Genomic DNA, 57,671 nt, shown 5'->3' with positions numbered 1-57,671 from the left:
CAGCAACTGGGGCAGCTCGTCGAGGGAGTAGCGACGCAGGACCCTGCCGACCCGGGTGACGCGCGGGTCGCGCCGCATCTTGAACAGCACGCCGTTGCCCTCGTCCCCGGCTGCGAGGAGTCCCACCAGCGCCGGCGCGTCCTGCACCATGCTGCGGAACTTCAGCATCGTGAACGTCTCGCCCGACCGGCCCACCCGCTCCTGGCGGAACAGCACCGGCCCCCGGCTGTCCACCCGCACCGCCACGGCGATCGCGACCAGGACCGGGAGCAGGACCAGGACTCCCAGGCCCGCTGCCGTCCGGTCCACGGCGTCCTTCGTCCACCTCCGCACGCCGGTGAGCTCCGGGCGCTCCAGGTGCAGCAGCGGGAGTCCGGCGACCGGCCGGATGTGCACCCGGGGCCCCGTCACGTCGGTGATCGACGGCGCCACCAGCAGCTCGGCGTCGGTGTCCTCGAGCTGCCAACCTAGGCGCCGGAGGGCGTCGCCGTGGATCTCCGGCCCGGGGAGCACCGCGACCGTGTCGACCTCGAAGGCGGTCACCACCTCGACGACGTCCGCGAAGCCGCCGAGCACGGGGAGACCGTGGAACGCGTCAGCCGCTCGGGATCGCTCGGTGGCCGGCAGGCAGCACCCGACGACGCGGTAGCCGTGCTCCGGAGACCGCTGCAACTGCTCGTCGAGCGCCGCCACGCTCTCCCGGGACCCCACGAGCAGCACGGTCTGCAGGTGCCTCCCGTGCCGGCGGCTCCGGAGGAGCCGGTGCCGGTGCGCCGCACGCCCGGTCAGTGTCAGCAGGGTGGCCAGCGGCAGGGTCAGGACGACCAGACCGCGGGCCACCTCGAGCCGCAGCCCCCAGGACAACGTCGCGACGACGGCCAGGACGGCCACCGACGCCCCGAGGACCCGGCGGTACTCCTCGACGCCGATCCAGAGGAAGCGCTCCTCGTAGGTGCGGGCGACCAGCATGACCGGCACCCAGCAGACCGGCAGGACCAGGACCGCCCACAGCGACGGGCGCGGACCGTCGGCCGCGAAGACCTCGAACCAGAGGTGGTAGCCGACGATGCCGGCCACCACGGCACAGGCGGCGTCGAGCGCCGCCGCACGCCGCACGTAGCGGTTGCGCCATCCACGCCGGGCAGCGGTGCCCTCACCGCGCAGATCGGAGGCGAACAACTGCCAGCCGCCACCGGGGCGGCTCGTGGACGGCCGACGTCTGGAGCCGGGCGCGCCCATGGCGGACATGCCTCGCCCCCGTTCCCCCGTGGGCGGACGTCAGAGACGACGTCCGCGCGTCCCGGACATTGCGCCACGGAGGCCTGGGACCACGCCACCCGGTGATCGGTGTGATCTGTGCCGGGTGATTGCGCCGAGAGCCTGCACGCTAGGGCGGACCCCGGGACGGGCGTCGGCCGTCGTGCGCCCCCGGTCGTGCACCCGGGGGGCATCCGGGACGGGAGTCCCGGCGTCAGACCACCGTCGTGGAGGAGGTCAACGACACGGGGGAGGCGGCGATCGAGGGCGTCACCGGCGTCCTGGGGTCGTCGGCTGCCGTGCCGGCGTGCTGCAGGAGACGTCCGAGGGGCAGGCCCACGAGGAGCGCCAGGCCGAGCCAGCCTGCGGAGAGGGAGAGAGCGAGGGACACATGTCGTGTTCTAACGATCATGACCCTCGCACTGAGTGGTGACACGCTGACGATCTGCTACTCGTCTGTCCGTCCATCGCTCGTGCACCACATGTCCCAGAGGTCGCGCGCCCACTCGGCTCGCGCCGGAGGGAGGTCACAGTCCCTGGCGCGGTCGGGGGTCAGGACGCCTGCGGCGCGCGCAGCGCCATGTCCGCGTCGCGCAGGACGTCGTCCCGCCGGTCGAGCACGTCGGCGCGCCGGAGGGCCGATCCCAGCACGAGGGCGAGCGGGAGGCTCAGCACGAGCCACGCCATGCACAGCACTGCGACGACCACGGTCACTCCTCGTTGAACGACCCGTCCCCCGGGCCAGGCGGCCCCTTCCCAGGCATAGCCAGCCGTCGAGGGCGTAAACCTGCCGCTCGCCCGAGCGTCACACGGCCGTCCCGGCCGGGACCACCTGGGGTCACGTCCCTGCGTCACGGGTGTCCCCCTGGTCGGCCGCTCCCGGGACGCGTCCGTGTCCCTCGCCCTGTGCGCCGGGACGTGTCGGCAGCGTGAGGACGCCCCGCCGTCCTCCCGCAGGGGGTGGAGCCGCCTTGTCCCGACCGCCTGGTTCGCGCCAGCATCAGCCGCCGTCCCAGACGGACCGTTCCTGCCCAGAGATCTCCCGCCGTCGCGGTGTGCCCGAGGTGACCGATGAACACCAGCCTGGTCCTCGGGCTGCTGTGGTTGGTCGTGGCCTTCCCCCTCGCCATCCTGATCGGTCGCGCGCTCCGGTCCGCCGGCCCCCGAGACGATCGCCGCCCGCACGACTCGTGGGCGGGGCAGAGGCGGAGCCGGCAGTCGGACCGACCGGTGGAGGCGGACGGCGACCTCCCGGTGCACGTGGACCCGGACACGGAGACGTGGTGGTACCGGGTCGGGGACCGCGCCACTGGCCCTGACCGGCAGCGCGACGACGACTGACCTCCGCCACCCGTCGACTCAGCGGCGGACCGTCCGTCCCAGCGCGCGAACCAGGATCCGCAGGTCGAGCAGTGGCGACCAGTCGCGCGCGTAGCGCTCCGCCACCGTGGCCTCGTCCGCCAGCGGGCCGTCCGTCAGGTGACGCAGGTCCACCATCCCGGGCCGGAGCAGCAGCCGGATGTCCGGAGGGCGACGGTCTGCCTCGGCGGGGGTGAGCGCCCGCGGCCCCACCAGGGCCATGTCACCCCGCAGCACGTTCACCAGCTGGAGGAGCTCGTCGAGACAGGTCCGGCGCACGAGGGCGCGCACCGGACTCGAGTGGTGCCCGAGCGGCAGGACCGTACGAAGCCGGAGCAGGTGGAAGCGTCGCCCCCAGAGCCCCACCCGCGCCTCCCGGTCGAGCAACGGGCCGTCGTCGGCGCACCACAGGACCAGGGCGGCGAGAGCCAGCCACGGCGCGGCGCAGACCAACAGCAGCAGCGCGAGGACCCGGTCCAGGACGGACTTGAGGAGCGGGGACGGGCCGGGTGAGTCCAGCGCGGGGGGCCGGCCGCGGGGGTCTAGAGGCACGACGTCCTCCGGCGGTCGCGGAGGCGCAGGAGCAGGCAGGACGGGCGAGCGTCGTCGCCCGGGGCGTTGCGCATGGTGGTCCTCGGGGAGCGCGGCGGACGGCCGCGGGAACGGATCGGGACGGGAGTCGGGTCAGCGCGCGGGGACGTGCGCCGGCCGCGGGCCGTCAGTCCGGTCGCGTCGCCGGGTCGCCCGCCCGGCCGGTGACCACGCAGATCGCACCGACGAGCGCGCGGTGGCAGGAGGTCGGATCGCCGGCGGACCAGCCGTCCGCCGGGGACGAGGACGCCACGTCCCCGGCGCGCGCACGCTCGTCGGATCCCGCGGCCGTGGGGCCGCAGCCGGCCGATCCCAGCTGGGCCGGAGCCGGCGGGGGAGGAGCGGGCTGGGGCACCGGAGCGGGAGGCGCCGTCAGCGGTGCGGGCGCACCGGACGTCGGTGCCACGACGGGAGCCGACGCAGCCGGGGACGGGACCTGGGGCGCATCGGGCGACGCGGCGGGGGTGGCGACGCGCGCCCGGGACCCGCCGGAGCCCGAGGATGCGAGCGACTCGACGGTGTCCGCGTCGGCCGTTGCCGTGGGGACCGTCCCGCAGGTGCCGACGACGTGCCGTCTGTCAGTCGGGCCCGGCTGCTCCGGCAGGGTGGCGTCGGGGAGGGTGCCCTTCGATCCAGTGGTGGCCCCGGTGCCGGTTGCAACGGCCGCGGCGCTCTCGGCGGCGCCGGTCGTCGACGGACTGCTCACCGTCGTAGCGGTGCCGGCGGCGGGTGTCGCCGTGGTGGTGGCGGCCGACGCGGCCACTGGGTCTGGCGCGGGCGGGGCCGTGGTCGTGCCTGCCGACGTGGTGCCGGTGGTGGTCGCCGGTGCCGCCGTGCCGGGCGTCGCGGGGCCGGGCGTGGGGGTGCCGGGCGTGGGGGTGCCGGGCGCGGGCGGGGCCACGGCCGCGCCTGCCGACGTGGTGCCGGTGGTGGTCGCCGGTGCCGCCGTGCCGGGCGTCGACGTGCCGGGCGTCGACGTGCCGGGCGTCGAGGTGCCGGTGGTGGGCTCTGGTGCCGACGTGACAGGCGTCGCGGTGCCGGGTGTGGTGGTACCCGGGGAGGCGGTGCCCAGGGGGGCGGTGTCCAGGGGTGCGGAGTCCGGGGTGGTCGGCTGGGGCGTGGTGGGGGCCGGGTCCGGGGTCGCGTCGGGCGTCGACGTGCCGGGGGGACCGGTGTCCACATCAGGAGCGGTGTCCGGTGCGGCTGCAACGGGGGTGCTGTCCGGCGGCGGTGACGGTTCGTCCGCCTCGGGAGCGACCTGTGGAGCGGAGGGCGCTGGAGTGGGAGCCGGCTCCGACGCGAGGGACCGCGCGGGAGCCGGATCCGCGGACGCCCGGGTGGGCTGCGGGTCGGCCGCGCGCTCCGGTGTGCCGGGGGACCCGTCCGAGCCGACGCCCCGGCCTGGGGCTGCCGGGTCGGCCACGACGCCGTCCGCCGTCGCCGTCGCCTCCTCTGCCCGGGCGCTGGGTGCCAGGGTGCTGACGAGGGCCCATGCCGCTGTAGCGATCGCGGCGACGAGGAGGACGCGGATCGCCCAGGGCAGGCGTCCGTGCCCGGTCGGGAGCCCGCGAGGGGTCCCTCCGGCCGGCTGGGCGCCGACCGGCTCCCCGCTCCTCACCCCGCGCACGCTCGACCCTGCCGAGGTGCCCGTCAACCCCGGCCGGCGCCCCGCAACGCGACGCACCGGTTGCGATGACAGCGAGTGATCACTCGCACGGGGAGGGTCCCGTGCGTGCGGAGTCGTCCACAGATCCCACCTGGTTACGCTCGGCGCCCCGTCCCGGCCGGCTGACCCCGGCCGGCCGCTGGAGAGGAGGCGGGCCGGGACGCCCGGCCCACGCAGCATGCTCGCGTTGCTCGCTGACCACAGGGACCAGGCACGGACCCGGCTGCGGCCGGAGGTCTGGGACTACTACGAGGCCGGCTCCGGTGAGGAGGTCACCCTCGCCGAGGCCGAGGCCAGTTGGCGGGAGTTCCGGCTGCGGCCGCGCGTCCTGCGCGACGTGTCGCGCGTCGACCTCACGACCACACTGCTCGGCGCCGAGCTCGCCTCGCCGTTCGTCGTCGCGCCGATGGCCTTCCACGCCCTCGCCCACGAGGACGCCGAGTGCGCCACCATCCGCGGCACCGGCGACGCGGGCAGCCTCACCGTCATCTCCACCCGGGCGTCCCGGACGATCGAGGAGATCGGCGCCGCCGCCACCGGGCCCTGGTGGTTCCAGGCCTACCTGATGCGCGACCGCGGCCTCACCGAGGCGCTGGTCCAGCGCGCCGCGGCCGCCGGGGCGCGCGCCGTCGTCCTCACCGTCGACACCCCGTACGTGGGGAGGAAGGACAAGGTCAGCGGCACCCGGATCGCCGTCCCCGACGACCAGTACCTGGTCAACCTCGCCCAGCACCTGGTCCCCGGCGCCGTCGGCCGCGAGTCGGCCGAGCAGGACCCCTCGATGACGCCGGACAGCATCGCCCGGCTCGCCGACGTCGGCGGCCTGCCCGTCCTGGTCAAGGGCGTGCTCCGCGGCGACGAGGCGCGCCGCTGCGTCGACGCCGGCGCAGCAGGCGTGATCGTCTCCAACCACGGCGGCCGCCAGCTCGACCGCGCCGTCCCCAGCGCGCACGCCCTGCCCGAGGTGCTCGAGGCCGTCGGCGGGCAGGTGCCGGTCCTGGTCGACGGCGGCATCCGCAGCGGCACCGACGCGCTCGTGGCCCTCGCCGCCGGCGCCGACGCCGTGCTCGTGGGCCGCCCCGTCCTCTGGGCGCTGGCGGCCGGCGGGGCGCCCGCCGTCACCGCGTCGCTGCAGGCGCTGACCGCGCACCTGCAGCACGTGCTGGCCGTGGCCGGCGCCACCTGCCCGGCCGACCTCGACCCGAGCATGGTGATCCGGGCGCGGGCCTAGGCGCTCAACGCAGGCGGTCGCGCACCATGTCGCCCACCAGGTCGCGGACGCCCTCCCAGAAGCCCAGGCCCCAGCCGACCTGCATGGCGACCAGCGCGGCCGGCACGGCGCGGCGGTCGGCGTCGCCAGGCGCGGTGCGCGCGATCGCCACCGACGCCGCGCCGACCGCCAGCGCGTACGGCGCGACGGCGGCCGCGGCCAGGCCCGGACGGCGCACGGCCACCCCGGCGGCCAGCGCCAGCCAGACCACCAGGGCGGGCGGGGCGAGGTGCCGCGGGCTGACGCCCTCAGGGTGCCGCAGCGCGACCGCCGGCTTGCCGCGGCCGTAGCGCCGGTACTGCCGCCACAGGTCGCCGATCGTCTCGCGGACGTTCCAGGCGATCTCCAGCCGCGGGTCGAACAGCAGCTCGCCGTGCGCGCGGGCCCGCTGGTCGAACTCGAAGTCCTCGTTGTTGGCGATCCGCTCGTCCCAGCCCTCGAGCTCGCGCACCAGCGCGAGCGGGTAGGCGCCGAAGGGCACGTGGTCGACCACGGTCTCCTGGGTGCCCCAGTGGTAGACGGAGCCGCCGACGGCGAGCTTGGAGTTGAGCACCGCGGCGATCGCCCGGCCGACGGGGGAGCGGCCGACGGCGGCCTTGCGCCCGCCCACGCCGGCCCAGCCGCCCTCGGAGAGCCGGGCGACGGCGTGCGCCACGTAGCCCTGCGGGATCGTCGAGTGCGCGTCGACGCGCACCATCCACGTGCCGCGGGCCGCGGCGACGGCGACGTTCAGGCTCGCCGGGATCGACGCCACCGGGTTGGACACCACGACGACGCGCGGGTCGGCGGCGGCGCGGGCGTGCAGCAGCTCGGTGGTGCCGTCGGTCGAGCCGTTGTCGACGACGACGACCTCGAGGTCCACACCCTCCTGGGAGAGCACCGAGTCCAGGCAGGCGCCGATCGTGGCGACCTCGTCGCGGGCCGGGACGACGACGGTGACTGCCGGCGAGCCCGCGCGGGCCTCCGGGGCCGCGGTGGCCGTGCCGCTCGACGGGGCACCCTGCCGTTGCGGTCGTGCTCCGGTGCTCATGACGTCCTCTCGCTCGACCGACCCCGATCGGGATCACGGTCCGTGATCGGAGAGGGTAGAGGCCGCTCCCACCCCGGCGGTGTACACGTGCACGGACGCCACCCGAACGATCGGACCGGGACGGCCGGCGAGCCGTCAACGGACCGGACGGCGCTCGGTCTCGGCCACAGATGTCGAGGTCACCACGGTGATCGTGTGGAAGTCGACACGGCGCGTGACGAATCACCGGCCAGGGCTGCCGGCTTACCGCGGTCGGGTGAGAGGCCCATCCCAGTCGACCGCAGTCTCGCTCCGTGATCGCTACCGTCACCCTCCGGTGGCGCGGTCACCACACGTGACGGAGAGGGGTGTCGCAGTCGCGGCACCGGGGGGAGGGTGCGCCGACGTGACGACGTCTCCGCGTGAGCTGGCCACGGGATCGACCGACGTTCCGCGTGGTGCGGAGCAGACCGCCGGCGCCGCCCGACCGGTCGGCACCTCGACCGCCGACGCGCCCGACTCCGGCCCGCTGGGTCACCTCGCCCGGTTCGGTGTCCGGCCGCTGCTCCTCGGCCTCGACCTCGTCGCGGTGCTCGTCGGCCTCGTCGGTACCGAGTGGTTCGGCCGCGAGGTCGGCGACGACTCGCCACTGCGCAAGACGATCGCCTTCGCCGTCTTCTTCCTCCTCGCCCTCGCGCAGGCGGGCCTCTACCGCTCGCGGTTGGCACTCTCGGCGCTCGACGACCTGCCGGTCCTCGCCGGGCGGTGGACCCTCGCCGCCGGCCTGGCCGTGCTGGCGCAGGTCGTGTGGTCCCGGGCCCTGTGGCAGGACTACATCATCAACTGGCGCTTCCTCTGGGGCGCCGTGACGATCGGCGTCCTGGTCATCGTGCTGCGGGCCGTCGGATACGCGCTGGTGCGGCGGCTGCGCTCCCGGCGCCTCGTCGTCCACCGGACGCTCATCGTGGGCGCAGGCCGGGTCGGCCACCAGGTCGCTGACATCCTCCAGCAGCACCCCGAGTACGGGCTGCACCCCGTCGGCTTCCTCGACGCCGACCCGCGGTACCTGGCCGGGGAGGCGGGGTTGCCGGTCCTCGGGACTCCCGCGGACCTGACCGAGGAACTCCGTGACGGTCTGGTGCACAACGTGGTCGTCGCCTTCTCCTCGATGAAGGAGTCGGAGATGGTGCGGCTCATCCGCACGTGCGACCGCTACCGCTGCGAGCTCTTCGTCGTCCCCCGGCTCTTCGAGCTGCACCACGTCGACGACGACATGGACACCGCCTGGGGGCTGCCGCTGGTGCGCCTGCGCCGGTCGACGTACCGCAGCCCCGCCTGGCGCGTGAAGCGGTTGTTCGACCTCGCGGTCGCCGGGGGAGCGGTCACCGTGCTGGCGCCCCTGCTCGCGCTCATCGCGCTGGCCGTCCGACTCGACAGCGGCCCCGGCGTCCTCTTCCGCCAGGAGCGGGTCGGTGTCGACGGCCGCACCTTCCAGGTGCTGAAGTTCCGGTCGATGCGGGCGACCGCCACCGAGTCGGCGACGACCTGGAACATCGCCAAGGACCCCCGGGTCACGCGGGTCGGCCGCTTCCTGCGCAAGACGTCGCTGGACGAGCTGCCGCAGCTGTTCAACATCGTCCGCGGGGACATGAGCATCGTCGGTCCTCGTCCGGAGCGGCCGCACTTCGTCGACGAGTTCCGCAGCGCCTACCCAAGCTACGAGGCGCGGCACCGCGTCCCGTCCGGGCTGACCGGCTGGGCCCAGGTGCACGGCCTGCGCGGGGACACCTCCATCGCCGACCGTGCCCGCTTCGACAACTACTACATCGAGAACTGGTCGCTCTGGCTCGACCTGAAGATCATCCTGCGCACGTTCAGCTCCGTGCTCCGCGGCGCCGGCGGCTGACAGAGGACCCATCCGCACGCCCCACCGCGCCGCCCCCCCCGGGACGGTGCGGCGGACGCGCGGACGTCCCCCATGCGGTGCGCCGGGAGGTCACCCGAGAGGGGCGACGCGGGCGGATCCGGTTCCACCCCCGCTCCGTTCCGCCTAGCCTGCGACGGAGTCCAGCAGCAACGAGGAGTCCTCCGCATGACCGAGAAGGTCGCCGTCCCGACGTCCGAGATCCCCGTCGTCATCCTCTGTGGTGGCATGGGGACCCGCCTCCGCGAGGCGTCCGAGCAGCTGCCGAAGGGGCTGGTCGACATCGGCGGCCGCCCGGTGCTGTGGCACATCATGAAGACCTACAGCGCCCACGGCTACCGTCGGTTCGTCCTCTGCCTCGGCTACAAGGGCGACATGATCAAGCAGTACTTCGTGGACCACCGGGCGCGGATGAACGACTTCACGCTCAAGATGCGCGGTGACCACGACCTCGAGTTCCACACCAACGTGGCCGAGGAGGACTGGGAGATCACCTTCGCGGAGACCGGCCTGACCACAGCGACCGGCGCCCGCATCGCCCGGGTGGCGCAGTACCTCGACGCCCCGCGCTTCGCCCTCACCTACGGCGACGGCGTCGGCGCGGTCGACCTCACCGCCGAGCTCGAGGCCCACATGGCCGGCGACAAGCTGGGCACGCTGGTCGGTGTCCACCCCAGCGGCCGCTACGGCGAGATGGTCATCGACGGCGACGACGTCACGGCCTTCAACGAGAAGCAGCCGCAGACCGGCTACGTCAACGGCGGCTTCTTCCTCTTCGAGCGGCCCTTCGTCGACGAGTACCTCGATGCCGACGCCACCGAGGAGATGCTCGAGCACTCCCCGTTGCAGCGCCTGGCGCGCGACGGCCGTCTGGGCGTCCACCGCCACGAGGGCTTCTGGATGGGCATGGACACCTTCCGCGACTGGAAGGAGCTCAACAGCCTCTGGGACGACGGCAAGGCGGAGTGGAAGGTCTGGCAGGACTGACGTCCGCCTCGGGCCGGCCGGATCAGCATCCGGCCGGCCCCTCGGCCGCGCCCGGTGCAGCGCGCGACCACCCATCGACCGGCCGCCGACGGCGGGCCGGGCCAAGGAACAGCAACAGGAGATCGGGGAACGACGTGCGGGTACTGGTCACCGGGACCGAGGGCTACCTCGGCTGCCTGACCGCGCAGGAGCTCATGCGGGCCGGGCACGACGTCATCGGCGTCGACACCGGCTACTACAAGAACGGCTGGCTCTACCCGGGCCTCGAGCACGTCCCCGAGACGCTGGCGCTCGACATCCGCAAGCTCGGCCCCGAGCACCTCGAGGGCGTCGAGGCGATCGTGCACATGGCCGAGCTGTCCAACGACCCGATCGGCGACCTGATCGGCGACGTCACCTACGACATCAACCACCACGGGTCGGTGCACCTGGCCCAGGTAGCGAAGGCCGCCGGCGTCCCGCGGTTCGTCTACATGAGCTCCTGCAGCGTGTACGGCGTCGCCGAGGGCACCGTCGACGAGAGCAGCCCGGTCTCCCCGCAGACCTCCTACGCCCGCTGCAAGGCGCTGGTGGAGAAGGACGTCTCGGCCCTGGCCACCGACGACTTCTCGCCCACGTTCCTGCGCAACGCCACCGCCTTCGGCGCCAGCCCGCGGATGCGCTTCGACATCGTGCTCAACAACCTGTCGGGCCTGGCCTGGACGACCGGCAAGATCGCCATGACCAGCGACGGCTCGCCGTGGCGGCCGCTGGTGCACGCGCTCGACATCGCCAAGGCCATCCGCATGACGCTGGAGAGCCCCCGCGAGCGGGTGCACGGCGAGATCTTCAACGTGGGCAGCGAGGGCAACAACTACCGCGTCCGCGACATCGCCGAGATCGTCGCCGCGGAGTTCCCCGGCTGCGAGCTGACCTTCGGCGACCCGAGCGCCGACAACCGCAGCTACCGCGTCGCCTTCGACCGGATCCGCCAGGTGCTGCCCGGCTACGACACCGACTGGGACGCCAAGGCCGGCGCCGCCCAGCTGCACACCATCTTCAAGTCGATCGACATGGACGACGCGACCTTCACCGGCCGCGGCCACACCCGGCTCAAGCAGATCGAGTACCTCATGCGGACCGAGCAGGTCGACCCGCAGCTGTTCTGGAAGGCCGCCCTGTGAAGTACACGCCCCTCGGGGTGGACGGCGTCCACCTCGTCGAGATGACGCCGTTCACCGACGAGCGCGGCGCCTTCGCCCGCTCGTTCGACACGGCGGAGTTCGAGGCGCACGGCATGCGCTCCGAGGTCGCCCAGTGCAACGTCTCGTGGAACCACCGCGCGGGCACGCTGCGCGGGATGCACCTGTCGCTGCCCGGCCATCCGGAGTCGAAGTTCATCCGGTGCACCCGCGGCGCCATCGTCGACGTCGCCGTCGACGTGCGGCCGGACTCGCCCACCTACATGCAGCACGTGCAGGTGGAGCTCACCGCCGAGAACCGGCTGGGCCTCTACCTGCCGCCGCACCTCGCGCACGGCTACCAGACGCTGACCGACGACACCGAGGTGCTCTACATGGTCAGCGTCCCGTACGCGCCGGGCGCCGAGGTCGGCTACCGCTACGACGACCCCGCGTTCGGCATCACCTGGCCGCGCGAGGTCGCCGTGGTCAGCGACAAGGACGCCGCCTGGCCGGCCTTCGACGCCGACGCCAACGCCGAGCGCTTCCGCGCCGGGGTGCCCGCGTGAACCCCGTCGTCGGCGGGGCCGTCGACACGCTGCTGCTGCAGCGGCAGGCCGAGGGCCGCCCGGTCCGCATGGGCCTGGTCGGCGCCGGGTTCATGGCCAAGGGCCTGGTCAACCAGGTCCTCAACAGCACCCCGGGCGTGCAGCTGACCGTCGTCTGCAACCGCACGCCGGCCAAGGCGCACGCCATCGTCACCGAGGCCGGCGCCACGCCGGCCGCGGCCGAGTCGGTCGCCGACGTCGCCCGCATCGCCGCCGCCGGCGACGTCGCGGTCACCGACGACATCGCGCTGGTCACCGGCAGCGACGCCGTCGACGTCGTCGTGGACGCCACCGGCGCGGTCGACTTCGGCGCGGAACTGGCGCTGGCCGCCATCGCCGGCGGCAAGCACCTGGTGCTGCTCAACGCCGAGGTCGACGCCACGCTCGGCCCGCTGCTGGTGACGAAGGCCGACGCGGCCGGCGTCGTCTACTCCGGGGCCGACGGCGACCAGCCCGGCGTCCAGGCCAACCTGATCCGGTTCGTCCGGCAGATCGGCCTGCGCCCGCTCGTGGCCGGCAACATCAAGGGCCTGCAGGACCCCTACCGCAACCCCACCACCCAGGAGGGGTTCGCCAAGCGCTGGGGCCAGGACCCGTGGATGGTCACGAGCTTCGCCGACGGCACCAAGGTCAGCGTCGAGCAGGCGCTGGTGGCCAACGCCTTCGGCCTGACCGTGCCCAAGCGGGGCCTCTACGCCATGGACCACACCGGGCACGTCGACGAGCTCGCGCAGCGCTACGACGTCGAGGAGCTGCAGGCCCTCGGCGGCGTCGTCGACTACGTGGTGGGCGCCAAGCCCGGCCCGGGCGTGTACGTCATGGGCACCCACGACGACCCCAAGCAGCGGCACTACCTCGAGCTCTACAAGCTCGGCACCGGGCCGCTGTACAGCTTCTACACGCCCTACCACCTCTGCCACTTCGAGGTGCCGACCACGGTGGCGCGGGTGGCGCTGCTCGGCGACGCGACGATCCGGCCCGCGGGTGCACCGCAGGTCGACGTCGTGACGGTCGCCAAGACCGACCTCGCGGCCGGCACGGTGCTCGACCGGCCGGGCGGCTACCACTACTACGGGGAGGCCGAGCGGGCCGACGTCACGCACGCCGACCGGCTGCTGCCCGTGGGCCTGGCCGAGGGCTGCCGGCTGCTGCGCGACGTCGCCAAGGACGAGGTCATCGGCTACGCCGACGTCGAGCTGCCCCAGGGCCGGCTGGTCGACCGGCTGCGCGCCGAGCAGGACGAGATGTTCTTCGGCAGCGCCGCGGCGTCTTCGGGGGAGCGCGTCGGCGCCCACCGCTGACGTCTCGACTCCTCAGGCCGGCCGGGCCTCGCCCTCGGGGCGGGGCCCGGCCGTCGTCTGTCCTGCGGCGGCGAGCCCGGCGGCCTCCTCCCGGCGCAGGACCCCGATGAACTCGTCCGCGCGGTCGAGGTTGCGCTGCAACCGGTCGCGCCGCTCCGTCGCATCGGCTATGAACCCGCGCAGGCGCTCGACCAGCTGGGCTCGTTCGGCCCCCGTGTGCTCCTCCGGGGTCCGCAACCCCTCGACCGCCACCAAGAGCTGGCGCATCTGCTCGACGGTGAAGCCCAGGGGCTTCATCCGCCGGATCACCATCAGCTTCTCGTAGTCCGCCTCGCTGTACAGGCGGAAGTTGCCGGCCGTCCTCGCCGACGGGCTGAGCAGGCCGGTCTCGTCGTAGTGCCGGATCGTCGGGAGGGACAGACCCGTCCGCTCGGCCAACTCGCCGATCCGCATCAAGCGTTGCGACATCTCTGCTCCTCCCCACCGGACACCGACGGCGGTCGTCCCCGCCTGATCCCGCGGAAGGCTACAGGTCGGTCGGCTCGTCCCCGACGCACTCCGTCCGCGCCCCGTCGCCCATGGGCGATCCCACCTCGCTCGAGACCTCTACTCTCACCGATTGACTCGACTCTCACCTTAGAGGAGGGTTGCGGGACGACCAGGTCCTGACGGATGCGGTCACGACGGGGAGACCGAGTTGGCGGAGGACGAGATGGCGGGACGAGCGACGACCAACCGGGCCAGGCCCGCATGACCGCGACGGTCCGGAGGCAGGGGAGAGGCCTGGCTCCGCGCACCTCCGGGCCGACGCTCGGGACGACCTTCTCCCCGCGGTCCAACGCGCTCGCGCTCATGCGGCTCGTCCTGGCCGGGACGGTCGCCGTCGCGCACGGCCTCGACATCGGCGCCGGCTGGCAGCCGGTCGTGGGGCGCGCCCCGCTGGCCGACCTCGCCGTGGACGGCTTCTTCGTCCTCAGCGGCTTCCTGGTGGTGCGCAGCGCCCTGCGCCTGCCCTCGACCGGGCGCTTCGCCTGGCACCGCTTCCTGCGCCTCATGCCGGGCTTCTGGGCCTGCCTGTTGGTCACCGCGATCATCGTGGCCCCGCTCGCGGCCGTGCTCGCAGGGCGCGACCCCCTGGCGGTCCTCGCCGACGGTGAGTCACCGGCCTGGCGGTACGTGGTGGTGAACGCGGCCCTGCCGATCCTGCAGTTCGACATCGCGGGCATCACCGCACCGACCGGCGAGGACGTCCTCGACGGCTCCCTGTGGACCCTGCAGTACGAAGCCGCCTGCTACGTCCTCGTGGGGGTCCTGGGCGCCGCGGCGGTGCTGCGGCGCCGGCCGGTGTGGGTGCCGGCCGGCTGCGCCGTCGTCTGGGTCGCCCTGCTGGCCGAGCACGCGGGGCTCATCCCGGTCGACGTGCCCGTGCTGGACAACCTGCAGCTGTTCCGCTTCCTGCTGCTCTTCCTGCTCGGAGGGGCGGCGTGGCTGTACGCCGACCGGGTCCCGGTCGGCTGGCCGTGGCTCGTCGGCAGCACGGTGGTGCTGGCCGCCGCCCTCTGGCTCCCCGACCACCGCGTCGTCGGCGCCGTCGCCTTCGCCCACCTGTGCCTCGCGGCGGTGGCGCGGTTCCCGCTGCGATGGGAGCCGCGCTGGGACCTGTCCTACGGCCTGTACCTGTACCACTGGCCGGTGCAGTTCCTCCTGCTGCTCGCCGGTGCGGCCGCACTCGACCCCGCGTCGTTCGTGCTGACGAGCCTCGTGCTGGCGCTCGGGGCGGCCACGGTGTCGTGGCTGCTCGTCGAGCGGCCTGCGCTGCGGCTCAAGGACCTGCCCCGCCCCGCGAGCGACCGCTCACCGGCGTGACCCGAGCCCCCGCGGTCAGCGGGGCCAGCCCTCCCAGGCGCTCCGCACCATCTCCGTCAGGTCGTGGCGGGCCTTCCAGCCCAACTGCTCGCGGATGGCGTCGGCAGCCGCGACCACCCGGGGCGGGTCGCCGGGGCGGCGCGGGAGAACCTCGGGCTCCGTGGGGAGCCCGGTGACCCGGCCGGCGACCTCGAGCACCTCCCGCACGGAGGCTCCCACGCCGCGGCCGACGTTGAGCAGCAGGTCCGCGCCGCCGGCGGCGAGGTGACGCAGAGCCGCCACGTGGGCGTCGGCGAGGTCGTCGACGTGGATGAAGTCACGCACGCACGTGCCGTCCGGCGTCGCGTAGTCGTCGCCGAACAGCCGCGGCGGGAGCCCCTGGGTGATCCGCTCGAAGACCATGGGCACCAGGTTGGTGACGGCGACGTCGGCGAGCTCCGGGGCGGCCGCGCCGGCGACGTTGAAGTACCGCAGCAGCGCGTAGCGCAGGCCGCTCGCCCGTGCGGCGTCGCGGACCAGCCACTCGCCGACGAGCTTGGTCTCGCCGTAGGGCGACATCGGGACGGTGGGCGTCTGCTCGGTGACCAGGTCGACATCGGGGGACCCGTACACGGCCGCGGACGACGAGAAGACGAGGACGCCGGTGTCGTGCCGCTGCATGGCGTCGAGGAGCGTGGTCAGCCCGCCGACGTTCTCGCGGTAGTACAGCGTCGGCCGGGCCACGCTCTCCCCGACCTGCTTCTTGGCGGCCATGTGGACGACCCCGTGCACGTCGTACCGGGTGAAGACCCGGTCGAGGACCTCCGGGTCGCCGACGTCGCCTCGCACGAGTGGCACGTCCAGCAGGTGGGCCCTGCCGGTGCTGAGGTCGTCGAGCACGACGACGTCGTCGCCCGCCTCGCGCAGCGCGCGCACCACGTGCAGTCCGATGTACCCGGCTCCCCCGGTGACCAGCCATGTCACGGCGGCAGACTAGGTGGCCCGGCGCCACGTCCGGGGGATCTGCGTCCCCGGGTGACCCGAGAGTGTGATCCTCCGGAGAGGATGGTCGGGTGATCGAGCGTTACACCCGGGCCGCCACTCGTCGTGCGGCCGACGTCCGGGCCCGCCTGCGCCTGCGGTCCCTCCGACTCCAGGACCACGTCCCCGTGTCCACGCTGGTGGCGGCGGAGTCCGACGTCCGGTCCGCGCGCGTGCCGGCCGTCGACGTCCACAACCACCTGGGGCGTTGGCTCACGGACGGCACGCGGTGGATGGCCCCGGACGTCGGCGAGCTGGTGGCGTGCATGGACGAGCTCGGTGTCGCGACCGTCGTCAACCTCGACGGCCGCTGGGACCGGGAGCTGCAGGACAACCTGGAGCGCTACGACCGGGCCCGTCCCGGCCGGTTCGCCACCTTCTGTCAGCTCGACTGGTCACTGCTGGCCGAGCCGGACGGTCCCTCCCGGCTCAGCGCGCAGCTCCGGCGCTCGGCCGACGCGGGTGCCTGTGGCATCAAGGTGTGGAAGGACCTGGGCATGTCCGTCCGCGACTCCGCGGGGACGCTCGTGCCCGTGGACGACGCCCGGCTCGCCGACGTGTGGGACACGGCCGCCGAGCTCGGACTGCCCGTCCTGGTGCACACCGCCGACCCCGTTGCCTTCTGGCAGCCCGTCGACGGGCGCAACGAGCGCTGGGAGGAGCTGGTCCTGCACCCCGACTGGCACCACGGTTCCCGCCCAGTCCCCGCACACGGGGAGCTCGTGAGCCAGCTCGAGCGTCTGGTGGCCGCCCACCGCGGCACGACGTTCATCGCCGCCCACCTGGCCTCCTGCGCGGAGGACCTGGGACGGGTCGGGCGGATGCTGGACGCCCACCCGAACCTCGTCGTCGACCTGTCCGCCCGCGCCGCCGAGCTCGGGCGACAGCCACGCGCCGCCCGGACCCTCCTGACCCAGTACGCCGACCGTGTCCTGTGGGGCACCGACTCCTTCCCGTTCGACGCGGCTGAGTACCGCATCTGGTTCCGACTGCTCGAGACGGCCGACGAGCACTTTCCCTACTCGACCGCCCCGGTGCCGCCGCAGGGCCGGTGGGCGGTCTCCGGGCTGGACCTCCCGGAGGACGTGCTGGCGCAGGTCTACGCCGGCAATGCCCGGAGGATCATCCCTGCGCTGCGTCGCTGAGGGGCCTACCGGCTCCTGCGAGCCGCGTGAGGACGTCGAGCACCGTGGCGGCTGAGCGGCCCGCGTCGAACTCCAGGGCCCGCTCCGGCCCGCCCTGGGCGCGCCGGAGCAGCGGCTCCGGATCGCGAAGGTGGCGCTCCAGGGCCCCGGCGAGCGCGTCGAGGTCGCCGGGCGGCACCAGGTCGCCGTACCGACCGTCCTCCAGCAGCAGGCCGGGTCCGGCGCCGCACCGGGTGGCGATGATCGGCGCGCCCACCGCCATCGCTTCCAGCACGGTGAGCGGCAGGCCCTCGGTGCGTGACGAGAGGACGAAGAGATCCGCGGCGGCGATCGCCTTGTACGGTTCCCGCTCGAACCCGGGGAGGGACACCGACGCCTCGACGCCGAGCTCCGCCACCACGGACTCGATGTGCTCGCGATCGGGCCCCTCGCCCATGATCACCAGCCGGTGGTCGACGCCCGCACGGAGGACGCGGGCATGGGCCTGCACGAGCAGCGGGAAGTCCTTGGCGGCGGTCAGCCGGCCGTTGGCGACGACGGTCGGTCGGCCATCACCGGGGGAGTGCCCGTCGCCCGTGGGTGACGGCGGGAGACCCGCCCGTGCCCGCACGGCGGCGACGTCGATGCCGTTGACCACGACCGTCGCACGGTCGGCCGGGAGCCCGTTGGCCACCAGGCCCGGGACGATGCTCTCGGCGACGCAGACGGCCGCGTCGACGTGGCGGTGCACGCGGCGGGTGAGGCCGTGGAGCCGCCGGGGGACCCAGTCGTGGATCGCGCTGTCCAGATCGGCCTGGACGAGGACGGCGAACGGGCGGCGGGCCAGTCGGGCGGCCAGCGAGCCGAGCAGCAGGCAGCTGCCGATCTCCGACCCTGCGACCACCACGTCGGCCTCCCGTGCCAGGGCGACGAGACGCCTGAGAGCCGGGCCCAGCGAGGTCCGCAGCCGGCTCCCGCGTGGGGTGAGCATCTCCAGGACCAGAGAGGGGTCCGGCTCTGCCAGAGCGCTGTCGTCGGCGTCCTCGACAGCGACCACGCGGACGCGAGCTCCCGCGTCCTGGTAGCGGCGGGCGTAGTCCAGCGACACACGCAGGCCGCCGTTCTCGCGCAGCGAGTTCTCGACGACCAGCACGGCCGGTAGCCACCCCGTGCGGGTGTTCGACGCCGTCATGAGCGGAGCAGCCTCTCTCCGGGGGCGTCCGCCCCCACCTCCGCGTGTGCTGGTGCGGGTGCCCGCCCACGCGCATGCCGAGCGCCGATCTTCGCCTGTGCGGCTGGAGAGCGGCAAGGCTCCACCGGGTCACCTCCCCCGTGCGGGTCCCACACCCAGCTCGTGCAACAGCGGCCGGACGGCGGCGCGCCACGAGTGGTCGCTCCCGACCGCGGCGGCGCCCGCCCGGCCGAGTTCCGCGCTCCGCTCGGGGTCCGCGAGCAGCCGGACGAGCTCCGCGGCCATCTCCGCCGGCTCGTCGGCGACGACGACGCCCCGGCCGACGAGGTCCTCGAGGCCCTCGACGCCGATCGTCGTCGCGACCACCGGCCGTGCCGCGGCGAGGGACTCGAGGATCTTCAGCCGTGAGCCGCCCCCGGCGCGCAGCGGCGCCAGGGAGACGCGGGTGCGGGCGTACCAGGGCCCGAGGTCGGGGACCGTGCCGGTGACCTCGACCGACGGGCCGGCGAGGGCGCGGACGTCCGCGGTCGGGTTGCGCCCCACGAGCTGCAACCGGGCGTCCGGGAGCCCTTCGAGCACCTGCGGCCAGACCTCGCGGCAGAACCAGGTGGCCGCGTCGACGTTGGGTCCCCAGGACAGCAGGGCGACGAAGCTCGCCACCGGCCCCTCTGCCGGCGGCAGGGGTGCCGGCTCGTCCCAGGCGTTGGGGACGACCACGACGCGCGGGTGGTCGACGATCGTGCGCAGCGTCGAGCGGTCGAGGTCGCTCACCACCGCTACGACGTCGACGGCGGCCGACCCCCGCCGCTCCAGGGCGCGCAGCGCGCGGGCCTCGGCGCGCCAGGCCCAGGCGCGGGGCCCGGTGGTGGACTCCCCGATGCGCCGGGCGAGCGAGGACTCGACGTTGTGCATGTCCAGGACGCGGACACCCGCGCGGATCCCCCGTGCGTACGGCAACAGTTGCACGTGCTCGACCACGAGGACGTCGGCGTCCTCGCCGGCCGCCTCGGCGACCGCATCGGCGAGGCGGGGCTCCCAGAAGCGCGCGGCCGTCAGCGAGCGCCCGCGCACCAGACCTGCGGCGACATCGACCGGACGCCGGCGCAACGGGACGCTGCGCACGTCGATGCCCTCTGCGCGCAGGGGTGCCGCGTCCTCGTCCTCTCCCTCGAGAGCGCACAGCGTGACCGGCCCCTGCTCCTGCAGGGCGCGCACGACACCCAGCGTCCGTCGCTTGTCGCCGCTGTTGGGTGGCCACGGGACGAACTTCGCGACGACGACGCTGCGCACGGGACCTGCCTCCAGACACGATGGGACCCGGGCACGGTAGCGGGCGGTGTGTCGGGACCGTGCCCACGTCGCCCGCGCGGGCGACTGTCTCCCGTGACCAGCGGGGCGGATGTGATCGAAGTCATGTTTGCATCGATCCCACTCTCCGTGATGAGTGAATCACCACTGGTAGCGCGGAAATCACGGTTCGATCACGGCCTCGTGCTGTTGCTCGTGAGGAAACTGTGGCTTCTGACCACGCTCCGTGACTTCCTGGACGCTGTCTGCATGTGCCAGAGTCCAAATGTCGTTGACGTAATTCGTCCGATCACGCCGAGTGTCGGACGCGCGGAGGTTCTCTTCTCGTGCTGTCTTCCCCCACGGGCCAGTCCGCCCACCACCACCGCCGAGCGGGGCGCCCGGCGCGATCGGCGGGTGTCACCGTCCTGCTCGTGCTCGCCACCGTGCTCTGTGTCGTCGCCACGGTCTTCGGTGCCTCGGCCTTCTCCGGCAGTACGGAGGAGGAGCTGAGCGACGTGGCTGCGCAGCGCGGCAGCGCCACCGGCCGTGCGGTCGTCCCGCCGCCGGCTCGGTCGAGCGCGACCGCGGACACCGGCCAGTCGGCTCCCGCCCCCGGCTCGGTGACCGCCGACGTGCCCGAGACCGCGCCCGTGCCCGAGACCGCGCCGGTCGAGGAGGAGGCCAGTCGAGCCGAGCGAGAGGAGGCCTCCGACTCGTCGACCGCGCAGGCAGAGTCGGCTCCGTCGTCCACGGCATCCTCGTCGTCCTCCGCGTCGTCCTCCGCGTCGTCCGCCGCGTCGTCGTCCGCCGCGTCGGGCTCGTCCGGGCCCGTGGCCGCCGCGGCTGGCGGTGCGTCCGCTGCACGGGCCGCGCTGGTCGCCGCCGGCACCTGGCTGTCGGGCGCGTCCGGCACCGGTGTCGCCTCGGGTGAGTTCGCGGCCTGGCGCGGATCGGCGGTGACCGTGGCCGGCACCTGGGCCGACAGCAACGAGGGCCAGGTCGCCCTCTGGCAGCTGCACCCCGGTGGGGAGTTCGGGTCGTGGAACGAGTCGCTGGACATCGCGATCGGGGCGATCGACGAGGGTGAGACCTGGGCCGAGGCGGCCGGGGGTGCCTATGACGGCCGGTGGCGGCAGTCGCTGACCAACCTGCGCCAGTTGTGGGGTGACCGGGACGGGACGCTGTTCATCCGCTTCGCCCACGAACTCAACGGCAACTGGTACCCGTGGTCGGTGAACGCCGACAACCACGGAGACTTCATCGTGGCCTGGCAGCGGTTCAGGGCGCTGCAGCAGGAGATCTTCCCGGAGTCGCAGCTGGTGTTCTGCGTGAACCGGGAGTCGGTGGGCAACGGCATGGACTGGCGCGAGGCCTTCCCGGGTGCCGAGTACGTCGACGTGATCGGCGTCGACTACTACAACGGCTGGCCGTACGTCGACAGCCAGGCCGGCTGGGACGACTCGGTCGACGACGTCGACGGCTACGGCGCCCCCAAGGGCCTGCAGGCGCACCTGGACTTCGCCCGCAGCGTCGGCCTGCCCCTGTCGGTGCCGGAGTGGTCGGGCAAGGCCAGCGGCGGCGACTCGCCGGCCTTCATCGAGGCCATGCACGGCTTCTTCAGTGCCAACGCCGGCGGCGGTGCCGGGCAGCTGCTCTACGAGGTGCAGTTCAACGTCGACATGCACGACAACGACTACCGCCTCTTCGGCGGCACGCGGATGCCGGCCTCGGCGGCTGCCTACCAGGACGTCTTCTAGTCCCCCTCGTCTCGGGCCGGGCACCTCGTGGTGCCCGGCCCGAGACGCATCCGGGTCCGATGTGACCGGATCGGCTGAGGTCTCGGGCCCATGGGGTTCCGCACCTCGGCTGCGGATGACAGCCTGCCCGGGTGCCCTCACCTGCGACCCGGTCCCGGACCCGCCTCGACTCCCTGACCGGCCTCCGGTTCCTGGCCGCCTTCGTCGTCTTCGCCTTCCACTCGCTGCACTACGGCCGCCAGTCGCTCGGGGACGCCCTCTTCCTCGCCGGGACCACCGGCGTCTCCTTCTTCTTCATCGTCAGCGGCGTCGTGATGAGCTGGACGGCGCGACCGGGCGACCGGGCACGCGACTTCTACCAGCGGCGGTTCGCCCGCATCTATCCCGCCTACGCGGTGGCCTGGGCGTCGTCCCTGGTCGTCATGGTCGCCCAGCAGCGCACGCCGGGTCTGGTCGATCTGCTGCCGCTCACACTGACCCAGTCCTGGGTGCCGTCGGACACCGTCTACTGGGCGGCCAACGCCGTCTTCTGGAGCCTGTCCTGCGAGGCCTTCTTCTACCTCGCCTTCCCGGTGTTGCACCGGTGGGCCGTACGGCTCTCGACGGCGGCGGCCGTCTCCTGCCTGCTGGCGGTCGTCGGGCTCGTCGAGCTCCTCGCCGTCGCGACCGCGTCGCGCGCGGGCGATGCGACCGTCTACTGGGCGACCGCGGTCTTCCCGCTCACCCGCCTTGCCGAGTTCGTCGTCGGCATGCTGCTCGGGCTGCTGCTCACGCGTGGGGTCACGCGGACCGTCCCGCTCTGGTCCGCCTCGGGGATCGCCCTGGCAGCATTCCTGGTGGCCAGCCACGTCCCCGACGGTTACCGCGACGTCGCGGTCACCCTGCTGCCCTTCGCGCTGCTCATCTGGGCCGCGGCGCAGGCTGACCTCGCCGGCCGCCGGTCACCGTTCCGCAGCCGGACACTCGTGGTGCTCGGCACCTGGTCCTACGCCTTCTACCTGGTGCACACGCAGGCGATGACCGGGTGGTTCGAGGCTCTCGACCGGCTCGGCGTCGACAAGGACACGATCAGGGGACCGGCCCTCCTGCTGGCCGTCGCCGGCGCATTCTGCTGCGCCCTCGCCGGCGCCTGGGCGCTGCACCGGTTCGTGGAGGTCCCGATGGAGCGGCGGCTGCGGCCGGCGTCCAGTGCCGGGCGGGTGTCCGTCTCGACCGAGGCGCCGGCCGAGCCGACCGCTCAACTGCCGGAGCAGGACGTCAGCGACGCGCCCCGGCCGTCCTGACCGCTACCCGGCGCCGGCCTCGGCGCCCCGCTCGGGTGCCGAGGCGCTGCTGTCCCGCGACCCGAGACCGGTGAGCAGCCAGGCGATGAACGCCGTCTGCGGCTGCAGCAGCGCCCCCGAGAGCAGGAACACCATCACCAGCACGGAGCCGGGAACGACCCGCCACGCCGGCCTGTCGAGCAGGGTGAGCACCAGGAACACGACGAACAGGCCGCCGGCGAGGATGCCGTACTCGAAGGCGAGCTTCGGGATGATCGAGTAGAGGACGTCGTTCCCCAGGCCGTCGCGCGCGGAGGCCAGGAGCCGCTCGACGTTCCCCGGACCCGCGCCGACGAGGTAGCGGACCGGGTCGGCGGCGAGCCCGTCGTAGACCTCGGAGTACGGAGCGACGAAGCGGGCGTAGCCGCTGCTCTGGGGCTGGTTGATCTCGTCCGTGCGGTCCAGCAGCAGGGGACCGGCCGGGCTGAGGAGCGCGAGGACGGCGATGACCGCCACGGCGAGCAGGTGGGCCGGCCGCAGGCGGCGGGGGGCGTGCAGGGCCATCAACACGAGCCCCACCCCGAGCAGGATGATGCCCGTGCCCGAGACCGCGGACGCGAGGCCCGCCACCAGGACCAACAGCTGCCAGGCGCGGACCCCCAGGAGGAGACCGATGAGCGCGGCCAGCGCGCAGAACTGCGAGAAGGCGGAGGGCTCGAGCATGAGGAAGGCGTTCGACTTGAAGACGTCGACGCCGTAGGCCAACGGGATGCTGGTGTTGTAGTCGGCGATGAGGAACTGCGGCGACACCCACTCACCGAGGTAGTCCTCGTAGTCCCAGACGCCCAGGAGCTGGGTCACGAACTGCCCGATGCCCACCGTGGCGAGGACGAGCATCACGCGTACGAACGCACGACCGGCACCCTCGACGACCTCGCGCCCTCGGTCCGTGCGGGCACGCAGCACCCAGGGGAGGTAGATGACGACCAGGAGGAGCAGGGACGTGATCGACAGCGTCCCGCCGGTGTAGGAGACATAGGCCGTCACCGCCAGGACCGACGTCATAGCCACGACCAGCAGCTCGAGGCGTAGCCGGCCCACGGCGAGCGCGCGGCGCAGGCCGAGGACGACGATCACGGCGTAGGACAGCGGCAGCGCGACCGAGATCGACGTGTCCCCGACCGGGACGCCGATCCGCTGGGTCAACACCAACACCGTCACCAGCGTGCCGAGGAGGACCTGGTCGGCCCGGCCCCAGTGCGCCGGCGCCGGCGCGGCGGTGGGAGTCGTCGCGACCGGGGTGGGCGCGGGCTCCGTGTGAGTGGTGTCTGTCACGGACGCCGTCCTCCTGGTCCTGTGGTCGCCGCGGCGCGGCTCGCGGCGGTCGCCGGTCGAGAGTCGGCTCCGGCACCGTTCCGACGCGGGCCGCCCGACCTCGATGTCGGTGGGGCTCAGGCCGGGCGAGCCAGGACGATACCCACGGGACTCGCCGACGGGCGCTCTCCAGGGCGTCCGATCGGGGTAACCGGTCCACCGAAGGGGTCACCGGGACGGTTTCGCGTGTCAGACTCGGGCCCGCCGTCGTCCGATACGTGCCCTGACGGGCACCGCGACGGCCCCCCAACCCGACGATGAGGAGTCAGCGTGCCCCGTCCCACGGCGAGCAGCTCGTCCAGCTCACCGCGTTCTCTGGTGGCCGCGTCCGTCTGGCGTGCCCGGTGGCTGGTCCTGGCCGCCGTCCTGGTGGCCGGCGTGGGCGGGTACTTCCTGAGCTCGCGCCAGGACCCCACCTACTTCGCCCAGAGCCGGATCGTCCTGGCGGCGGCCCAGGCTTTCGACCCCCTCGGGCGCCAGACCTTCGGCGACCCCACCCGCTTCATCGCCGACCAGGCCGCGATCATCGGGACGCAGCCCGTCCTCGAGCGTGCCGCGGCCGAGCTCGACGGGGGTGTCACCGTCGGTGACCTGGCCCGGGGCCTCGACGTGGCGGCGAACGGCGACAACGACGTGATCACCGTGGGCATGTCGGCCCCCACGAGCGAGGACGCGGCCGACCGTGCCAACGCGGTCGTCGAGGCCTACCGCTCCTACGTGGCCGACGCGGTGGCCGCCGAGGCCGCCGCCGCCACCGCGGCGACCGGCGACCCCGCGGTCGTCGACCAGATCGCCACCGAGGCGGCGATCTACTCCGACGGCGTGGCGATCGTGGAACCGGCCTTCCCGCCCGGTGACCCTGCGACGCCGGTGCCTCTCCGGGACGCCGCCCTCCTCGCGGCCATCGCGGCGCTCCTCGCCGTCGGCGTGGCCCTGATCCGGCGTCCCGAGCGCTCGGGTGGCACGGACGACCCGGGTCCGCTGCTCGGTGCCGTCACGGTCGCGCCCGGGCGTGAGGTCGCCGACCTCGCCGGCCACTCGCACGCCCTGGTGGCGCTCGACTACGCCCGTGGGGACGCCGCGGGCCGGCCGGTGCTCATCACCGGGACCTCCGCGAGCGGCCCCGCTCCCGCGGTCGCGCACGGCTTGGCCGCGGCCGCCGCGGCGCAGGGGCAGCGGGTCCTGTTGGTGGACGCGCAGCCCGGTCGCCGCGAGCTGTCCCAGCGACTCGGGGGGATCCGCCCCCACCGGACCCTCGACAGCCTCGGGCAGACCACCGAGTCGGAATCCGACGTCCTCACCGCCCTGCCGGTCGGCGGCGCGCCGTCCGCGTTCGCCGTTCTCGGCCAGCTGGAGGAGGCGCCCGTCCGCGCCGACGCCGTGCGCCTGGCCCTCTCCCGCCTCACGCGGGACTTCGACCTGGTGATCATCCAGACCGGCTCCCTGGCGGACAGCTCGCTCGCCTACGCCCTGGTCCGGGAGTCGGGTCCGGTCGTCGCGGCGGTCGACGCGGACGACGACCCCGGCCGGCTCCAGGTGCTGCGTGCGCAGCTGGCCACGGCCTCCCGCGAGCTGGACGGCGTCGTCCGTGCGCGGGCCGGCCGCACCGCGCGGCGGAGCGGTGGCGAGCAGGCAGGCGTCGACGCGCGGCCCGCGTCCGCGCAGCCGTCCTCGCCCGCGCCGCTGTACACGGGACGCACCGGCTGACCCGACCGGGCCCCCGGCGTCACGACCAGACGGCCCGGTCCCCCAGCGACGCACCCGCGTCCCGGGGAACCGGGCCGTTCGGCGTCCGCTGGCCGCCTGTGGTCCTCGCGTGGGGGCCGGTGAAGGGGCTCGTGCGGTCCGGTGCGGGGCGGGTGCGCTCGGGGCGGCCGCCACGCCGGCCGCCCGGTGGTCGGCGCGGCGGAACGGCGGTCGAGACGGCCGTGCGGTCCCGAGGTGTGGTGCGGCGGGACGGGACGGCCGGGCGAGGACGGCCGTGGCCCGCCGGCGTGGGCGCCCGGAGGGGACGCCGACGCCGACAGGCTCGGGTCAGCCGTCGTTCAGGCTGTCGATGATGTCGCCGATCCCCACGCCGCCGCCGGGAGCGGGGGTGGGCGGCGGGGCGGTCGGCGTCGGCGCGTCGATCCAGGAGGACGTGGTCGCCGCTGCCGAGGTGGGACCGGCCGGCGTGCCACCGGCGGGGGCGGTCGGTGCCGACGACGTCGTCGGGGCCTGGGTGCTCGGTGGCACCGGTGCCGAGGTCGTGGGGACCCCGCCCGTCACCGGGGGCGGGGTGGTCGGTGCCGCCGTCCCCGCGGTCGTCGTCTGCGGCCGCGGGGTCGAGGTGGCGGTACCGGGGGCTGTCGCGGTGCCCGCCGAGGGCTGGGCGGTCGAGCCGGCGACGGGTGCGGACGACGTCGGCCCGCCGGGGGACGGCGCGGTGGCCTCCGGCGCGACCGGGCTGTCCGAGGGGCCGGCCGCGGTGGACGGGAGTGGCCCCTGGTCCGGCGTCGGGGACGTCCCGGACCAGCCGGTGGTCGTGGACGGCGGGTCGGACTGCGGAGACCCGCCGGTCGACGAGGAGCCGCCGGGCGAGGGGATGTCAGACGGGGCCGGGAGGACGGCGGGTCCCCCGCCGCCCTGCTCGACGTCGCCGGTGCCCTGGTCTCCGACCGTCGCCCCGGCGGGAGCCTCCCCCGGGGACGGCGCCGGGGTCGGGGTTGCGCCACCCGTGAACGAGGACGCGCCGGCCGAGGACCGCAGCGCGCTGGGCTCGGTGAGGAGCTCGGACGACGCGCTCGCCCAGGCGAGGCTCGCGAGCGTGGCACTGGCCAGGAGGGCGTGCGCCACACGCAGCGGCGGGCGTGCGACGCCCAGGGACACCCCTCGGGCCACCACGACCACCGCCCAGGCCAACGGCAGCAGACTCAGCGCGAAGAGCGCCGTCGGGACGCCGACGGTGAAGGTCAGGAGCAGACCGATCGCGAGTGCTCCCCCGAGGAGCAGGTCGGGTGACCTCACGTCCCCCCGCCGCTCGCTCGGTGCCCGCCGGACCGTCACGTCGTCTCCTCTCAGCCAAGATCTCGGACGCATTGCACAGGACGCGGAGGTCCCAGGCAATCGGCCGGTGCCCGGCTCGTGAGGTCAGGCTCGGGTCACCACACGGCCGCCCACCGTCGCCGTGCCCGTGAAGGACCCGACGGCGTACGCCCAGTGCTCGCGTGCGCGCTGAACGTCACCGCGTGCTCGGCGCTCCGCGGCCCGCACGACATAGCCCAGGCCGATGAGCGCGGTCATCAGCGCCGCACTGACCGTCGGGTGGTGCCGCCGCAGATAGCGCCGGAGGGACGCGCCGCGCAGCCGCATCATCTCCAGCGACGGCGCGCCGGACCCCCCGCTGGAGCCCGTGATCGTGACATCGGTCCGAAGGTTCTCGTGCAGCCCGGCGGCCCGCGCGGCGCGGCCGAACTCGACGTCCTCGAGGTAGACGTAGTACCCCTCGTCGAAGCACCCCAGCTGCAGGAAGGTCTCCCGCCGCACGGCCATGCAGCCGCCGCTCACCCAGTCGACGTCCGCCGGCGCACCGATGCGGGGACGGGCGAAGATGCCGCTCTCGGGGAAGAGCTTGTGCAGCCCGGCGGCGTGCACCGCAGCGCGGCGCACCGACGGCTCCCAGCCGCCCACGCCGATCTGAGCGCGGCCGTCGGGCTCGACGAGCGTGCCGGCGCTCGCGGCGCAGGTGGGATCGGTCAGCACGTCCTGGACCAGGTCGGTCAGGTCGTCGAGGCGGGGCCGGGTGTCGGGGTTGACGAACAGCAGGACGTCCGCGGTCGAGGAACGTGCGCCCTTGTTCGCGGCTCGCGCGAAGCCCACCCCTCCGCCCTCGAGGTAGCGGCCACCCGGTCGGGCGAGCACGACGTCGCGCAGCCCATCGGTCCCGTCGGAGTTGTCGACCACCACCACGGGGAGGTCGCCGGGCAGTCCGGAGAGCAGACCCTCGATCTGCGGCCTGCTCCGGTAGGCCACGATCACGAGCTCCCAGGACGCAGTGCGTGCCGGGTCAGAGCCGGTCGAGGCGTCAGGCCCCACGGTCGACATGCGGTGGTTCTCCAGTGTCCGGCGCCATGCCCTCTGACGTGGCGGTTCGCGTACTCTCCAGTGAGCGGAGAGTCCTGCTCGCGCAGGGTAGCCGGGGACAGAGGCCCCACGTCCCGACGGTGGCTCCGACGAGTGAGAGCCGTTCGGGTGACCGGACCATCGGAGGTGGGTGCTGCGATGTCAGGGGAGCCACAGGCCACCCTGGACGCCCAGGAGACGGTCGACGAGCGTGGCGCCCACCGGCGCCGCCGGTGGAGCGGCCGTCCTGTCCTCCTGGCCGGCCTCGCCGGTGGCCTGGCCGTCGTGGTCGCCGCCGCGGTGGTGGTCGTGACCGCCGACGACGTCCCGGAGCGGGTGTCGTCACCCAGTCCGGACACCGGCGCGCCGCCCGTCGTCTCGTGGCTGTCGGGGGCGTCCGGCGAAGGGGTGGCCGTCGGCGACTTCGCCACCTGGCGTGGGGATCCCCTGACGATCGCGGGGACCTGGGCCGACAACAACCAGGGGATGGTCGAACTCCCCCAGCTGCAGCCCGGTGGGGAGTTCGGGTCGTGGAACGAGTCGCTGGACATCGCGATCGGGGCGATCGACGAGGGTGAGACCTGGGCCGAGGCGGCCGGGGGTACCTATGACGGCCGGTGGCGGCAGTCGCTGACCAACCTGCGCCAGTTGTGGGGTGACCGGGACGGGACGCTGTTCATCCGCTTCGCCCACGAACTCAACGGCAACTGGTACCCGTGGTCGGTGAACGCCGACAACCACGGAGACTTCATCGTGGCCTGGCAGCGGTTCAGGGCGCTGCAGCAGGAGATCTTCCCGGAGTCGCAGCTGGTGTTCTGCGTGAACCGGGAGTCGGTGGGCAACGGCATGGACTGGCGCGAGGCCTTCCCCGGTGCCGAGTACGTCGACGTGATCGGCGTCGACTACTACAACAACTTCCCGTACGTCGACGACCAGGCCGGCTGGGACCAGACGGCCGACGACGTCGACGGTCACGGGGCGCCGAAGGGCATCGAGGAGCACCTGGAGTTCGCTCGCAGCGCGGGTCTGCCGCTGGCCGTCCCCGAGTGGTCCGGCAACGCCCTGGAGGGGGACTCCCCGGCCTTCATGGAGGCGATGAACGCCTTCCTGCAGGAGAACGCCGGCGACGGGCCGGGGGAGGTCCTCTACGACGTCCTGTTCAACGTCGACGGCTACGACGGCAAGTTCATCCTGTACCCGGAGACGCTGATGCCGGAGTCGGCCGCCGCCTACCAGCGGCTGTGGTGACGGGCGACCGTCCCCACGCCTGACGACGCGGTCAGGCCGCCGGCGACGTCGTCCCGATCAGCCCCCGGTCGGCGGCCCAGGCTCCGGTCTCCTCGTGCACGGCCCGCCAGTCCACGCCGGGCGCCATCAGAGCGTCCTCCATGTGCGAGGCGAGATTGGGGTCGGCGGCGACGAGGATCCGCCTGCGATCGGCGCGGCGGTGAGCCCGGAGGTTCGTGGCGAGCAGGAAGGGGGACAGCCACATCCCCCGGATCCGGTCACGGACGGAGCCGGGCGTCAGGCCGGCCGCCGCACGAGCGAGCTCTCCGTAGGTGTAGGGCTCGAAGCCCTGGTAGACGAGGCAGGTGTCGTGGTCCCGGTACATGTGCCGGTGCGGTGCCATGCAGAGCCGGAAGACGCCGAGGTCGTCGGTGAGGGCGCCGATGCGGGCGCCGAAGGTGCTCGCGGTGCTGCGGATGCGCACCCACGCCTGCCCGTCGACCTCCCAGGGGGCGAGGTCTCGCCACCCCCGGGGGCCGTCGTCGGGGACCTGGCCCTCGGTGGCCGGATGGGCCGGCGTCGACCCGTAGAGAGCGAAGTACTCCGCCTCGGGGACGGCGTCGGCGACCTGTCCGAGCCGGACGAGCGCCTCCGGGCTGTACAGGTAGTCGTCCTCGCTCATCCACGCCACGTCGTCACCCGACCACCGACCGTCGGTCACCAGGCGCAGCCCGGCCAGGTAGGACTGCCGCATCCCCACGCCGGGGAGCTCGACGACCTCGCCGGCGGACTGCATCACCCGTAGGCGGTCCTCCGGGATGGGGCCGTCGTTGAGGAACACGGGCTCGACCCCCGCGGCCTCCGCCGCGCGCAGGAAGGACAGGAGGCACGAGAGCTTGCTGTAGTACTCCGGTCGGTCCTTGAGGTTCTCCCCGCCGTAGGACCGGAACAAGGCCCGCACTGCCATCCGTGGATCCCCTCTCGTCGCGTCTGGGGCCTGGTCCGTCCATGCGCCCGTGCGGCGGAAGCGTACCGACGGAACTCGTCCCGGACCCCGGGTGAGGCGTGGGTCTCCCCTGTTCGGGGGCAGTGACGTCAGCGATCACGCCGATTACCGTGACGGGCGTGTCTCGTCGACCGGCCGATCCGGGCCACGGCCCCGCCGCCCCCGTGAACCGCAGCCGTGCGACGGGATCGGGGTGCCCGGCCGAGTGAGCGGCACGCGTGAGCGCAGGCCCTCCGTCCTCGCGCTGGTCCGCAAGGCGGGCTGGAACGTGGCCGACCAGGGCCTGTCCAGTCTGAGCAACCTCGCCCTGTCCCTCCTCGTGGCGCGCGCGGTGGACGAGGAGAGCTTCGGCGCCTTCACGGTGTCCTTCACCGTCTACTCCGTCGCCGTGCTCGTCTCCCGGTCGCTGGCGAGCCAGCCGATCATGATCCGGTTCGCCGGGGTGTCCGACGCGACCTTCCGCGACGCCGCTGCCCGGTCGACGGGGACCGGTGCGGTGGTCGGTCTCGCCCTCGGTGCGGCCGTCCTGGTCGCGGGCCTGGTGCTCGGCGGCGGCGTCGGGACGGCGCTGATGGCCATGGCGCTGCTCCTCCCGGGGCTCCTCGTCCAGGACGCCTGGCGGATGGCCTTCTTCTCCCAGCGCCGGCCCGAGATGGCCACCCTGATCGATGCCGTGTGGATGGTCCTGCAGATCGTCGGGGTGGCGGTCTTCCTCGCGATCGGGGCGGGATCCGCGGTGCCCTACGTCATCGCCTGGGGGGTGGCCGCGGCGGCCGCGGCCGCCGTCGGGGTACGGCGAGGGCGGGTGGCTCCTCGGCTGTCCGGGGCCTGGGGCTGGCTCAAGGAGCACTGGGACCTCACGCGGTACCTCGTCACGGAGGCGCTCCTGTTGCAGGGCGCCTATCAGGGAGCGCTCCTCCTCGTGGGAGCCCTCGGCACGTTGACCGACATCGGCTCCCTGCGCGGCGCGCAGGTGGTGCTCGGACCGGTGTCCCTGCTGGCGGCCAGCGCGATGGCCTTCGGTGTCCCGGAGATCTCCCGCCGACCGGGGCTGTCCCCCCGTACCCGCGTGCTGGCCGCGACCGCACTCGGTGGCGCGCTGTCCCTGGGGGGGCTGCTCTGGGGTCTGGTCATGCTGCTGCTGCCCGACGCGTGGGGCGTCGAGCTCCTCGGTGACTCGTGGGACGGCGTGCAGACGGTGCTCCTGGCGTCCGTCATCGGCCAGGTGGGCAACCTGATCTCGGTCGGACCGGCCTGCGTGGCGTACGGGATGGGCCGCTCGGACGCGGTCTTCCGCATCCACGCCGCTGTCTCGGTGATGCTCGTGGTCTTCGGCGTCGGCGGACTCCTCGTCGGAGGCGCGGTCGGCGCGGCCTACGGCTTCGCCATCGCCTACTGGGCGGTCGTGCCCTTCTGGTTCCGCACGGTGGCCCGCCTCAGCGCCGAGAGGCCGGTGGACCTCGGGGCGGGCGGCCACGACGACGAGGCAGGGGTCCAGCCGCCCGCCCGGCCGGCCGGCTGATCCCTCCCCGCCTGACTGCTCGGTCGCGGGCCGTCCCCTCAGCCAGCCGCCGTCCACTCCAGCAGCTCGTCGGCGGTCCACGTGTTGACGACCCGGTCGGGGTCGACGCCGGTCTCCACGGCCCGCTCGCAGCCGTTGGACTGCCAGTCGAGCTGGCCGGGGGCGTGGGCGTCGGTGTCGACGGCGAACGAGCAGCCCAGCTCGACGGCGAGCGACAGCAGGCGCAGCGGCGGGTCGAGCCGCTCGGGCCGCGAGTTGATCTCGATGGCGGTGCCGTGCTCGACGCAGGCGGAGAACACCGCCTCGGCGTCGAAGGCGCTCTCGGGGCGCGGGCGCTGGCGCCGGCCCTCCCGCTGCTCGCGCGGGATCAGCAGCCGGCCGGTGCAGTGGCCGAGGACGTCGGTGTGCGGGTTCTCGACGGCGGCGAGCATGCGCTCGGTCATCGCGGCCGACTCGGCCCGCAGGTCGGAGTGCACGCTCGCCACGACGACGTCGAGGCGGCCGAGCAGCTCGTCGGTCTGGTCGAGGCTGCCGTCGGTGTGGATGTCGCACTCGATGCCGGTGAGGAGCCGGAACGGGGCGAGTTCCTCGTTGAGCGCGGCGACGACGTCGAGCTGGCGCTCCAGGCGCTCCGCCGTCAGCCCGTTGGCGACGGTCAGGCGCGGCGAGTGGTCGGTCAGCGCCATGTACTCGTGGCCGAGGGCGATCGCGGCCTCGGCCATCTCGCGGATCGGGCTGCCGCCGTCGGACCAGTCGGAGTGGGTGTGCAGGTCGCCGCGCAGGGCGGCGCGGAACTCCGCGACGTCGTCGGCGAGCGGGACCAGCTCGGCGTACGCGTCCTCGAGGCGGGCCAGGTACTCCGGCACCTCGCCGGCGTGCGCCTGCACGATCGCGGCGCCGGTCTTGGGGCCGATGCCGCGGAGGTCGGTCAGCGTCCGGGTGGCGATCCGCCGCTCGAGCTCGCCCTCGGGCAGCGCGTCGACGACGGCGGCCGCGGTGCGGAACGCCGCCACCCGGTGCGTGGGCTCGCGGGCGCGCTCCAGGAGGAAGGCGATCCTCCGGAGCGCGGCCGCGGGCGTCAGGGGCGTGCTCAGCTGGCCTTCTTCAGCTGCTTCTGGGCCTTCTTCTCCGCCTTGGCGGCGCGCTTCTGGGCCTGCTCGAGGCTCTTCTCGGTGGCGGCACCCGCGCGCTTGGCGGCGCGCTTGGCCCGGTAGCCCACCGACGGGCGGCCCTCGGTGTCGACGGCGGCGATGAGCAGGCCGCCGAGGAGCCCGGCGTTCTTGAGGAAGTTCGACAGCTGGCCGAAGCGCTCCTCCGGGTCCTCGTGCTCCCAGAAGCGGTGCCCCGCGAGGGTCGTGGGGACGATGCTGCCGGCCAGCGCGAGGGCGCTGAGGCGGGGGAGCTTGCCGAGGGCGAACAGCGCGCCCGCGCCCACCTTGATGCCGGCGTCGATCCTCACCCACTGCTCGACGTCGCGCGGGACCTGGACCGGGAGCTGCTCGTCGGCGGTCTTCGTGATCGTGTCGACGACCGGCTGCGCGCCCGGGACGCGCGTCTGCGGGTTCCGGAGGGTGTCGACGCCGCCGTAGACGAACGATGCGGCGAGCAGGGGCCGGGCGATCCGGCGGACCAACATGGGGACCTCTTCCGTCGATGGGCTGACCGTGTGTCCCCTCATGCCCGTGCGGCGCTCCGGGACACCCTGCTCCGGAACCTAGTGACCGGCGTCGCGTCCCGCTCGGTGGTCAGCGCGGGCGGTAGACGACCAGCGGCGGCCGGGCCCGGACGGCGAACGACGTCGCCACCTCCCCGGCGCGGCCGCCGAGGTGCACCGGCCGCGGGCCCGACCACAGGTGCACCCGCACCTCCCGGCCGGCGGGGACCGGCCGGCCGCCGGGTGCGAGGGCCGCGCGGAGGCGGGCGAACGGCACGTCGGCGCGCACGCACCGGACGTCGAGCGGGCCGCCCGACCGCCCGGGGGCGACGGACAGCGCCCACACCTCCGCCGGCCGGCCGTCGACGACCACGCCCACCGGCGTCGCGTCCCGGAGCGCCCGCGCCGCGGCCCGGGGGCCGGGCGGGAGGCGCAGGCCGACGACGGCGGGACCGGTGACGAGCGCGCCGTCCACGTCCGCGACGTCCACCGCCGCCGCGGAGCCCGCCGCGACCGCGGCCGCGGTCTCCTCCGGCGCCCCGCCGAGGGGCCCCGTGCCGCCGAACACGGCCAGCGGCAGCCCGTGCTCCGCGGCGACGGCGGCGGCCACGGCGACGGCGCCCTCGTCGCCGGCCACGCCGAGCGCCCGGGCCCGGCCGCCGCGGGCGGCGTCGCGGAGCGCGTCCGGCCCGCGGTCGAGCACCTCGGCGTCCGGCAGCAGCCGCCGGACGTCCGTGGCGGCGGGACCGGCCGCGACGACCAGCCCGGCCCCGCGGGGCAGCGCGGGTGCCGGCGCCCCGGGGGCCGCCGCGGGCGGCGTCGGCGGCGGGCGGAGCCGCCGCCCGGCCAGCGCCAGACCTGCACCGATCGCCAGGCCGGAGACGACGTCGCCCGGGTAGTGCACGCCCACGTGCACCCGGGAGTAGCCGACGGCGAGGGCCAGCGGGCCGACGGCGGCCCCGGCCAGCGGGCTCTCCAGGACCACCCCGGTGGCGAAGGCGCCGGCGGAGGCGGAGTGGCCGCTCGGGAAGGAGAAGGTGTGCGGCGCCCGCGGCAGCGCGCGGCCGGCCGACAGGTTGGCCATGTCCGGCCGCACCCGGCCGAAGACGCGCTTGAGGACGGCGTTGACGACGGCGCTGGCCACCGTCAGCGAGCCGAGGCCGCGCAGCGCCGCCCGGCGTGAGGGGCCCCGGCGCAGCGCCAGCAGCAGCGCGACGGCGAACCACAGCCGCCCGTGGTCGGCGCTGCGGGTGAGCCGGCGCAGCCACCGGTCGGCGGGGGACTCCGGCAGCGCCCCGACGGCGGCGTGCAGCCGCGCGTCCCAGTAGCGGAGCCGCAGCGGGGTCACGGGCGGGACGTTACGGCCCCGTCCGGATGGGTGCTCAGGCCTTCCGGCGTGCCCGGTAGGCCGCGACGGTGGAGCGGCTGGCGCAGGTGTTGGAGCAGTACCGCCGGCTGGCGTTGCGGGAGGTGTCGACGTAGACGTCGTCGCAGCCCTCGGCCGAGCAGACGCCCAGCCGCTGCCACCCGTGCTGCACGACGACCTGGGACAGGCCCATGGCGACCGTCGTCGTCAGCTGCTCGAGCGCCGGGGCGTCGGGGCGGGCGTAGTGCAGGTGCAGCTCGCCGTCGTGGTCGGTGGCGTAGGGGTGCGGACGGGCGAGGGTGAGCAGCTCGTTGAGCCGCTCGAGGACCTCCGCCTGCGACCCCGCCAGGGCGACCGCGCGGACGAGGTCGGCGGTGGCCGCGGCGCGCCGGGCCTCGGCGGGGGAGAGGTCCAGCGCGGTCTGTGGCGTGAACCACTCGTCGTGGGCGCGCAGGAACGCGGGGGCCCACTCGCCGTCGCGCTCGACGTTGGCCAGGTGGATGGCCAGCTCCACGGCGTTCGACCCGTAGGTGTCGTAGTCCATGTGACTCCCTACCGCCCTGCTACTGTCGTAGGGGGTCAACGTGACTTGACCGCCTACTGTTCCGGTTTCCGCGTGTACTGAAGTGAGCTCTGCCGTGCGTTCGTACCTGTCCGTCTGGCGCCTGCCGTCGGCCCCCGTCCTGCTGCTCGCCGGCTTCGCCGGCCGGTTGCCCTCGGCGATGGTCCCGCTGGCGCTGCTGCTCATGGTGCAGCAGCAGACGGGGTCCTACGCCGTCGCCGGCCTCGCGTCGGCCACCTACGGCCTCGCGATGGCCGCGATGGCGCCCGTCCTCGGCCGGCTGGCCGACCGCCGCACCCCGCGGCCGGTCCTGCTGGCCCAGGCCGCCGCCTACCCGCTGCTGCTGGTCCTGCTCGTCGCCGTCGTCCTGGGCGGCGCACCCACGCCGGCCGTCGTCGCCGCCGCGGCCGCCGCCGGCGCCGCGACGCCGCTGGTGTCGGGCACCGTCCGGGCGCTGTGGTCGCGGGTCGACCCCGCCGTCCGCGGCACCGCCTACGCCCTCGACGCCACCGCCACCGAGCTCGTCTTCGTCGCGGGCCCCACGGTCGTCGCCGCGCTGGCGGTCCTGGCGAGCCCGGCGTGGGCGCTCGCCGTCGCCGGCACCCTCGCCGTCTGCGGCGCCCTCGCCATCGCGACGTCGGGCGCCATGCGCCGCTGGGTGCCCGTGCCGGCCGTCGAGCGCACCAGCCCCTTCGCCACCGTGCTCGCCCCCGGCATGCCGCGGGTGCTCGTCAGCGGCTCGGCGCTGATGCTCGGGTTCGGCGCGCTCGAGGTCGCCATCCCGGCGTTCGCCGACGAGTCCGGTTCCCCGGGCCTGTCCGGCCTGCTGCTGGCGCTGTGGTCGCTCGGCTCGGTGGCCGGCGGGCTGTGGTTCGGCGCCCGCGTGGTCAGCGCCTCGCTGCCGCGCCAGTACCGGTGGCTGCTGCTCGGCGTGACGATCGGCCTGGCGCCGCTCGTCGCGGCGTCGAGCCCCTGGGTGCTGGGCGCCCTGCTGTTCCTCGGCGGCACGGCCATCGCGCCGACGCTGACCGTGCAGAGCTCGCTGGTGGGTTCGCTGGCCCCGGCGCACGCCACCACGGAGGCGTTCACCTGGCTGTCGACCATGGCCACCGGCGCCTCCGCGCTGGGCGCGGCGTTCGGCGGCGCGCTGATCGACTCCTCCGGCGTCACCGGGAGCCTGCTCCTGGCCGTCGCGGGCGCCGCGGCTGCCGTCGTCGTCACGCTGGTGCCCGGCCGGGCCGCGCCGGCCCGGCCGCGGGAGCGGGTGGCCGCCTGACCTGCGCTCCCAGCCCGGGGACCCCCCGGGCTGGGAGTCGCCCCGGAGGCGCTGGTAGTCTCTTCTCTCGGTGGTACCGGGGGAACTCGGACCCCGGGAGGCTTCGCCTAGTCCGGTCTATGGCGCCGCACTGCTAATGCGGTTTGGGTTAATCCCCATCCCGGGTTCAAATCCCGGAGCCTCCGCGCACGACAACTGAACACTCCGCACCCGTAGCTCAACGGATAGAGCATCTGACTACGGATCAGAAGGTTAGGGGTTCGAATCCCTTCGGGTGCACGTCTGGTTGAGACAGCACAGCGGCCCCGCACTCCCCGGAGTGCGGGGCCGCTGTGTGTCCGGGGACACGCACCCGCCACCCAGACGGGTGGCTGAGGACCCCCGGCGCGGGGGGCGCTATACCTGTTGCCCCCTTGTCGCGTAGCGTGCGTCAGCCCCGGGAGGTCGGGGCGTCCGCCCCCGGAGGTGCCCATGGCCGTCCTGCTGCCCTTGAGCGACGACGCCACGGCGACGACGGTCATCGACCGCCTGCTCGCCGTGGCGGCCGCCCAGCCCGACGTCGTCGCGGTGGGGGACCCGGGTCGGGGGCTGACCTACGGCGAGCTGCTCGGGGAGGCGGCCGCCGTGTGCGCGGCCGTCCGGCGGCGCAACCCCGGCGGGGCCCCGGTGGCGGTGTTGCGCGGGCACGGCGTCGACGCGGTCGTCGCCGTCGTCGGCGTCGTCGCGTCGGGCGCACCGGTGGTCGTCCTCGATGCGACGACACCGGCCGCCCGGCTCCGCCACTACGTCGACTCCGCGGGCGCGGTCCTGTGCGTCACCGAGGAGGTGCACCGAGCCACGGCCGAGGCGCTGTGTGCGGACGTCCTGGTCGCGGGCGACCCTGACGAGGTGCGGGATGCAGCGTCGATGCTCGCCGCGACACCGCACGGGCCGGGGACGCCGCTGGCGCTGGTCTTCACCTCGGGCAGCACAGGCCGCCCCAAAGGTGTTGCCTGCGGGCCGGCGTCCTTCCTGCACGACGCGTACACCAACGCGACGGCGACCGGCTGCTACGGCCGCGGTGACACGGTGGTCAACCTCCTGCCGATGGCGTTCAGCGCCGGCATCGGCCTCACCCTGGCCGGGCTGCTCTCGGGAGCGACGCAGCAGATGTTCGACCCGCGGACCACTCCGGTGGGCCGGCTGCCCGCCTGGCTGCGGGAGGTGGGCGCCACGGTGCTGGTGGCCAGTCCGGCCATCCTGCGGGGGATCGTGGCGAGCAGTCCGGCCGGGACCACCCTCGACGGGCTGGCCCGTCTCACCATGGCCGGCGAGACGGTGCACGCCGCCGAGCTGGAGGCCGTCCGGCGGCTGGTGGGCCCTCGATGCGAGATCCGCAACCGCTACGGGTCCACCGAGACCTGGCTCATCTGCGAGAACGTCATGGGGCCCGACGAGCCCCTGCCGGCGGGGCCGACGCCGGTGGGCCGGCCCGTGTCCGGCGTCCGGCTGGTGGTGCGTAACGAGTACGGCAACGACTCCGCGACAGGGACGGGCCGGCTCGTCGTGCGGTCGCGCTGGTTGACCGACGGCTACTGGAACGCGCCGGAGGCCACCGCGGAGGTCTTTGGCGACCTCGACGACGGCGTCCGGGAGTTCGTCACCAGTGACGCCGCCGTGATCGCCGACGACGGGACCGTGCGGCTGCTCGGCCGCACGGACCACAGCGTCAAGATCCGCGGTCACCTCGTCGAGCCGGGCGAGGTGGACGCGGTGCTGTTCGCCCGGCCCGAGATCCGGGAGGCGGTGACCGTGGGCCTGGTGGCTGAGGACACGGGGCGTGCTCGGCTCGTGTCATACGTGGTCCCCGCCGAGGGGCGGCTCGAGGCGTCCTCGGTCCGCCGGGTGGTCCGCGAGGCGCTGCCGTCGTTCATGGTCCCCGAGCAGGTGGTCCTGCTCTCGGCCCTGCCGCGGACGGAGCGGGGGAAGCTCGACCGGTCGGCACTCCCGGCGGTGCCCCCCGTCGACCTCGGGTCCGCCGCCCCGCTCACCGACTGGGAGCGCGTCGTCGCCGGTGTCTTCGCGCGTGTGCTCGGCGTGGACCGGGTGGGCCGCGACGCCGACTTCTTCGCGCTCGGCGGGGACTCGCTCGCGGCGGAGGAGCTCCTCGCCGCGGTCGGGAACGAGCTGGGGGTCGCCGACTCCGTCCTGTCGACCGCCCTGCTGGCGGACGCCTCGACCGTGGAGGCATTCGCGGCCGCGGTGCGGCGGCACCGCACACGGGCGCACCCGACGCTCGTCCGCCTGCGGGGGGTCGGTGGCCGTGCCCCGCTGTTCTGCGTCGCCGGCGCGGGCGGGGTCGCCCTCGGGTTCCGGCCCCTCGCTGCCCGTCTGGCGTCCGATCTGCCGGTCTTCGGCCTCCAGGCGCACGGACTCGAGGGCCGGGGCCTCCCGGACTGGTCGGTCGAGGCGATGGCGGCCCGTCACCTCGCCGTGGTCCGGACCCTCCAGCCCGCGGGCCCGTACCGTCTCGCCGGCCACTCCCTCGGAGGGCTCGTGGCCCTGGAGATGGCGCAACGACTGCGCGCGGAGGGTGAGACGGTCGAGCTGCTCGCGGTGCTCGACAGCTTCCCACCGGATCCGTCCGCGCAGCCGCCGGTCCTCGACGGAGGCCCTCTGACCCGGCTCAAGCAGGTGGGGGCAATCCTGAGTGCCGGCCTGCTGCCCGACGTGCTCGGCAACTACCTCCGCTTCCACCGCCAGGGGATGCTGGTGGCCCGGCGCTACCGCGGCCGGCCCTGGGACGGGCGGACGCTGGTCGTCGTCGCCCGCGACGACGGGGCGGCCCAGGCCCGTGCGGAATGGGGTCCGTGGCTGCGGGGTCCCGTCACCACCGTCCACGTGGCGGGGGACCACGAGAGCGTGCTCCACGAGCCGCACGTCGAGGCCCTCGCCGAGGCTCTGGCCGCCGAACTCGACGCCCTCGACGGCGCAGCAGTCCTGCAGCGGGCCTGACTCCGCCGAGCGCCCGGCGGGCTGCTGCCCTGAGGGAGTGGGGCGGGGGGCCGGTCCTGGCGGTCTGGCCGCGTTGGTCGATCCTCCCAGCAGTGGGAGGCCACTCGATTGCCGGCTCCCCCGCCCGACACCACTGTGAGCGCCGTCACAGCAGGCGTCAACCCCGCCCGGGCGTGTCCTCCGTGCCGCGCGGGACGACCACCACGGGCACCGGCGCGGCCCGCACGATCCGGGTCGCGGTCGACCCGAGGAACACCCTGGCCAGCGGGCCGAGGCGCGACAAGCCGACCACCAGCAGGTCGCCGTCGGACCATCCGGCCGCCGCCACCGCCCCCGGCCAGCCCGAGCCCCGGGCCACCCGCGTGTCCGTCGTCCCCGGCAGGCGCGCGGCGACGGCGTCGAGCTCGGCCTGCGCCTGGCGCGCCCACGCGCTGCTGACCTCCCGCTCGACGTGCAGGCCCGTCTCCGACGGCAGCAGTGGGTCGCGGTCGGGCGCGAAGGTGACCAGCCGCAGCGGCACGCCCCACGCCGCGGCGGTGCGGGTCGCCCAGGCCAGCGCCGCCCGCGAGCGGTCGGTGCCGGCCCACGTACAGGTCACCCGGGTCACCCGCTCGCCCGGCGAGCCGGCGCGCGCGGCCAGCGCGAGCGGCACGGGGGAGGAGCGCAGCAGGTGCTCGGGCACCGCGCCGTCGCGGCCGAGCACGAGCAGCGAGCCGCCCACCTGCGTCACCACGCTGACCAGCCCGGCGGGCACCGACGGCGCCTCGACGGCGACCGTGCGCACCTCGCCGACGCCCGCCGTCCGCAGCGCGTGCGCCGCCCGGCCCTGGCGCGCGCGGGCGACCTCGGCGACCCACGTCCGGTACTCCCGGTCCGCCCGCGGGTCGGGGAACCCGCGGGCGGTGACCGTGGCGACGACGACGTCCTCCCCGGCCGTGCGGGCGAGCACCGCGGCCAGCAGCAGGTGGGCGTCGCCGCGCTCCTCGAGGTCGGCCGGGTGCCCGACGACGAGCGTCACCGCGGGTCCCGCAGCCGCGAGTGGGTGCGCGCGTAGGTCACGTAGACGACCGCGGCGAGCGCCAGCCAGCCGGCGAACAGCAGCCAGGTGATCCCGGGGAGCCCGTAGAGGAGGTAGAGGCAGAACAGCACCGAGAGGGCGGGCACGACGGGGTAGCCGGGCACCCGGAAGCCGCGCGGCAGGTCGGGGCGGGTCGACCGGAGCACCACCACCCCCACCGAGACGACGAGGAAGGCGACGAGCGTGCCCATGCTGGTCAGGTCGATGAGGAAGTCCAGCGGCACGAACCCCGCCAGCACCCCGACGAACAGCGCGACGGCGACCGTGCCGCGGACCGGGGTCAGCGTGCGCGGGTCGACCCGGCTGAACAGCGACGGGACCATGCCGTCGCGGCTCATCGCGAACAGGATCCGGGTCTGGCCGTACATCGTCACCAGCGTCACGGAGAAGATCGAGACCACCGCCCCGGCGGCCAGCACGATCGCCGGCCAGCGCGAGCCGGTGACGTCCTCGAGGATCACCGCCAGCCCCGCCTCCTGCCCCTCGAAGGCGCCCGCCGCCTGGGCGCCCACCGCGGCGACGGCCACCAGCAGGTACACCGTGGTCACCACGAGCAGGGAGCCGAGGATCGCGCGCGGCAGCGTGCGCCGCGGGTCGCGCACCTCCTCGCCGGCGGTCGAGACGGCGTCGAGGCCGATGAAGCTGAAGAAGATCGACGACGCCGCGACGCCGACGCCGGCCGCGCCCAGCGGCGCGAACGGCGTCAGGTTGCCGGCGTCGAAGGCGGTGAGGGCGACCGCGGCGAAGAACAGCAGGACGGCGATCTTGAGGACCACCATCACCGCGTTCGCCCGCGCCGACTCGCTGGCGCCGCGCACCAGCAGCAGCGCGCACAGCGTCACCAGCACGACGGCCGGGAGGTTGACCACCCCGCCGGCGCCGGGCGCGAACGACAGCGCGTCGGGGATGCGCAGGCCGACCGTGTCGTCGAGCAGCTCGTTGAGGTACTCGCTCCAGCCCACCGACACCGCGGCCGAGCTGACCGCGTACTCGAGCACCAGGCACCAGCCGACGACGTAGGCGACGACCTCGCCCAGCGTCGCGTAGGCGTAGGAGTAGGAGGAGCCGGCCACCGGGATGGTGGAGGCCAGCTCGGCGTAGCACAGCGCGGTGAAGCCGGCGGTGACCGCGGCCAGCACGAACGAGACGATCACGGCGGGGCCGGCCTCGGGCACCGCCGTGCTCATCACGAAGAAGATCCCGGTGCCGATGGTGGCGCCGATGCCGAGCCCCATGAGCTGGCCGACGCCCATCCGGCGGGCCAGCGCGCCGCCGTCGGGCTGCTCGGTGCCGGTCTCCTCGACCATCGCCGACACCGGCTTGCGCCGGAACAGCCGGCTGCCGGCGGACGGAGCACTCACGCGGACCTCCTCGGCGACGGCCGGGTCAGGGGATGCGGCGCAGGACCTCGGGGGTCAGCTCGGCCACCGAGGTGTGGCCGGTCAGGCCGAGGGAGAGGTCGAACTCGCCGAGGACGTCGGACACGACCTGGCGCACCCCCTCCTCGCCGGCGAGCCCGAGGCCCCACGCGTAGGGCCGGCCGAGCAGCACGGCCCGGGCGCCGAGCGCCACGGCGACGAGCACGTCGGCGCCGCTGCGGATGCCGCTGTCGAGCAGCACCGGCGCGCGGTCGCCGACGGCGGCCACGACGTCGGGCAGCGCGTCCAGCGCGGAGATCGAGCGGTCGACCTGCCGGCCGCCGTGGGTGCTCACCACCACGCCGTCGACGCCCTCGTCGAGCGCGCGGCGGGCGTCGTCGGGGTGCAGGACGCCCTTGAGCAGGATCGGCAGCCGGGTGCGGGCGCGCAGCCACGCGAGGTCGGCCCAGGTGATCGAGGGCCGCGAGTAGATGGCCTGGAAGGTCTCGACGGCGGCCCGCGGCAGCGGCGAGCGCAGGTTCTCCCGCAGCGGCCCCGGCCACGCGCGGGCCATCCCGACCATCGCCAGCACCGCGGCGAGCGTCGGCCGGGGCTGGCGGTCGCGGCCGGCGGCGTCGGCGGCCTGCACGGGCGCGGCGTCGCCGGCCCCGGCCACCCGCTGCTCGGCCAGCCGCCGGAAGACCGGGTCGGAGGTGTACTGCGCGATGCCCTTGCCGAGCGCGAAGGGCAGGTGGCCGAGGTCGAGGTCGCGCGGGCGCCAGCCGAGCATCGTGGTGTCGAGGGTGACGACCAGCGCCTCGCAGCCGGCCGCCTCGGCGCGCCCGACCAGGCTCTCCACCAGCTCGTCGGAGGTCGACCAGTACAGCTGGAACCAGCGCGGCGCGTCCCCCATCGCCTCCGCGCAGGTCTCCATGGGCACCGACGCCTGGTTGGAGAACACGAACGGCACGCCCAGCGACGCCGCCGCGCGGGCCACCGCCAGGTCGGCCTCCCGGTGCACCAGCTCCAGCGCGCCGACGGGGCCGAGCAGCAGCGGGGCGGGCAGCCGCCGGCCGAACAGCTCGACGGAGGTGTCACGGGCGCTGACGTCGCGCAGCACCCGGGGGACGACGGCCCAGCGGTCGAACGCGGCGCGGTTGGCCCGCTGCGTGTTCTCCTCGCCCGCGCCGCCGGCCACGTAGGCGTACGCGCGGGCGGTCAGCCGGGCCTTGGCCCGGCGCTGCAGCGGCACCGCGGTGGTGGGCACCCGCGGCGTCCGGCCGTACACGCCGGCCCGGTAGACCTCGTTCTGGCGGCGGCGACCGGTCCCGGCTGCTGAGTCCACGCGGCCACCGTAGTGACCCGCCTCACCGGCACCGGCCAGGGTCCGCGACACGCCCGGACCGCGACACGCCGTCAGGAGGGAACGACGCGCCGTCGAACCATCGTCCACATGGGGTCACGGGCCGCAGAATGGTCCCGCGCCGCCGGTGGAACCACCGCGGGTGGTGTGCACGACCGCTCGAGGGGGACACCGTGCCGGTCGGGACCCTGCCCAGGCACAGGCCGCGGCACGCTCCCCGCCCTGTCACCGCGACAGGGCTCGCTCTGCTGTTCTCCGTCGCCGGACTGCTGGCCGGCGGGGTGGTCCTGGCCGCACCGGCCGCCGCCGTCGACGACCCGGCCCGGCCCGACGCGCGCGTGACGCACGGGCCGAGCTGCCGGCCCGGCGGGGTGGTGGTCGAGGTGACCGCGGGCACCGTCGCCTACGCCGTCACGCTGGCCACCACCCGCCGGCCCGCCGGCGAGGACTCCGCGGAGATCGCGGCCGGCGAGACCGTCGTCCTGCGCACCGGCGACGTCGCCTGGGGCGAGGTGGTCGACAGCCGGCTGGAGTACACCGCGCTCGACGACTCCGGCACCGCCTACACCGACGAGCTCGACGGCTTCGTCTTCACCCGGCCCTCCGAGGAGGACTGCGCGGCGATCGCCGCCCCGCCCGGCGCCGGCGACGTCCCGCCCGCGTCCCCCGCGCCCCCCGCGACGGCCGCGCCGTCGTCGCCGGGGGAGCCGATGACGCCCGGGGAGGGACCGGCGGAGGAGCCGGTCACCCCCTCCGCGCCGGCCGGTGCCGCCCCCGACGCGCTGCCGGTCCCCGGCCTGCCGGAGCCGGCCCCGGGTTCCCCGGTCGACGGCGGGGTGTCGCCCGGCGGCGCCGTCGTGGCGTCGTCGGCCCTGGTCGCCGCCGGCGACGCGGTCACCCTCACCGGCGCCGGGTTCACCCCCGGCGAGGTGGTCCGGGTGCGGCTGGCCGACGGCACCGAGCTCACCGCCGTCCCGGCCGGGCCCGACGGCCAGGTGCTGGCCACGGTGCGCATCCCGGGCGGTGCGGCCGCCGGGGCGACGACGCTGGCGCTGGTGGGCGCGGAGTCGGAGACGGTCGCCGAGGTGCAGCTGCGGGTGGCCGCGGCGGCGGCCCCGGTCGACCGCGACCCGGTGCCGGTCCCGCTGGTCGCGGCGGGGCTGGCGCTCGTGGTCACCGCGACCGGCCTCGTGCTCGTCGCCGCGGGACGCCGCGAGCGGACGGTGCCGTCCGGTCCGCCCGGGAGCGCCTGAGGCCGTCATCGGCGACGATGGGGCGATGCGCTCCGAGGACGTGCTCGCCCCCGGGATCCCGGCCGACCCCGCGGCGCTCGCCGGGGCGCAGCCCCGCGCGGCCGAGACGTGGCTGCGCATCGTGCAGGTGCACGACCAGATCACCCACCGGGTCGACTCCGCGCTGCACCGCGAGCACGACCTCTCGCTGACCGGCTTCGAGGCGCTGCGCCGGATCGCCGAGGCGCCGGGGGAGCGGGCCACGATGGGCGAGGTGGCCGAGGCGCTGGGGCTGTCGCGGGCCGGCGTCACCAGCACGGTGGGCCGGCTCGTCGACCAGGGCCTGGTGGTCCGCGAGCGGCGCCCGGGCGACCGCCGGCTGCTGCACGCCCGGCTCACCGAGTCCGGCCGGGAGCGCGTCCGGGCCGCCGCGGTGCTCCACGACGACCTCGTCGCCCGCCTGCTCATCCTCCTGGGTGACGAGGCGCCCGTCGTCACCGACGCCCTGGCCCGGGTCTCCGCGGCCACCCGCATACGCCGCTGACGAAGGACCCCTCCGCCCCCCACCGCTCGCAGGCTCGCGGCGGGCCCCTGCGGAGGGGCCGTTCCAGCACTTCCGGAGGCACTTCAAGCCCGTAGTGTTTGCGGGCCGTCGCGCTCGGGCAGGGCGCGATCATGCCCGTGAGCTGCACCGTCGTCGTGCCGACCATCGGCCGGCCGTCGCTGGGTGTGCTGCTCGACGTGCTCGCCACTGCCGAGGGGCCGCGCCCGGCCGGGTTGGTGGTGGTCGACGACCGCCCCGACGGCCCGCCGCTCGACGTCGACCGGCCCGGCCTGCCGCCGGTCCGGGTGGTCCGCACCGGCGGGGGCGGGCCCGCCCGGGCCCGCAACCTGGGCTGGCGCACCGCGCGCACCGAGTGGGTCGCCTTCCTCGACGACGACGTCGTCCCCGACGCCGACTGGTACGCCCGGCTCGACGCCGACCTGGCCGGCCTGCCCGCCGACGTCGCCGGCAGCCAGGGCCGGGTGCGGGTGCCCCTGCCGGAGGACCGCCGGCCCACCGACTGGGAGCGCGGCACCGCGGGCCTGGCCACCAGCTCCTGGATCACCGCCGACCTCGCCTACCGCCGCGCCGCGCTGGCCGCCGTCGGCGGGTTCGACGAGCGCTTCCCCCGCGCCTTCCGCGAGGACTCCGACCTCGCGCTGCGGGTGATGGACACCGGCGCCCGGCTGGTGCGCGGCGAGCGCTGGATCACCCACCCCGTGCGCCCGGTCGACCGCTGGGTGAGCGTGCGGGTGCAGGCCGGCAACGCCGACGACGTCCTCATGCGCCGCCTGCACGGCCCGGACTGGCGGGAGCGGGCCGACGCGGCGCTCGGCCGCCGTCCGCAGCACCTGGCGGTCACCGCCGCGGCGCTCGCCGCCGTCGGGCTGTCCGCCGCCCGCCGTCCCCGCGCGGCGGCCGCCGCGGCACTGGCCTGGGCCGCCGGCACCGCGGAGTTCGCCTGGGCGCGCATCGCGCCCGGCCCGCGCGACCGCGCGGAGGTCACCACGATGGCGCTGACCAGCGCCGCCATCCCGCCGCTGGCCACCTGGCACTGGCTGCGCGGCGTCGTGCGGCACCGGCGGGTCGCGCCGTGGCGCGGCCTGCCCGACCTGGTCCTGTTCGACCGCGACGGCACCCTCGTGCACGACTTCCCCTACAACGGCGACCCCGCGTGGGTCCGCCCGGTCGACGGCGCGCGGGAGGCCCTCGACGCCCTGCGCGCCCGCGGCGTCCGGGTGGGGGTCGTGAGCAACCAGTCCGGCGTCGCCCGCGGGATCATCACGCGCGAGCAGGTCGACGCCTGCATGGCGCGCCTGGAGGAGCTGCTCGGCCCGTTCGAGACCGTGCAGGTCTGCCCGCACGGCCCCGACGACGGCTGCATCTGCCGCAAGCCCGCCCCGGGGATGGTGAAGGCGGCCTGCGCCGAGCTCGGCGTCGAGCCCGCGCGCACGGTGGTGATCGGCGACATCGGCGCCGACGTCGAGGCCGCCGCGGCGGCCGGCGCGTCCGGGATCATGGTCCCGACGCCGGTGACGCGGCGGCAGGAGGTCGCGGCCGCGCCCCGCCGCGCCGCGACCCTGACCGCCGCGGTCGACGACGTCCTGGCCGGCGAGTGGTGAGCGCCGGCCGCGGCACGGTCCTCGTCGCCCGGCTCGACAACGCCGGCGACGTCCTCCTGCAGGGCCCGCTGGTGCGGGCGGTCGCCGCGTCCGCCGACCGGGTGGTGTTCCTCGCCGGGCCGGCCGGGGCCGACGCCGCGGCGCTGCTGCCCGGGGTCGACGAGGTGGTGACCTGGGCCTGCCCGTGGATCCTCGGCGACCCGCCGCCGGTCGACGCCGCCGACCTCGCCGCGTTCACCGAGCGCGTGCGGGCGCTCGCCCCCGATGAGGCCGTCGTCTCCACGTCCTTCCACCAGTCGCCGCTCCCGCTGGCCCTGCTGCTGCGCGCGGCCGGCGTGCCGCGGATCAGCGGCACCAGCGTCGACTACCCCGGCTCGCTGCTCGACGTCCGCCACCGGGTCGGGCAGGACGACGAGGTCGACCTGCCCGAGCCCGAGCGGGCGCTGTCGCTGGCCCGCGCGGCCGGGTTCGACCTGCCCGAGGGCGACGACGGCCGGCTCGCCGTCCGCCGCCCGCTGCCGCCTCCGCCGCACGAGCCCGGCTACGTCGTCCTGCACCCCGGCGCCTCGGTGCCCGCCCGCACCTGGCCCGCCGAGCGCTGCGCGGAGGCGGTCGAGGCGCTCGCCGACGCCGGCCACCGGGTGCTGGTCACCGGCGGCCCGGGGGAGCGGGCACTCACCGCCGCCGTCGCCGGCAGCCGCGGCACCGACCTCGGCGGTGCCACGACGCTGCCGGAGATGGCCGCCCTGCTCGACGGGGCCGCGGCCGTCGTCGTCGGCAACACCGGCCCGGCGCACCTCGCCGCCGCCGTCGGCACGCCCGTCGTCTCGCTGTTCAGCCCGGTCGTGCCCGCCGCCCGCTGGGCGCCCTACGGCGTGCCCACCGTGCTGCTGGGCGACCAGGACGCCCCCTGCCGCGGCACCCGGGCCCGCGCCTGCCCGGTGCCGGGCCACCCCTGCCTCTCGTCGGTCACCGCCGCTGACGTCGTGGCCGCCGTCGAGAAGGTGCGCATCGAGAAGGGAAGCGTGTGAAGGTCCTCGTCTGGCACGTGCACGGCTCCTGGACGACCGCGTTCCTCGAGGGCCGGCACGAGTACCTGCTGCCCGTCGTGGACGGCCCCGACGGGAGGCGCAGTCCCGACGGGCTGGGCCGCGCCCGCACCTGGGACTGGCCGGCGTCGGCCCGCGAGGTGACGCCGGAGCAGCTGCGCGAGGAGGACGTCGACGTCGTCGTGCTCCAGCGGGTGCGCGACCTCGAGCTGGTCCGCGAGTGGCTCGGCCGCGAGCCCGGGCACGACCTGCCCGCCGTGTTCCTCGAGCACAACGCGCCGGGCCTGGAACCCGGTGACGGCCCGGTGCCGCACACCCGCCACCCGCTGGCCGACCGCGACGACATCCCGATCGCGCACGTCACGCACTTCAACCGGCTCTTCTACGACAACGGCCGCGCCCCGACGACGGTGATCGAGCACGGCATCGTCGACCCCGGCGAGCGCTGGACCGGCGAGCTCGCACGGGCCGCCGTCGTCACCAACGAGCCGGTCCGCCGCGGCCGCACCGTCGGCGCCGATCTGCTGCCGGGGCTCGCCGCGGCCGCGCCGGTCGACGTCTTCGGCATGGGGCTGTCCGGGCTGCACGAGCGGCACGGCCTCGACCCCGACCGGGTCACCCTGTACGACGACCCGCCGCAGGCCGCCATGCACACCGAGCTGGCCCGCCGGCGCGTCTACGTGCACCCGGTGCGCTGGACCTCCCTCGGGTTGTCCCTGCTCGAGGCGATGCACCTGGGCATGCCGGTGGTCGCGCTGGCCACCACCGAGGTGGTCGAGGCGGTGCCGGCCGGCGCGGGCGTCGTCTCCACCCGGCCCGAGGTCCTGTGGGACGCGGTCCGCACCTACCTGGACGACGAGGACGCCGCCCGGCTGGCCGGCAAGGCGGCCCGCGCCGCCGCGCTGGAGCGCTACGGCCTGGCCCGCTTCCTCGCCGACTGGGACCGGCTCCTCGAGGAGGTCACCCGATGAGGACGCACCGGCATCCCGGCGCGCCGCTGCGCATCGACATGGTCAGCGAGCACGCCTCGCCGCTGGCCGCGATCGGCGGGGTCGACGCCGGCGGGCAGAACGTGCACGTCGCCGCGCTGGCGGCGGGCCTGGCCGCCCGCGGCCACGAGGTCACCGTGCACACCCGCCGCGACGACCCCGGCCTGCCCGACGAGGTGACCACCGACGACGGCTACGTCGTCTCGCACCTCACCGCCGGCCCCGCCGAGGCACTGCCCAAGGACGACCTGCTCGGGCACATGCCCGCGCTGGCCGCGGCGCTGCGGGCGCGCTGGGCGGTGCGGCCGCCCGACGTCGTCCACGCGCACTTCTGGATGAGCGGGCTGGCCGCGGTCGAGGCCGCCGGGAGCCTGCTCACCCCCGTGCCGGTGCTGCAGACCTTCCACGCGCTCGGCTCGGTCAAGCGACGCCACCAGGGCGACGCCGACACCTCGCCGGCGCAGCGCGTGGAGCTGGAGCGGGGCCTGTGCGAGGCGGTCGGCCACGTGGTGGCCACCTGCAGCGACGAGGTGTTCGAGCTGCGCCGCCTGGGCCTCTCCCGCGACCGCGTCTCGGTCGTCCCCTGCGGCGTCGACACCACCGTCTTCACCCCGCGGGGGCCGGTGGCGCCGCGCAGCGGCCGGCCTCGGTTGCTGGTGCTCGGCCGACTGGTCGAGCGCAAGGGTCAGGAGGACGCCGTCCGCGCGCTGGCCGCGGTGCCCGACGCGGAGCTCGTCGTCGTCGGCGGCCCGCCGCCCGGCGCCGTCGACGCGGACCCGGAGGTGCGCCGGCTGCGCGAGCTCGCCGGCTCCCTCGGCGTCGCCGACCGCGTCGTCTTCGCCGGGTCGGTGGCGCGCGACGACGTCCCGGCCTGGATCCGCTCGGCCGACGTCGTCCTGGCCGTGCCCTGGTACGAGCCGTTCGGCATCACCCCGCTGGAGGCGATGGCCTGCGGCCGCCCGGTCGTGGCCACGGCCGTCGGCGGGCTGCAGGACTCCGTCGCCGACGGTGTCACCGGCGACCTCGTGCCGCCACGTGACCCGGCCCGGCTCGGCGCGGTCCTCGCCGCGCTGCTGGCCGACGACGCCCGGCGCGCCGCCTACGGCGCGGCCGGCGTCCGGCGGGCCCGCGCCCGCTACCGGTGGGCCCGCGTGGCCGCCGACACCGAGGCCGTCTACCGGTCGGTCCTCTCCACCCGGCGTCCCGTCGAGGCCGTCCGATGAGCGCCCCAGGAGGCGTCCCGATGAGCTCCGCCCCGTTGTCCGAGGCCCCGCATTCGGCCGGCGAGGTCGTCTCGCCCGACTCGTGCACGCACCTGACCGGCCGCGACCACGTCGCCTCGCTGACGCACGCCCTGCGCAGCCTCGACGACTCGGTCGACACCCTCGACCGCTGGGGTGCGCTGCTGGCCGACGTGCTGTGCGGCGAGTCCCGCGGGCGGCTGCTGGCGGCCGGCAACGGGGGCAGCGCCGCGCAGGCGCAGCACCTCACCGCCGAGCTCGTGGGCCGCTATCGCGCCGACCGGCCGCCGTTCTCGGCGATCTGCCTGACCGCCGAGACGTCGTCGCTCACCGCGATCGCCAACGACTACCCGGCCGACGAGCTGTTCGCCCGCCAGGTCGAGGCGCACGGGCGGGCCGGCGACGTCCTGGTGCTGCTGTCGACGTCGGGCCGCTCGCCCAACGCCGTCGCCGCCGCGCGCCGCGCCCGCGAGTGCGGCATCACCGTCCTGTCGATCACCGGCCCCGCGCCCAACCCGCTGGCCGCGGCCTCCGACGAGGCGGTGTGCATCGACTCCCCGTGGACGGCGACCGTGCAGGAGTGCCACCTGGTCGCGCTGCACCTGCTGTGCGCCGCCTTCGACGCCGCGGTGCTGGCCGAGCCCGCCCGGGTGCCGCAGAGCCGGCTCGGGGTCGCCCGGTGAAGCCGCTCGTGGTCGTGGGGGACGCCCTCCTCGACGTCGACCTGGTCGGCACCTCCACCCGGCTGACGCCCGACGCGCCGGTGCCGGTCGTCGAGGACGTCGAGACCCGCGAGCGCCCCGGCGGCGCCGCGCTGGCCGCCGTCATCGCCGCGCAGGCCACCGGCAGGGAGGTCGTGCTCGTCGCGCCGCTGGCCGACGACGAGGGCGCCGCGCGGCTGCGGGCGCTGCTGGCCGGCCGGGTCCGGCTGGTCGCCGTGCCCGCGACCGGCGGCACCGCGGTCAAGCAGCGCGTGCGGGTGGGCGACCACTCGGTCGTGCGCATCGACAGCGGCGCGCCGGCGGTCTCCCTCGGCGAGCTGCCGGAGGAGGCCCGCGAGGCCATCCGCGGCGCGGCGGCCGTGCTGGTCGCCGACTACGGCCGCGGCACCACGTCGGACGAGGCGGTGCGGGCGGCGCTGGCCGAGGCCGGCGGGCCGGTGGTCTGGGACCCGCACCCGCGCGGCGCCGACCCGGTGCCGAGCGTCCGGCTGGTGACGCCGAACGGCGCCGAGGCCGCCCGGGTCGCGCCGGGCGTCGAGGGCGACGGGCTGGCCGCGGTCGGCGCCCGCGCCGAGGCGCTCATCCGGCACTGGGGCGTGGGCGCGGTCGTGGTCACCCTCGGCGCGCGAGGCGCGCTGCTCTCCTACGGCGAGGGCGCGCCGATGGTCGTGCCCGCGGTGCCCGTGACCGGCGGCGACCCGTGCGGCGCCGGCGACTCCTTCGCCGCCGCGGCCGCCCTGGCGCTGGCCGACGGCGCGGTGACCGGCGAGGCGGTGGCCGCCGCCGTCGCGTTCGCCGGGCGCTTCGTCGCCGCCGGCGGGGCCACCGCCTGGGACGCCTCCCCGGTGCGCGAGCCCAACGTGGCCGCGGAGGACGGCGTCTCGGCGCTGCTGGCGCGCGTGCGCAACGCGGGCGGCACCGTGGTGGCCACCGGAGGCTGCTTCGACCTGCTGCACGCCGGGCACGTGGCCACGCTGCGCGCCGCCCGCGGGCTCGGCGACTGCCTCGTCGTGTGCATCAACTCCGACGACTCGGTGCGCCGGCTCAAGGGCCCCTCCCGGCCGCTGGTGACCGCGGCCGACCGCGCGCGGGTGCTCGAGGCGCTGGAGTTCGTCGACGCCGTCGTGGTCTTCGGCGAGGACACCCCCGCGCAGGTGCTCGACCGGCTGCGGCCCGACGTGTGGGCCAAGGGCGGCGACTACGCCGGCGCCGACCTGCCCGAGGCCGCGGTGCTGCGGCAGTGGGGCGGGCAGGCCGTCGTCCTGCCGTACCTGGACGGCCACTCGACCACCGCCCTGGTCGAGCGCTCCCGCGTGTGGTGAAGGACCCCCTCGCCCCCCACCGCTCGCAGGCTCGCGACGGGCCCCGGCGAGGGGGCCGTTCCGGCCGTGCCACTGCGGTCGTCCTGCGGCCGCTGGGGCTCGGTGACCTGCTCACCGGCGTCCCGGCGATCCGTGCGGTGCGGGCGGCCGTGCCCGGCCACCGGCTGGTGCTGGCGACGACGGCCGCGCTCGCGCCGCTGGCCGGGCTGGTCGACGCCGTCGACGAGGTGCTGCCCGCGCGCGAGCTCGAGCCGCTGGACTGGCCCGGGCCGCCGCCGGAGCTCGCCGTCGACCTGCACGGCAAGGGGCCGGCGTCGCACGTCGTCGTCGCGGGCCTGGACCCGGCGCGGCTGCTGACCTTCGCCAGCCCCGGCTACCCCGGCCCGACGTGGTACCCCGACGAGCACGAGGTCCGGCGCTGGTGCCGGCTGGTGTCCGAGGGCCTCGGGGTCGACGCGGACCCCGACGCGCTCGACCTCGCCGTCCCGCCCGTGCCCCCGGCGGTGCGCGGGGCGGCGCTCGTGCACCCGGGCGCGGCGTTCCCCGGGCGGCGCTGGCCGCCGGACCGCTTCGCCGCCGTCGCGCGGGAGCTGGCCGCCGCCGGCCACGACGTGCGGGTCACCGGCGGGCCGGCCGAGCGCGAGCTGGCCTGCGCCGTGGCCGAGGCGGCCGGGCTGGGGGAGGACGCCGTCCTCGCCGGGCGCACGTCCACGCTGGAGCTGGCCGCCACCGTCGCCGCCGCCCGGGTGGTCGTGTGCGGCGACACCGGCGTCGCGCACCTCGCGACCGCCTACCGCCGCCCGTCGGTGGTGCTGTTCGGGCCGGTGTCGCCGGCGCTGTGGGGCCCGCCGCCGCGGCCCCACCACGTGGTGCTGTGGCACGGCGACGGCACCGGCGACCCGTGGGGCACCGAGCTGGACCCGGCCCTCGCGCGGATCACCGTCGGCGAGGTGACCGCCGCCCTGGAGCAGGTCCTCCAGCGCTGAGGGCCGGGTGGACCGATCGCGGGGGCCGGAGGCCCCCCGATCGGGACACGGGCAGCGGCTCGTCGGTACCGGGGGACGGCACGTGGCCGCGGTGTCGGCCGGTAGGCCGACGGTGTGCCTAGCGCTGGCGCAGCGCGTCGAAGAGGACGTCCTGCAGGTCGGTCGGGTCGACGGCGGAGTAGGCCGCGCCCCCGGTGGCCGCGGCGATCTGCTCCAGGGCCGCGATGTCGGCGTCCGGGCCGAGCGCGACGCCGATGACCTTCACCGGCCGCGACGGGTCGGCCTCGTCCTGCAGCGTCTGCAGCAGCTGGTCCAGGCCGATGCCCGTGCTGTCCTCGTTCGTGCCGTCGGTGACGATCACGACGCTGCTCACGGCCTCGGGGTCGTACTGCTCGCGCGCGGCCCGGACGGCGCCCAGCGTCGTGTCGAACAGGCCGGTGCCGCCGCGGGAGAGCCGCTCGGGGATGGTGTCGAGCGCGGCGTCGAGCAGGTCGCGCTGGGTGCTGCCCCCGACCTCCTCCTGCAGTCCCCGGATCGGCTCGAGCTCGACCCAGTCCTGCTCGCCCTCCAGCTGGTAGGCGAAGAACCACAGGCCGATCGAGGAGGTGCCGGGGATCAGGGACAGCGCGCTGCGGGCCGCGTCGCGGGCCAGGGTGGCGCGGGTGCCGTCGCCGGCGGGCGCCTCCATCGACTGCGAGACGTCGAAGACGGTCAGCAGCCGCGACGGCGCCGCGAGCCGGGCCAGCTCGTCGAGCAGCCCCTGCACCTGCTCGGTGTCGACGTCCAGCGCCTGCGGCGCCTGCTCCTGCACGCCCGGGCCGGGCTCGGTCGGCGGGTTGCCCTCGGCGTCGCGGAAGCCGGCGTCGAGGACGGCGGTGCGCGCGGCCTCGGAGGTCAGGGTGCGGATGACGGCGTCGACGGCGGCGCGGTCCTCGTCGGAGGCGCTGCCGACCCGCAGCACCGGGTAGTCCAGCTGCGGCGAGCCCTCCGCCGGGTAGACGGCCACGAGCGCGGAGTCCTGCGTCGCGCGGTTGAGCGAGATGACCTCCTGCTCGCTCACCGGCACCAGCGGGGCCCCGGCGTCGTCGGCGGCCGCGGCGGTCAGCGCGTCGGCGGGCGTGACGGCCGGGCCGCGGCGGGCGGCGAGCACGGCCTGCACGACGGCGTTGTCGGCCTGGTCGCCGCCGCCGAGGGAGGTCTGGACGGCGGCCAGCGCGGCCACGCCCTCGGCGCTGGTGGCGAGGTCGGGGACGGCAACCGGGCGCTCGCCGCTGAGCGCGGCCCGCCAGCCCGGGGGCTGCGCGCTCCAGCCGAGCTGGTCGGCGGCGGCGCGGCTGGTGCCCAGGACGACGGGGGAGCGGGCCATCGAGCCGGAGGGGTCCAGGCCCGCGTCGTCCCCGGCGCGGACGGCCCACAGCGAGCTGTCGGGCACCCACACCTGCGGCAGGGCGCTACCCTCCAGCGCGGTGAGGTCGCCGACGGTCTGCAGCGGCTCCTGCGCGGTCACCTCGGCCAGCGCGCACGTGCCGCCGCCGAGGTCCTGGCTCTCGTCCAGCAGGCCCTGGGCGACCACGCCCATCTCCGGCGCGACGGTGACGCGGACGGTGCGGGTCTCGTCGCAGTCGGCGCCGGCGTCCGAGCCGGAGGACAGCCACCACACCAGCCCGCCGGCCACCAGGGCCAGGACGAGCAGTGCCGCGCCGATCGCGAGGGGTGCGGGACGGGTCGCGCGGCGCTGCGCGGTCGTGTCGGCGTGGCGGCCCATTGCTCACTCTCGGTCAGAGTCCGGTTCTCTGGCGTGTCCCCCGACCGCCGGAACCACTGTAGGTGCGAACTCCGCCACAGTGGAGGCCCGGTCGCGACGCCGTCGCGACCGGGCCCGGGCCCTCCCGCCGGTCAGCCGACGCGGGTCGTGGACTCCTGGAGCCGGGCGGCGAACCAGTCGACCGTGCGGCGCAGCCCCTCCTCGGAGGGGACCGTCGGCCGCCAGCCGAGCAGCTCCTCGGCGCGGCGGGTGTCCGGTCGGCGGACCTTCGGGTCGTCGACGGGCAGGTCGACGAACTCGACGTCGGACGTGGAGCCGGTGAGCTCGCGGATCCACTCGGCCAGCCGGAGCATCGACAGCTCGTCGGGGTTGCCGATGTTGACCGGGCCGGGCTGGTCGGAGAAGGCCAGCGCGAGGATGCCCCGCACGGTGTCGTCGACGTAGCAGATCGACCGGGTCTGCGAGCCGTCGCCGGCGACGGTCAGCGGGCGCCCGGCCAGCGCCTGGCCCACGAAGGCGGGGATGGCCCGGCCGTCGTCGGCGCGCATGCGGGGGCCGTAGGTGTTGAAGATCCGCACGATCCCGGTGTCGGTGCCCTTCGACGTCCGGTAGGCGGTGGTCATGGCCTCGCTGAAGCGCTTCGCCTCGTCGTAGACCCCGCGCGGGCCGACCGGGTTGACGTTGCCCCAGTACTCCTCGGGCTGCGGGTGCACCAGCGGGTCGCCGTAGACCTCGGAGGTGGAGGCCAGCACGTACCGGGCGCCCTTCTCGTGCGCCAGGCCGAGGGTGTGCAGGGTGCCGAGGCTGCCGACCTTGAGCGTCTCGATCGGCATCCTCAGGTAGTCCAGCGGGCTGGCCGGCGAGGCGAAGTGCAGCACGAGGTCGACGTCGCCGGGGACGTGCACGAAGTCGGTGACGTCGCAGCGCACCAGCCGGAAGCCGGGGTGCTCCATGAGGTGGACGACGTTCTCCGGCGAGCCGGTGAGGAAGTTGTCGAGGCAGACGACCTCGACGCCGCGGTCGAGCAGGTGCTCGCAGAGGTGGGAGCCGAGGAAGCCGGCGCCGCCGGTCACCACCGCCCGCCGGATCGTCCGTGCCGCGTGCACCATGCCCTGCTCCGTCCTGTTCCGCCGCCCCGTCGCGCAGGGTCCGCGGCTGCCCTACCCGGAGATCAACTGCCGACACTTCGAGGTCTGAGTGTCCGCCGCCCGGTCACCCGGGACGGCGACGGGCCGCCGGTCCCCGAGGGGAACCGGCGGCCCGCCGTCGTGCGCTGGAGGCTCTGGGGTCAGGGCCTCAGTTGATCGGCTCCTCCTCCGGGATGCCGTTCTCCGGCGGGCTGGCCGGCTCGCCGTCGAGCTCCTCGATCTCGGCGTCGCCGTTGTCGGTGACGAGGATCGGCGTCAGGTCCTCCGAGCCCTCGCCCTGCAGGCGGCTGACGAGCATGCCGCTGTAGCCCGCGTGGCGGTCCTCCGAGTAGCGGAAGGGCGTGAAGCCGGGGCCCTCCCACTCGGAGCCGGCCTGCTCGACGGCGGCGACGAGGTCGTCACGCGTCGGGTTCTGGCCGGCCGACTGCAGCGCCTGCACCATCGTGTAGGCCTGCGACATGCCGTAGATGCGGTAGTTGGTGAGCTCGCCCTCCTGGCCGGACTCCTCCCACACCTGCTGCCACAGCTGCACCCACGGGTTGTCGGGGGCGTCGAGGCCGGGGATGTACTCGGTGGTCAGCACGCCGTCGAGCAGGCTGGCGTCGCTGACCGCGCCCTCGGAGAAGCGGGCCAGCAGCGAGCCGACCAGCGCCGGGTCCGAGCCGACGTTCGAGTAGAACCACTGCGGCTGGTAGCCCAGGCGCAGCGCGGTCAGCTGCGAGAGCGCCGTGTAGCTCGGCACGTTGAAGCCGAGCACGAGGTCGGCGCCGGCGGCCTGCAGCGCGGAGATCTGCGGGACGACGTCGGTGTTGCCGGGGACGTAGGTCTCCTCGGCGACGATCTGGTCCTCGAGGTACTGGCGGGCGCCGGCCGCGCCGTCCTCGCCGAAGTCGTCGCCCTGGAGGAACAGGCCGACCTTGGCGTCGGGGAAGTTCTCGGCCACGTACTGGCCGATGATCTTGCCCTCGATCTCGTAGTCGGGCTGCCAGCCGAAGGTGTAGGGCTTCTCCTCGACGTCGTCCCACAGGCGCGAGCCCGACGACACGAACAGGTCGGGGACGCCCTCGCTGTTGAGGAAGTCGGTGACCGCGTTGTGGGTCGGCGTGCCGAGGCCCGACATGATCGCGAAGACCTCGTCCTCGAGGACGAGCTGGTTCACGATCTGGCTGGTGTTGGTCGGGTTGTAGGCGTCGTCGCGGTAGACGAACTCGATCTGCCGGCCGTTGACCCCGCCGTTGGCGTTGACGTAGTCGAAGTAGGCCTGGACCCCGGTGGGGATCTCGCTGTAGCCGGGCGCCGCGACGCCGGTCAGCGGGTAGTGGGCACCGAGCTTGATGGTGTCCTCGGTGATGCCGATGTCCGAGGCCTCGTTCTCCTCGCTGCCACCGCCGCCGCCACCGCCACCGGAGTCCCCGCCGCCACAGGCGGCCAGGGTGGTGGCGACGGTCGCCGCGGCCACGAAGCTGACGAGGCGTCGTGAGGAACTTGTCAACGGTTCTCCTCTGGAGGGACCCGGGCGCCTGTGCC

General features: G+C 75.2%; 47 protein-coding genes and 2 tRNA genes (1 of these 49 running past the window's edge). 27 read left to right on the top strand and 22 right to left on the bottom strand.

The features are described from left to right. From ACI78R_RS18065 to ACI78R_RS18055, 3 genes are all read right to left on the bottom strand, one after another. Window positions 1-1,248, bottom strand: the 5' portion of a protein-coding gene (locus tag ACI78R_RS18065; protein ID WP_457041736.1) for a sugar transferase. Its footprint begins 267 nt before the window's first position; the window shows 1,248 of its 1,515 coding nt (coding positions 1-1,248); it begins with the start codon at window positions 1,246-1,248; its stop codon lies beyond the left edge, outside the window. A 561-nt stretch (window positions 1,249-1,809) separates the two neighbouring features. Next, a complete protein-coding gene (locus ACI78R_RS18060) occupies window positions 1,810-1,965 on the bottom strand; it encodes a hypothetical protein (protein ID WP_457041735.1) in 156 nt (51 codons plus the stop codon). Between the two features lie 651 nt (window positions 1,966-2,616). Beyond that, the gene (locus ACI78R_RS18055) at window positions 2,617-3,168 is read right to left on the bottom strand and encodes a sugar transferase (RefSeq protein WP_457041734.1); all 552 of its coding nucleotides are present in this window, start codon (window positions 3,166-3,168) and stop codon (window positions 2,617-2,619) included. Between the two features lie 659 nt (window positions 3,169-3,827). Between ACI78R_RS18055 and ACI78R_RS18050 the strand changes: the two genes are divergently transcribed. Continuing rightward, window positions 3,828-4,913, top strand: coding sequence for a hypothetical protein (locus ACI78R_RS18050; protein ID WP_457041733.1), 1,086 nt, complete (start codon window positions 3,828-3,830; stop codon window positions 4,911-4,913). Window positions 4,914-5,060: 147 nt separating this feature from the next. Then, window positions 5,061-6,104 carry an alpha-hydroxy acid oxidase gene (locus tag ACI78R_RS18045; RefSeq protein ID WP_457041732.1) on the top strand — a complete coding sequence of 348 codons (1,044 nt, stop codon included), beginning with the start codon at window positions 5,061-5,063 and terminating at the stop codon, window positions 6,102-6,104. 4 nt (window positions 6,105-6,108) lie between these two features. On the opposite strand, the gene ACI78R_RS18040 is transcribed toward ACI78R_RS18045, so the two are convergent. Beyond that, a complete protein-coding gene (locus tag ACI78R_RS18040; RefSeq protein ID WP_457041731.1) occupies window positions 6,109-7,173 on the bottom strand; it encodes a glycosyltransferase family 2 protein in 1,065 nt (354 codons plus the stop codon). 385 nt (window positions 7,174-7,558) lie between these two features. Between ACI78R_RS18040 and ACI78R_RS18035 the strand changes: the two genes are divergently transcribed. The 5 genes from ACI78R_RS18035 to ACI78R_RS18015 all read left to right on the top strand — a co-directional run bounded on the left by ACI78R_RS18035 (window position 7,559) and on the right by ACI78R_RS18015 (window position 13,132). Then, window positions 7,559-9,058, top strand: coding sequence for an exopolysaccharide biosynthesis polyprenyl glycosylphosphotransferase (locus ACI78R_RS18035; protein ID WP_457041730.1), 1,500 nt, complete (start codon window positions 7,559-7,561; stop codon window positions 9,056-9,058). A 186-nt stretch (window positions 9,059-9,244) separates the two neighbouring features. Next, window positions 9,245-10,063, top strand: coding sequence for a sugar phosphate nucleotidyltransferase (locus tag ACI78R_RS18030; protein WP_457041729.1), 819 nt, complete (start codon window positions 9,245-9,247; stop codon window positions 10,061-10,063). A 134-nt stretch (window positions 10,064-10,197) separates the two neighbouring features. Next, window positions 10,198-11,226 (top strand): NAD-dependent epimerase/dehydratase family protein, encoded by a 1,029-nt coding sequence (locus tag ACI78R_RS18025; RefSeq protein ID WP_457041728.1) that lies wholly within the window; start codon window positions 10,198-10,200, stop codon window positions 11,224-11,226. Further along, the gene (locus tag ACI78R_RS18020; protein WP_336030463.1) at window positions 11,223-11,792 is read left to right on the top strand and encodes a dTDP-4-dehydrorhamnose 3,5-epimerase family protein; all 570 of its coding nucleotides are present in this window, start codon (window positions 11,223-11,225) and stop codon (window positions 11,790-11,792) included. Before ACI78R_RS18025 ends, ACI78R_RS18020 begins: the two co-directional genes overlap by 4 nt. Next, window positions 11,789-13,132, top strand: a complete 1,344-nt coding sequence (locus tag ACI78R_RS18015; RefSeq protein ID WP_457041727.1) for an NAD(P)H-dependent oxidoreductase — start codon at window positions 11,789-11,791, stop codon at window positions 13,130-13,132. Before ACI78R_RS18020 ends, ACI78R_RS18015 begins: the two co-directional genes overlap by 4 nt. A 12-nt stretch (window positions 13,133-13,144) precedes the next feature. Here the strand turns inward: ACI78R_RS18015 and ACI78R_RS18010 are convergent, their stop codons facing one another. Further along, window positions 13,145-13,600, bottom strand: coding sequence for a MerR family transcriptional regulator (locus tag ACI78R_RS18010; RefSeq protein ID WP_457041726.1), 456 nt, complete (start codon window positions 13,598-13,600; stop codon window positions 13,145-13,147). Window positions 13,601-13,882: 282 nt separating this feature from the next. On the opposite strand from ACI78R_RS18010, the gene ACI78R_RS18005 reads away from it, so the two are divergent. After that, entirely contained in the window at window positions 13,883-14,998 is a 1,116-nt protein-coding gene (locus tag ACI78R_RS18005; RefSeq protein WP_457041725.1) for an acyltransferase family protein, read from the top strand. Window positions 14,999-15,013: 15 nt separating this feature from the next. On the opposite strand, the gene galE is transcribed toward ACI78R_RS18005, so the two are convergent. Then, window positions 15,014-15,961 carry a UDP-glucose 4-epimerase GalE gene (gene galE / locus ACI78R_RS18000; RefSeq protein WP_457041724.1) on the bottom strand — a complete coding sequence of 316 codons (948 nt, stop codon included), beginning with the start codon at window positions 15,959-15,961 and terminating at the stop codon, window positions 15,014-15,016. Window positions 15,962-16,050: 89 nt separating this feature from the next. Here galE and ACI78R_RS17995 point away from each other — a divergent pair, with 89 nt between their 5' ends. Then, entirely contained in the window at window positions 16,051-17,163 is a 1,113-nt protein-coding gene (locus tag ACI78R_RS17995; RefSeq protein ID WP_457041723.1) for an amidohydrolase family protein, read from the top strand. Here ACI78R_RS17995 and ACI78R_RS17990 read toward each other — a convergent pair. Both ACI78R_RS17990 and ACI78R_RS17985 read right to left on the bottom strand, forming a co-directional pair. Continuing rightward, on the bottom strand, window positions 17,141-18,334 hold the full coding sequence (locus tag ACI78R_RS17990) for a glycosyltransferase (protein WP_457041722.1): 1,194 nt from the start codon (window positions 18,332-18,334) through the stop codon (window positions 17,141-17,143). The genes ACI78R_RS17995 and ACI78R_RS17990 overlap by 23 nt on opposite strands. Before the next feature lie 129 nt (window positions 18,335-18,463). Continuing rightward, window positions 18,464-19,624: a glycosyltransferase gene (locus ACI78R_RS17985; protein WP_457041721.1), complete on the bottom strand. Its 1,161-nt coding sequence runs from the start codon at window positions 19,622-19,624 to the stop codon at window positions 18,464-18,466. 431 nt (window positions 19,625-20,055) lie between these two features. Here ACI78R_RS17985 and ACI78R_RS17980 point away from each other — a divergent pair, with 431 nt between their 5' ends. Together ACI78R_RS17980 and ACI78R_RS17975 are read left to right on the top strand one after the other, a co-directional pair. Further along, window positions 20,056-21,381, top strand: a complete 1,326-nt coding sequence (locus tag ACI78R_RS17980) for a glycosyl hydrolase (protein ID WP_457041720.1) — start codon at window positions 20,056-20,058, stop codon at window positions 21,379-21,381. Window positions 21,382-21,512: 131 nt separating this feature from the next. Then, entirely contained in the window at window positions 21,513-22,664 is a 1,152-nt protein-coding gene (locus ACI78R_RS17975) for an acyltransferase family protein (RefSeq protein ID WP_457041719.1), read from the top strand. A 3-nt stretch (window positions 22,665-22,667) separates the two neighbouring features. Here the strand turns inward: ACI78R_RS17975 and ACI78R_RS17970 are convergent, their stop codons facing one another. Next, complete coding sequence (locus tag ACI78R_RS17970; protein ID WP_457041718.1) at window positions 22,668-23,978, bottom strand: hypothetical protein; 1,311 nt, start codon at window positions 23,976-23,978, stop codon at window positions 22,668-22,670. 357 nt (window positions 23,979-24,335) lie between these two features. On the opposite strand from ACI78R_RS17970, the gene ACI78R_RS17965 reads away from it, so the two are divergent. Beyond that, window positions 24,336-25,724: a hypothetical protein gene (locus tag ACI78R_RS17965; protein WP_457041717.1), complete on the top strand. Its 1,389-nt coding sequence runs from the start codon at window positions 24,336-24,338 to the stop codon at window positions 25,722-25,724. A 327-nt stretch (window positions 25,725-26,051) separates the two neighbouring features. Here the strand turns inward: ACI78R_RS17965 and ACI78R_RS17960 are convergent, their stop codons facing one another. Next, a complete protein-coding gene (locus tag ACI78R_RS17960) occupies window positions 26,052-26,252 on the bottom strand; it encodes a hypothetical protein (RefSeq protein ID WP_457041716.1) in 201 nt (66 codons plus the stop codon). An 894-nt stretch (window positions 26,253-27,146) separates the two neighbouring features. Continuing rightward, the gene (locus tag ACI78R_RS17955; RefSeq protein WP_457041715.1) at window positions 27,147-28,028 is read right to left on the bottom strand and encodes a glycosyltransferase; all 882 of its coding nucleotides are present in this window, start codon (window positions 28,026-28,028) and stop codon (window positions 27,147-27,149) included. Between the two features lie 249 nt (window positions 28,029-28,277). Here ACI78R_RS17955 and ACI78R_RS17950 point away from each other — a divergent pair, with 249 nt between their 5' ends. Beyond that, window positions 28,278-29,366 (top strand): glycosyl hydrolase, encoded by a 1,089-nt coding sequence (locus ACI78R_RS17950; RefSeq protein ID WP_457041714.1) that lies wholly within the window; start codon window positions 28,278-28,280, stop codon window positions 29,364-29,366. A gap of 31 nt (window positions 29,367-29,397) precedes the next feature. Here the strand turns inward: ACI78R_RS17950 and ACI78R_RS17945 are convergent, their stop codons facing one another. Next, entirely contained in the window at window positions 29,398-30,312 is a 915-nt protein-coding gene (locus ACI78R_RS17945) for a hypothetical protein (RefSeq protein WP_457041713.1), read from the bottom strand. 244 nt (window positions 30,313-30,556) lie between these two features. On the opposite strand from ACI78R_RS17945, the gene ACI78R_RS17940 reads away from it, so the two are divergent. Further along, window positions 30,557-31,873 carry a hypothetical protein gene (locus ACI78R_RS17940; protein ID WP_457041712.1) on the top strand — a complete coding sequence of 439 codons (1,317 nt, stop codon included), beginning with the start codon at window positions 30,557-30,559 and terminating at the stop codon, window positions 31,871-31,873. Window positions 31,874-31,911: 38 nt separating this feature from the next. Here the strand turns inward: ACI78R_RS17940 and ACI78R_RS17935 are convergent, their stop codons facing one another. The 4 genes from ACI78R_RS17935 to ACI78R_RS17920 form a co-directional block, all read right to left on the bottom strand. Then, window positions 31,912-32,955: a PHP domain-containing protein gene (locus tag ACI78R_RS17935; protein WP_457041775.1), complete on the bottom strand. Its 1,044-nt coding sequence runs from the start codon at window positions 32,953-32,955 to the stop codon at window positions 31,912-31,914. A gap of 8 nt (window positions 32,956-32,963) precedes the next feature. Beyond that, window positions 32,964-33,509: a DoxX family protein gene (locus tag ACI78R_RS17930; protein WP_083628138.1), complete on the bottom strand. Its 546-nt coding sequence runs from the start codon at window positions 33,507-33,509 to the stop codon at window positions 32,964-32,966. A 109-nt stretch (window positions 33,510-33,618) separates the two neighbouring features. Continuing rightward, the gene (locus tag ACI78R_RS17925; protein ID WP_457041711.1) at window positions 33,619-34,875 is read right to left on the bottom strand and encodes a phosphatase PAP2 family protein; all 1,257 of its coding nucleotides are present in this window, start codon (window positions 34,873-34,875) and stop codon (window positions 33,619-33,621) included. 34 nt (window positions 34,876-34,909) lie between these two features. After that, on the bottom strand, window positions 34,910-35,437 hold the full coding sequence (locus ACI78R_RS17920) for a CGNR zinc finger domain-containing protein (protein WP_457041710.1): 528 nt from the start codon (window positions 35,435-35,437) through the stop codon (window positions 34,910-34,912). A 94-nt stretch (window positions 35,438-35,531) separates the two neighbouring features. Here ACI78R_RS17920 and ACI78R_RS17915 point away from each other — a divergent pair, with 94 nt between their 5' ends. The 4 genes from ACI78R_RS17915 to ACI78R_RS17900 all read left to right on the top strand — a co-directional run bounded on the left by ACI78R_RS17915 (window position 35,532) and on the right by ACI78R_RS17900 (window position 39,725). Further along, on the top strand, window positions 35,532-36,731 hold the full coding sequence (locus ACI78R_RS17915) for an MFS transporter (RefSeq protein ID WP_083628142.1): 1,200 nt from the start codon (window positions 35,532-35,534) through the stop codon (window positions 36,729-36,731). Between the two features lie 96 nt (window positions 36,732-36,827). Further along, window positions 36,828-36,916, top strand: a tRNA-Ser gene (locus ACI78R_RS17910). Between the two features lie 21 nt (window positions 36,917-36,937). Continuing rightward, window positions 36,938-37,010, top strand: a tRNA-Arg gene (locus ACI78R_RS17905). A 192-nt stretch (window positions 37,011-37,202) separates the two neighbouring features. Then, entirely contained in the window at window positions 37,203-39,725 is a 2,523-nt protein-coding gene (locus ACI78R_RS17900; protein ID WP_457041709.1) for an alpha/beta fold hydrolase, read from the top strand. A 157-nt stretch (window positions 39,726-39,882) separates the two neighbouring features. On the opposite strand, the gene ACI78R_RS17895 is transcribed toward ACI78R_RS17900, so the two are convergent. The 3 genes from ACI78R_RS17895 to ACI78R_RS17885 are packed head-to-tail and all read right to left on the bottom strand — an operon-like array spanning window position 39,883 to window position 43,506. Then, window positions 39,883-40,743 carry a universal stress protein gene (locus ACI78R_RS17895; RefSeq protein WP_457041708.1) on the bottom strand — a complete coding sequence of 287 codons (861 nt, stop codon included), beginning with the start codon at window positions 40,741-40,743 and terminating at the stop codon, window positions 39,883-39,885. Next, window positions 40,740-42,164 (bottom strand): amino acid permease, encoded by a 1,425-nt coding sequence (locus ACI78R_RS17890; protein ID WP_457041707.1) that lies wholly within the window; start codon window positions 42,162-42,164, stop codon window positions 40,740-40,742. Before ACI78R_RS17890 ends, ACI78R_RS17895 begins: the two co-directional genes overlap by 4 nt. Before the next feature lie 25 nt (window positions 42,165-42,189). After that, a complete protein-coding gene (locus tag ACI78R_RS17885) occupies window positions 42,190-43,506 on the bottom strand; it encodes an alpha-hydroxy-acid oxidizing protein (protein ID WP_457041706.1) in 1,317 nt (438 codons plus the stop codon). Window positions 43,507-43,805: 299 nt separating this feature from the next. Between ACI78R_RS17885 and ACI78R_RS17880 the strand changes: the two genes are divergently transcribed. The 9 genes from ACI78R_RS17880 to ACI78R_RS17840 all read left to right on the top strand — a co-directional run bounded on the left by ACI78R_RS17880 (window position 43,806) and on the right by ACI78R_RS17840 (window position 53,231). Beyond that, complete coding sequence (locus ACI78R_RS17880; RefSeq protein ID WP_457041705.1) at window positions 43,806-44,777, top strand: hypothetical protein; 972 nt, start codon at window positions 43,806-43,808, stop codon at window positions 44,775-44,777. Window positions 44,778-44,802: 25 nt separating this feature from the next. Further along, window positions 44,803-45,300 carry a MarR family winged helix-turn-helix transcriptional regulator gene (locus ACI78R_RS17875; protein ID WP_457041704.1) on the top strand — a complete coding sequence of 166 codons (498 nt, stop codon included), beginning with the start codon at window positions 44,803-44,805 and terminating at the stop codon, window positions 45,298-45,300. Window positions 45,301-45,431: 131 nt separating this feature from the next. Then, window positions 45,432-46,922: an HAD-IIIA family hydrolase gene (locus ACI78R_RS17870; RefSeq protein WP_457041703.1), complete on the top strand. Its 1,491-nt coding sequence runs from the start codon at window positions 45,432-45,434 to the stop codon at window positions 46,920-46,922. After that, complete coding sequence (locus tag ACI78R_RS17865) at window positions 46,919-47,953, top strand: glycosyltransferase family 9 protein (RefSeq protein ID WP_336030416.1); 1,035 nt, start codon at window positions 46,919-46,921, stop codon at window positions 47,951-47,953. The genes ACI78R_RS17870 and ACI78R_RS17865 overlap by 4 nt, the downstream gene beginning before the upstream one ends. Beyond that, window positions 47,950-48,942: a glycosyltransferase gene (locus tag ACI78R_RS17860; protein ID WP_073418060.1), complete on the top strand. Its 993-nt coding sequence runs from the start codon at window positions 47,950-47,952 to the stop codon at window positions 48,940-48,942. Before ACI78R_RS17865 ends, ACI78R_RS17860 begins: the two co-directional genes overlap by 4 nt. Continuing rightward, window positions 48,939-50,183, top strand: a complete 1,245-nt coding sequence (locus tag ACI78R_RS17855; RefSeq protein ID WP_083628146.1) for a glycosyltransferase — start codon at window positions 48,939-48,941, stop codon at window positions 50,181-50,183. The genes ACI78R_RS17860 and ACI78R_RS17855 overlap by 4 nt, the downstream gene beginning before the upstream one ends. 20 nt (window positions 50,184-50,203) lie before the next feature. Next, complete coding sequence (locus ACI78R_RS17850) at window positions 50,204-50,884, top strand: D-sedoheptulose-7-phosphate isomerase (protein ID WP_073418062.1); 681 nt, start codon at window positions 50,204-50,206, stop codon at window positions 50,882-50,884. After that, window positions 50,881-52,245: a D-glycero-beta-D-manno-heptose 1-phosphate adenylyltransferase gene (gene rfaE2 / locus ACI78R_RS17845; RefSeq protein WP_457041702.1), complete on the top strand. Its 1,365-nt coding sequence runs from the start codon at window positions 50,881-50,883 to the stop codon at window positions 52,243-52,245. The genes ACI78R_RS17850 and rfaE2 overlap by 4 nt, the downstream gene beginning before the upstream one ends. A gap of 137 nt (window positions 52,246-52,382) precedes the next feature. Further along, complete coding sequence (locus tag ACI78R_RS17840; protein WP_457041701.1) at window positions 52,383-53,231, top strand: glycosyltransferase family 9 protein; 849 nt, start codon at window positions 52,383-52,385, stop codon at window positions 53,229-53,231. 118 nt (window positions 53,232-53,349) lie between these two features. Here ACI78R_RS17840 and ACI78R_RS17835 read toward each other — a convergent pair whose 3' ends face one another. The 3 genes from ACI78R_RS17835 to ACI78R_RS17825 all read right to left on the bottom strand — a co-directional run bounded on the left by ACI78R_RS17835 (window position 53,350) and on the right by ACI78R_RS17825 (window position 57,636). Then, window positions 53,350-54,996 carry a VWA domain-containing protein gene (locus tag ACI78R_RS17835; protein ID WP_457041700.1) on the bottom strand — a complete coding sequence of 549 codons (1,647 nt, stop codon included), beginning with the start codon at window positions 54,994-54,996 and terminating at the stop codon, window positions 53,350-53,352. Window positions 54,997-55,127: 131 nt separating this feature from the next. Then, window positions 55,128-56,105 carry a UDP-glucuronic acid decarboxylase family protein gene (locus ACI78R_RS17830; protein WP_457041699.1) on the bottom strand — a complete coding sequence of 326 codons (978 nt, stop codon included), beginning with the start codon at window positions 56,103-56,105 and terminating at the stop codon, window positions 55,128-55,130. Window positions 56,106-56,292: 187 nt separating this feature from the next. Beyond that, window positions 56,293-57,636, bottom strand: coding sequence for an ABC transporter substrate-binding protein (locus tag ACI78R_RS17825; RefSeq protein ID WP_457041698.1), 1,344 nt, complete (start codon window positions 57,634-57,636; stop codon window positions 56,293-56,295). Window positions 57,637-57,671: the final 35 nt, after the last annotated feature.

The organism is Geodermatophilus sp. SYSU D01106 (assembly GCF_054049995.1).
This window is presented reverse-complemented; position numbering and strand designations above follow the sequence as displayed.

Coding starts and splice junctions, on each gene's coding strand:
- ACI78R_RS17950 (WP_457041714.1), top strand. CDS start 28,278: ATGTCAGGGGAGCCACAGGCCACCCTGGACGCCCAGGAGACGGTCGAC.
- ACI78R_RS17990 (WP_457041722.1), bottom strand. CDS start 18,334: ATGACGGCGTCGAACACCCGCACGGGGTGGCTACCGGCCGTGCTGGTC.
- ACI78R_RS17850 (WP_073418062.1), top strand. CDS start 50,204: ATGAGCTCCGCCCCGTTGTCCGAGGCCCCGCATTCGGCCGGCGAGGTC.
- ACI78R_RS18005 (WP_457041725.1), top strand. CDS start 13,883: ATGACCGCGACGGTCCGGAGGCAGGGGAGAGGCCTGGCTCCGCGCACC.
- ACI78R_RS17900 (WP_457041709.1), top strand. CDS start 37,203: ATGGCCGTCCTGCTGCCCTTGAGCGACGACGCCACGGCGACGACGGTC.
- ACI78R_RS17830 (WP_457041699.1), bottom strand. CDS start 56,105: ATGGTGCACGCGGCACGGACGATCCGGCGGGCGGTGGTGACCGGCGGC.
- ACI78R_RS18030 (WP_457041729.1), top strand. CDS start 9,245: ATGACCGAGAAGGTCGCCGTCCCGACGTCCGAGATCCCCGTCGTCATC.
- ACI78R_RS17855 (WP_083628146.1), top strand. CDS start 48,939: ATGAGGACGCACCGGCATCCCGGCGCGCCGCTGCGCATCGACATGGTC.
- ACI78R_RS17920 (WP_457041710.1), bottom strand. CDS start 35,437: ATGGACTACGACACCTACGGGTCGAACGCCGTGGAGCTGGCCATCCAC.
- ACI78R_RS17870 (WP_457041703.1), top strand. CDS start 45,432: ATGCCCGTGAGCTGCACCGTCGTCGTGCCGACCATCGGCCGGCCGTCG.
- ACI78R_RS17945 (WP_457041713.1), bottom strand. CDS start 30,312: ATGGCAGTGCGGGCCTTGTTCCGGTCCTACGGCGGGGAGAACCTCAAG.
- ACI78R_RS18040 (WP_457041731.1), bottom strand. CDS start 7,173: ATGAGCACCGGAGCACGACCGCAACGGCAGGGTGCCCCGTCGAGCGGC.
- ACI78R_RS17930 (WP_083628138.1), bottom strand. CDS start 33,509: ATGTTGGTCCGCCGGATCGCCCGGCCCCTGCTCGCCGCATCGTTCGTC.
- ACI78R_RS17875 (WP_457041704.1), top strand. CDS start 44,803: ATGCGCTCCGAGGACGTGCTCGCCCCCGGGATCCCGGCCGACCCCGCG.
- ACI78R_RS18010 (WP_457041726.1), bottom strand. CDS start 13,600: ATGTCGCAACGCTTGATGCGGATCGGCGAGTTGGCCGAGCGGACGGGT.
- ACI78R_RS17835 (WP_457041700.1), bottom strand. CDS start 54,996: ATGGGCCGCCACGCCGACACGACCGCGCAGCGCCGCGCGACCCGTCCC.